Here is a 56,713-nt window from a genome sequence, read left to right on the forward strand (position 1 = left end):
AAATCGAGTAGGGTGAGGGGTCACCCCCTCAGCCCTCTCACACCACCGTACGTGCGGTTCCGCATACGGCGGTTCACAAGCGAGACTGCAGGCGCTGCTGGGTATCAAGCAGCGAGACCAGCCCCATGGCGTCGAAGTAGCGCTTATGGAACGCGGTGTTCATATGACTAGCCCCCGCATTCCACCATGGCCCATGACCATTGCGGGCCGAATGCCACGCGCGATCCTTCGTTAATCCCTGCCGACGCAGCATCACAGTGCGGGTAGCACGTCTCTTGGCCTGCCTCCATAGCAAGCAGCGCAGCCGTCGTCGCACCCACCCGTCCAGCGTCTCCAACACCCCTTTCGCTTCCGTGTATTGGAAGTACCCGATCCACCCGCGCAGCACCGGATTCAGCACTGCAATCGTATGGGCCAGGCTCCCCCCTCGCCCCGGACGCACCAACTCCCGTACCCGGGCCGTTAGCCTGCTTAGGCTTTCCGCCGCGATACGAAGCCGCGGCTGACGCTGCCCTGTCAGGCTGTAACCCAGGAACTTGCGCGCCCAAGGTCGTGCACACGCGCTCTTGCCCTCATTGACCCGCAGCTTCAGCCGCTCCTCCAGGAATGCTGTCATGCCGGCCAACAACTGCTGCCCTGCCGTCTCGCTGCGCACATAGACATTGCAGTCGTCCGCGTAACGACAGAACGCGAGGCCCCGCTTCTCCAGCTCACGGTCCCAATCCGTCAGCAGGATATTCGACAGCAACGGCGACAGCGGCCCGCCTTGCGGCGTGCCTTGCCTCCTTGCCTCGACCATCCCACCACGCATCAGCCCCGCTTCCAGATACCGCCGGATCAGCTTGAGCACCCGGACCTCCTTCACTTGCCGCGCCACCCGCGACATCAGGATGTCGTGGTTGACCCGGTCGAAGAACTTCTCCAGGTCGATGTCCACCACCCAGCGCCGGCCTTCCCGCACATACCGCTGTGCCTGCAAGACCGCCTGCTGAGCGCTGCGCCCCGGCCTGAAGCCGTAGCTCGACTCGGAGAATCCCGGCTCAAAGATCGGTTGGAGAACTTGCAGCAGCGCCTGCTGGATCAGCCGGTCCACCACCGTCGGGATGCCCAGTGTCCTCACCCCGCCCGCAGGCTTGGGGATCTCCACCGCGCGCACCGCCTGCGGGATGTATTGGCCGGTCAACAGCGCCACCTTGACGCTCGGCCAGTGCACCTTCAGCCAGTCGCGCAACGCCGTCACCGCCAGGGCATCCACCCCGGCCGCGCCGCCGTTGCTGACCACCTTCCGGTACGCCAGCCACATGTTGCCCTTCTCGACCACCGCCTCCATCAGCGATGGCGCCCGCGCTTTCGTTTGCCCGACAGCCGCCGTGCCAGCCTCCGCACCCCCATCGGCCCCAGGCAGGTTCCGCCTGCCGTCCTCCGCTGTGGGCTGCACTCGTTCGTGCATTTGGGCTTCGTCGGTAAGCATCGAGGTCTGTCGTCCTAATCGCGCTCGTTCATGTTCGGCCCTTCAGCGCCAACCGCTCGCCTACTATGGCCTCTGCTGACTTCTGCACCGCCATCCCGACGCCTCTCGACGTCGGTAGCACCATGGCAGCGGTGCAGATCTCCCCGGGTATGACGCACTCACCTTCATGCTTATGCCTGTCGGATTTACGCCGCATCGTTCCGTGCAAGTATTGGGCTTCAGCAATTACGGCTACCTCACCCCAATACGGCGCCTCGTATCCGCTTCCTGTTCGTCAGGCCAGCGCTTTGCCTCGGGCTTCCTTCAGACCCCCAGTCGCCCGGGGAACCCTTGCCTCTGGCTAACACTTCCCCTTGCCGGGTGTGTAAGGGACTTGCACCCTCAAGTGAGTGCGCCCTGCCGGGCGCACCGCAAAAAGGGCGGCCCATCGCGGGCCGCCCTTCCCTTGGCGTTCAACCGGACCAGATGGCCCTAGGCGTACGCCACCACCGTCTGCCCCTGCTCGCCCAGGCCCTCGATGCCCAGGCGCATGGTGTCGCCCGCCTTGAGGAAGCGCGGCGGCTTGAAGCCCATGCCCACGCCCGGCGGCGTGCCGGTGCAGATCAGGTCGCCGGGGTGCAGCGTCATGAAGCGGCTGACGTAGCTCACCAGCGTGGCCACGTCGAACACCATGGTGGCGGTGCTGCCCTTCTGCACGCGTTCGCCGTTGACGTCCAGCCACAGTCCCAGCGCCTGCGGGTCGGCCACTTCGTCGCGCGTGACCAGCCACGGCCCGACCGGGCAGAAGGTGTCGCAGCCCTTGCCCTTGTCCCAGGTGCCGCCGCGCTCGATCTGGAATTCGCGCTCGGATACGTCGTTGACCACGCAGTAGCCGGCGACGTGGGAGAGCGCCTGGTCGCGCGGCACATCGCGGGCGACCTTGCCGATCACCACGCCGAGCTCCACCTCCCAGTCGGTCTTCCCGGAGCCGCGCGGCAGCATCACGTCGTCGTTGGGGCCGTTGAGCGAGCTGTTGGCCTTGAGGAAGACGATGGGCTCGGCCGGCAGCGGCATGCCGGCTTCGGCGGCATGGTCGGCATAGTTCAGGCCGATCGCCACGATCTTGCCGATGCCGCTCCAGGGTACGCCGAAGCGCTCGGCCTGCACCACCGGCAGCGTGGCCGGGTCCACCTGGGCCAGCCGCGCCAGCGCCTCGGCGGACAGCTGCTGCGGCCCCAGGCCATCCAGCACGCCGGACAGGTCGCGCACGCGGCCCTCGGCATCGATCAGACCCGGGCGTTCGGCGCCAGGCTTACCCACACGTACTAGTTTCATCGTTTCCCCTTGGCTTCGGTGGCGGTGCGGCCGGCGGGCTCGGAGAGGGTCCGCGCGACCACGGTAAGGACTTCTTTTGCGGTGTTCTCGGAGTGCTGGCGCAGCACCTGCGCCAGCCGCGGGCGGCCCGGCTCGCGCAGCGCGGCCATGATGGCCTCGTGCTCCTCGAACGACTCCTGCCAGCGCAGCATATCCGCATTGGCGGCGCCGCGCGCGCGGTGGACCTTGCTCATCAGCGTGGCGTAGATGCCGGCCAGCACCGGATTGGCGGCGCCGTCGATGATGAGCTGGTGGATCTCCTGGTTGGTGCGGAAGTACTCGGTGCGCCGCCCCGCGGCGTGGGCATCGAGCATGGCCTGGTGCTTGCGCTCCAGCCGCGCCATGGCCACCTCGGACAGGCGCGCCGCGGCCAGTTCGCCGGCGGTGGCCTCGAGCCCGTGCAGCGTCTCGAAGGTGGCGCGCAGCTCGTCGAGATCCAGCGCCGCCACGCGGTAGCCGATGTATTGCCGATGCAGCACCAGCCCCTCGGACACCAGCACCTTGAGCGCCTCGCGCAGCGGCGTCTTGGAGACATCGAACATCTCGCAGAAGGCGCGTTCGTCGATGCGCGCGCCGGGCGGCAGCTCGCCCTCTTCGATCATGGTGCGCAGCCGGGCGGCGATTTCGGCCGACATGCCGAGGGTGCGCAGGCGCGCGGATTTGGGAAGCGTTTGAGTCACAGACATCACCGGGATGGGGAACATGCACCACAAGAAGGCTAACACATCCCAAAATTGTGCGTACGCAACATATAAAAATCAACAACTTACATGAGTTGTAATTACAGATTACGTATCCTATACTCCGGTCCAGTTGCGCGACACACACTATTCAAACCGCCCTACCATTCCCCCAAAGGAGACAAGCGTCATGCAAACGACAAGCCGGGCCGCAGCGCTAACGGAGACGAAGAGCTCCGTGCGCTGGAAGATTTTCCTGATGATGTTGTTCCTCATCGCCATCAACTACATCGACCGGGCCTCGCTCTCGGTGGCGATGCCGCTGATCGCCAAGGAATTCGACCTGAGCCCCACCATGCAGGGGCTGATCCTCAGCGGCTTCTTCTGGACCTACGCGGTCATGCAGATCCCCGGCGGCATGCTGGCGGACAAGTACAAGCCGCGTATCGTGATCGCCACCGCCACCATCTTCTGGGGTGCCTTCCAGGCCCTGGCGGCGGTCTGCACCAGCGCCGGCGCACTGCTGCTGACCCGCTTCGGCCTGGGTGCGGCCGAAGCGCCGATCTACCCGGCCGGCGGCAAGCTCAACGCCATCTGGATGACGCAGAACGAACGCGGCCGCGGCGCTACCCTGCTCGACGGCGGCGCGCCGCTGGGCGCGGCGCTCGGCGCCATCATCATCACCTGGCTGATCACCGCGCTGGGCTCGTGGCGCCTGGCCTTCGTGGTGGCCGGCGTGGGCACGGTGCTGGCCGGCATGTGGGCCTGGCACTACGTGCGCAATTCCCCGCGCGAGCACCGTGGCGTCAATGAACTGGAAGCCGCCTATATCGAAGCCTCGCAAGCCAGCGAACACCGCGCCGAACCGGTCAACCAGTCCGGCCGTTCGCTCGATTTCTTCAAGTACCGCTCGGTGTGGTGCATGGCGATCGGCTGGATGTGCTTCAACAGCGTCTTCTACGGCCTGCTGACCTGGATGCCCAACTACCTGAACAAGGTGCATGGCTTCGACATCAAGCAGATGGGCGGCGCCAGCTTCATCATCTTCTTCGCCGGCTTTATCGGCGAGCTGATCGGCGGCTGGATCGCCGACAAGTGGAAGGCCGCCGGCGGCGCGCCCAACCTGGTGATGCGCACCCTGTTCGGCATCGCCGCCGTGGTCGCCACCGTGTCGATCTTCTCGGTGGCCTATGTGAAGGATCCGGTGGTGGTGGTGGCCCTGCTCTCCTCCACGCTGTTCTTCCTGCGCTGGTGCGGCCTGTACTGGTGCATCCCGTCCATCCTCGGCACCCGCAACAAGGTGGGCTTCCTGGGCGGCGTGATGAACCTGGGCGGCAATGTGGGCGGCATCACCGTGCCCATCATCGTCGGCCTGATCGTGCAGTACACCGGCTCCTACTTCCTGGCGCTGATGTTCTTCGCCGCCGCCGGCGTGGGCCTGCTGATCGCCTCCACCGCGATCGACTACGAGAAGAAGCTGCCGGTCTGAGCCGGGCCGGGCACCGCCCTCGCCTTCAACGGCGCGCCCGAACAGTAAAACCGCAAAGAACGGACAACAAAAAGCGAGGCACCGGCTCGCCGCAACCATGCGCGCCGGCCTCGCCAACTCCCGAGAGCACGACTCCCATGACCAAACGCACCCTTCTCGGCATGCTCACGCCGTCATCCAATACCGCGCTGGAACCCATCACCAGCGCCATGGTGAGCGGCCTGCCGAACGTCAGCGCGCACTTCTCGCGCTTCACCGTCACCGAGATCTCGCTGCGCGACCAGGCGCTGGGCCAGTTCGATCTGGACAAGATCATCGGCGCCGCCAGGCTGCTGGCCGATGCGCGCGTGGACGTGATCGCCTGGAACGGCACCTCCTCCGGCTGGCTCGGCTTCGAGAAAGACCAGGCGCTGTGCCGCCAGATCACCGAAGCCACCGGCATCCCCGCCACCACCTCGGTGCTGGCGCTCAACGAGATCCTCGACAAGACCGGCGCGCGCGACTTCGGCCTGGTCACGCCTTACCTGGACGACGTGCAGCAGCGCATCGTGCAGAACTACGAGCGCAACGGCTACCGCTGCGCCGCCGAGCGCCATCTCGACCTGCACGTGAACTACAGCTTCGCCGAGGTGGAGGAAGACACCATCCGCCGCATGGTGCGCGAAGTGGCGCAGCACAGGCCGGCGGCCATCACCACGTTCTGCACCAACCTGCGCGCGGCGCACCTGGCGCAGGCGCTGGAAGCCGAGACCGGCATTCCCGTCTACGACACCATCTCCACCGTGGTATGGAAATCGCTGCGGCTGGCCGGCGTGGACACGCGCGCGCTGCGCGGCTGGGGCCGCTTGTTTGCCGAAGTGGAATGAAGGAGCAGGGCGCATGAACACCGAACTCGATCTCGTCATCCGCAACGCCGAAGTGGTCACCGCCGCCGATCGCTTCACCTGCGATATCGGCGTGCGCGATGGCCGCATCGCCGTGCTGGGCCATGACCTGCCGCGCGGCACGCGCGAGATGGATGCAACGGGCCTGCTGGCGCTGCCCGGCGGCGTGGATGGCCATTGCCACCTCGACCAGCCCATGCCCGACGGCATGCGCATGGCCGACGATTTCTTCACCGGCACGCGCGCCGCCGTGTGCGGCGGCACCACCACGGTGATCCCGTTCGCGGCGCAGGAAAAGGGCGGCTCGCTCAAGGCCGCGGTGGCCGACTACCATCGCCGTGCCGAAGGCCGCGCGGTGGCGGACTACGGCTTCCACCTGATCGTGGCCGATCCCACGCCCGAAGTGCTGCGCAACGAGTTGCCCGAACTGATCCGCCAGGGCTATACCTCGTTCAAGGTCTATATGACCTACGACGATCTCAAGCTCTCCGACCGGGAAATGCTGGACGTGCTCGAGGTGGCCAAGCGCAACGGCGCGCTGGTGATGGTGCATGCCGAGAACGCCGATTGCATCTCGTGGCTGACCGAGAAGCTGGTTGGGGAAGGGCGCATTTCGCCGCGCTTCCATGGCATGGCGCGTCCTGCCCTGGTGGAACGCGAAGCCACGCATCGTGCGATCACCTTCGCCGAACTGGTCGATGTGCCCATCCTGATCGTCCATGTATCCGGCAAGGAAGCGATCGAGCAGATCCGCTGGGCGCAGGGCAGGGGGCTGCCGATCCTGGCGGAGACCTGTCCGCAGTATCTGTATCTCACGGCCGAGGACATGGGCTGGACTGGCGACGACGGCTATGAAGGCGCGAAGTGCGTCTGCAGCCCGCCGCCGCGCGATCCGGAGAACCAGGCCGCGGTCTGGCGCGCACTGGCCAACGGGGTGTTCAGCGTGTTCTCATCGGATCATGCGCCATTTAACTATGACGATCCGCAGGGGAAGAAACCGGGCGGCGCGGCGCAGCGTTTCGATCATATTCCCAATGGCGTTCCCGGCATCGAGACGCGCTTGCCGTTGCTGTTCGACGGCGTTGCGAAGGGCAGGCTCTCCTTGCATCAGTTCGTCGAGTTGACGTCCTATCGGCCGGCCCGGCTTTATGGCCTGTATCCGAGAAAGGGGACGATCGCCGTGGGCGCGGACGCGGATATCGCTTTGTGGAATCCGCAGAAGAAGGTGCGGATTGCCAATGCCGCGCTTCACCATGCGGTGGATTACACGCCGTACGAGGGGATCGAAGTCACCGGTTGGCCGGTGCACTGCTTCTCGCGTGGGGAATTGCTGGTGGAGGATGGGAAGTACCTGGAACCTTCGCCGGGGCGGGGGCGGTTTTTGCCGGCTGGGGCGCCGGTGTTGGGTTGATGGTTTTGGGTGGATGGATGCCTCGACTTCAACGTCAACTTCTTCGCTTCAACTTCGCTTCAACTGCTTGACGTCAACGACGAGGCGCCCCATACGGCCTGGCAGACCTTCACGGCTCGCTTCGCATCGCTTGAAGGGTGGCCCCTGGGGGCCTGATCCCTGATGTATTTTCCGGACTTGATCATGCGCATTCTTGTTGTTAATCCCAATATTTCCGAGAGCGTTACCGAACTGATCCACGCGGAGGCTTTGCGCTCGGTTTCGCCCGGCACTTCGTTGACCATGGCTACGGCGCAGTTTGGCGTGGCCTATATCGAGACGCGCTTCGAGGCGCTGGTGGGCGGCTATGCCACGGCTTGCGTGGCGGCGGAGCACCAGGGGCGGTTCGATGGCCTGGTGGTGGCGGCGTTCGGCGATCCGGGGCTGGCGGGGCTGAAGGAGTTGTTCAATGTGCCGGTGGTGGGCATGACGGAGGCCGCCCTGGCGAGCGCCTGCCTGCTGGGGCAGCGCTTTTCCATCATCGCGATTTCGCATCGGATCGAGGCGTGGTATCGCGAGTGCGTGGCGGCCAGCGGACTGACCGCGCGGCTGGCCAGCGTGCGGTCGTTGCAGCAGCCGCTGCGCGATATCGGCAGCGTGCAGGAGGACCACGCCGCGCGGCTGGAGGAAATGAGCCTGCAGGCGGTGCGCGAGGACGGCGCGGACGTGATCATCGTGGCGGGGGCACCGCTGGCGGGCCTGGCGCGTACGCTCAGGGACCGGATTCCGGTGCCGGTGGTGGACGGCGTGTCGAGCGCCATCCGCCACTGCGAGAGCCTGGTCGCGCTGGCGCCCACCGGCGCCGCGGAAGGCAGTTTCGCGCGGCCGCCGCGCAAGCCCAATCGCGGCTTGCCGCCGACGCTGGCGGCCATGCTGGACCAGGACGAGGCTGTGGCGTGCGGCCGGACATGGAGCGGCCGTCTCCTATAATGCTCCGGCCAAGCATGCCGATGCGACCGCCGGAGAGCAATACCTTGCGACAAGCCCTGTTGATCGTCGATGTCCAGCCCACCTTCTCGCCGCCGCAATGGCTGATCGACGGCCTGCTGTCACTGATAGGCCGGATGCCTTCGGCGGCGACCGTGGAACACCATGACGAAGCGCGCACGCCGTTCATGCGCCAGCTTGGCTGGGCACCCGGCACAGGCGACCAGTCCCTGATTCCGGCGGATCGCGTGTTCGTGAAGCATGGCTATCTGCCGTCCGCAGAGACCATCGCGTATCTGCGCGAACTGGCGCCCGAGCGCGTGCTGGTCGCGGGCATCCAGACCGAGACGTGCGTGCTGGCGGCGGGATTCGCGCTGTTTGACGCCGGGCTGCAGCCCACGCTGGTCTCCGACCTCACCGTGGGCTCCTCACTCGATCCTTCCGGTGCGCTGGGCGTGCAGCTGTGGCGGCATCATTTCGGCAGCGTGATCGCGCGGGCCGATGCGATGACGTAGCCGCCGCCGCGCCTACGCTGCCACACGCAAACCCAGTTCGCCAAGACTCGCACGCAGCGCCTGCCTGAGCGGCGTGCGCGGCAACGCGCCTGCCAGCGCTTCCAGCGCGCTGCCGTCGAGCGCGTGCGGCACCTTCCACAGGTACGCCATCTCGGCCAGCTCGCGCCACATCGGCACCACCGCGCCCCCCGCGCGGATCAGCCACCACGGCATGCCGCCCACGCGCGGCGCTTGCCGCATGCCGCTGGCTTCGGCCAGCGCGCTCACCAGTTCGTCGCCCGTCAGGGTATCGCCGGCGAAATGCAGTACGGCATGGCCGCGCAGGCCGGCATGGCGCGCGGCGACCGCAACGAATGCCTGCGCCAGATCGGGCAGGTAGGCCCAGGCATGCGCGCGGTCGCGCGGGCCGGGGTAGACCACCTTGCCTTGATCGAGCGATTTGGCGATCGCCAGGTCCATCCACGCGCCCCGCCCCGGGCCGCCGAAGAAATCCCCGGCACGGATGACCACGCTGCGCAGCGCGGGTGCGCGTGCGCGCATGGCGGCTTCGATGGCGCAGCGGATTTCGCCTTTGCGCGTGCTCGGCCGCGCCACGGTGTCGGGCCGCAGCAGGGCCGGCATCGATTCGCCGAAGTTGTAGACATTGCCCGGGAAGAGCAACAGCGCGTCCAGCGCCTGCGCCACGTCCATCGCGTTGCGCGCCAGCGTTTCGGCGTGCCGCTCCCATTCCGTGTAGACCGGGTTGAGGGCGTTCACCACCACGCTGGCGCCGCGCGCCGCCGTCACCAGCTGGGCAGTGTCCGCCACACCGGTGGCGAGGCTGCGCACGCCGTGCGGCACCGCGCCGGCAAGCGGTCGCCGCGCCTGTGCCAGCACGCGCCAGCCGGCGGCGGCAAAGGCCTCCACCAGGGTGCGGCCCAGCCGGCCGTTGGCGCCCAGGATCAATACGGTTTCGCTCACGACGTTCTCCATGTGATGCCGCCCCTGCCGCCCGTGCCCCGTGGCCGGCGGGATTCGTTCGAGACCATTGTGGGCGATCCCGCGCTGCCCCACAATTGCATGAACTTGCAAGTCCGGGATGCATTTTTGAATATCGCGCCGCGCCTTCGCGGCGCAGGGAGAGATCAGGATGGCCGAGGAATTCGACTGGACGCTGATGCGCTCCTTCCTGGCCGTGATGGAGTGCGGCAGCCTGCTGGGCGCGGCGCGGCGGCTGTCCAGCAGCCAGCCCACGCTGGGGCGCCATGTGGCGCAACTGGAAGCGCAGCTCGGCGTGCCGCTGTTCGAGCGCACCGGCCACGGCCTGCAGCCCACCGACGCGGCCCGCGCCATCGCCGGACATGCGCGCGCGATGCAGCAAGGCGCCGATGCGGTGGCGCGCACGCTGGCACGCAGCGAGACCGGCGTCAAAGGCACCGTGCGCATCTCGGCCAGCCGCGCGGTGGCGAGTTTCCTGCTGCCGCCGCTGCTCGCCGATCTGCGCCTGCGCGAGCCGCAGCTCGCCATCGAGGTGGTGTCGTCCAACGAGGTCAGCAACCTGCTGCGGCGCGAGGCAGATATCGCCATTCGCATGGTGCGGCCGGAGCAGGCCTCGCTGATCGCGCGCAAGGTGGCGGCGGTGCCGCTATGCGCCTGCGCCCATGAGGACTACCTGCGCCGCAAGGGTGTGCCGCGCACGCCGCAGGACCTGCTGCGCCACGAGTTGATCGGCTATGACCGCGACGACACCATCGTGCGCGGCATGCGCGGCATGGGCCTGGAAATCAGCCGCGAGGCCTTCGGCGTGCGCAGCGACGACGACATCGTCCTGTGGCAGTCGATCCGTGCCGGGCTGGGCGTGGGCTTCGCCGCGCGCTATATCGCCGCCGGCGACCCGCGCGTGCGCACCGTGCTGGCGGAGCTGCCGATTCCGCCGCTGCCGGTCTGGCTCACCGTGCATCGCGAGATCCGCGCCAGCGTACGCATCCGCGCCGTCTACGACTTCCTCGCCAGTGCCATTCCCGCCGCGCTGGCAGCGCCATGAGCCGCGGACCGCGCAGCCTGGATAGACGGACTACCCGTCCAGCCAGACATGCTCCGCAAGATGGCTGACCACGGTGGCGATGCGCCGCAGGTGCCGCGACTCGGGATGGGTCAGCAGCCACAGGTCGGTCTGGCATTCCTCCAGCGGGCCGGTCAGTTCGACCAGCCTGCCGCTGCGCCGTCCCATCATCAGCGAGACGACGCCCGCGCCCAGGCCGGCCTCCACCGCCTCCACCACGCCGGCGATGCTGTTGACGCCGTACTGCGGCGCCACGCGCGGCAGGTGCTTGCGCCGCCAGCGCACCGACGGGTGATCGGGCAAGGCCTCGTCGGGGGCGATCCACGGCAGGGCCGATAGCGCCGATAGCGCGGCAGCGTCGAAGGACCCGCCCGGCGCCGGCACCGGCACGCCCGCCGCCTCGACCAGTTCGCGCGCGGCGAACACCGCCACGCGCAAGGGACCCAGGCGCCTGCCGATCAGGTGGTCCGGCGGCTGCCGCGTGGCGCGCACGGCGATGTCGGCATCGCGCCGGGTCAGGCTGACCAGTTCGTTGGTGGCGATCATCTCGAAGCGCAGCCCGGGATGGCGGCGCCCGAGCGGCGCCAGCGCCGGCAGCACCATGCCATGCAGCACGGTATCGGTGGTGGTGATGCGCACCAGCCCGGTCACGGTCTGTGCCGACAGCGCCGCATGGCTGCGCGCGGCTTCCAGTTCGGACTCGATGCGCTCGGCATGCTGGGCGAACTGCTGGGCCAGTTCGGTGGGCAGGTAGCCCGCGCGGCTGCGCTCGAACAGGCGCCGGCCCAGGCCCTTCTCGATGCGCTGCAAGGCGCGGAATACCGTGGAGGCATCGAGCCCGAGCCTGCGGCCGGCTTCGGCCAGGGTGGCGCCGCGGACCAGGGCGAGCACGATGTCGAGGTCGGGGGAGGATAGCTGGTATGGCATGGCGTATTGCACCGACGCAATCATTACTTGCATCGGCGCGCATTGTGATTGCGTAACCGCAATCCTAGACTGACGCCACGGTCACGACAAGCCGTGACGGCAACCCCCGGCGGCACGCCCTCTTGCCGCCTCCCCGAAAAGAAATGAAAAGAAAAGGAATCCGATGAAACTCTATTACTCCCCCGGTGCCTGCTCCCTGGCCGTCCATATCGCGCTGCGCGAAGCCGGGCTGCCTTTCACCCTGGCCAAGGTCGAACTCCCCGCGCACAAGCTGACGGTGGCGGAGAACGGCAGCGACGACTTCTATGCGATCAGCCCGCGCGGCTACGTGCCGCTGCTGCAGCTGGACGACGGCTCGCGCCACACCGAAGCCGCCTCGCTGCTGCAATACGTGGGCGACCTGGCGCCCGGCCATGCGCTGCTGCCGGCGGCCGGCACCAGGGAACGCCTCGAAACGGTAGGCTGGCTGACCCTGGTCTCCACCGAACTGCACAAGGTCTTCAGCCCCTGGCTGTGGCACAAGGAAACCGCCGACAGCACGCGCGAGCAATGCCTGGACAAGGTGGCCCGGCGCTTCGCCGAACTCGACCAGCACCTGGCCACGCGCGAGTACCTCGGCGGCAAACAGTTCACGGTGGCCGACGCCTACTGCTTCGCCGTCGTCAACTGGGCCAACTTCCTGCACATCCCGCTGAGCGCTTACCCCGCGCTGCAGGCCTACCTGTCGCGCGTGGCGGCACGGCCCAAGGTGCACGAGGCGCTCAAGGCGGAAGGATTGACGCGCGACTGAGCGCGCGGCTCAGGCTGGCGCGCTGTTACAGGGCGGCAGCCTGTAGTCGTCCTGGCTCAGCAGGTCGAGCCCGCACGCCAGCGCCGCGACCCAGTCGATGAATTGCGCCACCATGGCCTTGCCGCGAAAGGACGGCCCGTGCTGCGGCACGATCCATTCGATATCCAGCTCGCGCACCATATTGGCCCACAGCCGGCAGGCGCGGTTGCCGCTCATGTAACGCTGGTGGAACGGCAGCATGGCGCGGGTGTGGGCGGCAAAATCGCTGACCACCGCGCCGGCTTCCCGTGCGCTGGTCATGGCCGCGCCGAGGTCGCCGGAGAACAGGATCTTGCTGACCGGATCGTAAAACTGGAAATTGCCCTCCGAGTGCAGGAAATGCGCCGGTACCGCCAGCAGGGTGCAGTTGCCGAGCGGAATCGGCATGCCGGCGTCGGGGATGGTGACGATGCGGCCTTCGGTCTTGCCCGCCTGGCAGAAATGCGGCAGGAAGCGCGCCCAGACGCGCGAGATCAGCACGCTGCTGGTGGAGGCGGTCAGCCAGCGTCCGATCGAGGCGACGATATCCGGGTCGGCGTGCGAGGCCAGCACATAATCCAGCTGCTTGGGCGGGAAATAGCGGCTGATGGCCAGGAACAGCTCGCCGTAGGTCATATGCCCGCCGGGATCGATCAGCGCGCCGTGGCCATGATCGACGATCAGGAACTGGTTGGTCTGCACCACCTCGCCGTGCTCCTCCTCGACCAGGTCGGAAAACAACAGGCAGGTATGCCCGTCGGCTTCGTATAGCGTGATTGCCATCGGCTGTCTCTCCCCAAAGCGGCGAAAGTAGCGATGGTGGCGCGGCGGCGGCTTGACGCCGGTCAAGTATCGTTCGGATCGCGCCCTGGCCCGGCGCGCTTCAGCGCGCTTCGCCCAGCAACTGCTCGATCTTGCCGACGAACTGCCGGTCGTCCGGCTTGGTCATGCTGTTGTAGCTGCCCACCACCTGGCCGTTGCGGTCGATCAGGTACTTGTAGAAATTCCACTTGGGCGTGGTGCCGGACTCCTTGGCCAGCAGCGCGTACATGGGATTGGCATCGCTGCCGCGCACATGCGACTTGCCCAGCATCGGGAATTTCACGCCGTAGGTGTTGTAGCAAAAGTCGGCGATCTGCTTGGAAGACCCCGGCTCCTGCGAGAAATCGTTGGAGGGAAAGCCCAGCACCACCAGGCCGCGCTCGCGGTACTTGGCATAGAGCGCCTCCAGCCCCTCGTACTGCGGGGTGAAGCCGCAGTAGCTGGCGGTGTTGACCACCACCACCACCTTGCCGGCGTACTGGCAGAGGTTCTGCGGCGCCTCGTCCTGCAGGCGCGGGAACTTGAAATTGAGCGAAGCCGGGCAGGCGAGCGCGGGCTTGGCGGCGGCCGGCGCCGGCTGGACGTCGGCTGCCTGCGCCAGGCGCGGCGTGGCGACGGCGGCAGCAACCGCGGCCAGGGCCAGCGCGCCGGACAGGGCGATGGGTCGCAGGGCGAGCGGAGGCTGGAAGGATGGGCGGCGCATGAACGGAACTCCGGAAGTGGTCTGACCGTAGTTTACGCCGTTGGCCGCGCCATGGATGCGGGGCCCCGGCGATGCCTGTCCCCCGTCCCGCTTACTCCATCGCCAGCGTCGCCGCGTGTTCGGTCACGCTGCTGCGCAGTTCCACGTCCGGCATGCGCCGCACGATCGTCAGGGCCAGCAAGGCAGCTACGGCGCCGAGGGTAAAGATCAGGCGAAAACCCGATTCCACGCCCCCCGTCAGCAACGCCCGTACCGCGGGCGAGAGGTGGGCCAGCGCCTCGCTGCCGTGGCGCAGCGCGCCCAGATCGAGTTGCCGGGCCAGGCCGGACGCATGCAGGGCCTTGCGGAATTCCAGCGTCAGCAAGGTGCCGGCCAACGCGCCGCCGAAGGCGCTGCCGAGCGAGCGCAGCACCAGCAGCGCGCCGGTGCCGGCACCGGTATCGCGGCGCTCCAGCACGTTCTGCACCGTCATCAGGGTACCGACCATGGTCATGCCCAGGCCCACGCCGGCCAGCATCATCGCCAGCAGCACCACGGCCAGCGGCGTCGCGGGCGAGACCGCCGCCAGCGCCATCAGGCCGAGCGCGGCAGCGATGAAGCCGCCGGTCAGGATGCCGCGCATGCGCCCCAGGCGCGGTGCCAGCCCGGCCACGATGAAGTTGCCCGCCACCGTGGAAAGCAGGAAAGGCACGACCAGCAAACCGGACTCCGAGGCATCGGCGCCGCGCACCAGCTGGAAGTGCAGCGGCAGCGCGAAGATGCACAGGAAGATATTCAGCGCCGCCAGGGCGGAAGCCGCCACGCCCAGCACATAGGCGCGGTTGCCGAACAGCCGCGGCGGCAGCATCGGATCGGCCGCGCGGCGCTCCTGCCAGACCAGCCCGGCCAGCGCCGCCACGGCGAGCAGGGCAAGGCCGGCCATTTCGGGGGAGATCCAGTCATAGACATCGCCGCCCCAGCTCATTGCCAGCAGGAAGGCCACGATGGAAACCGTCAGCAGCAGCGCCCCGCCCCAGTCCACCCGCGCCGAGCCGCCGCGCGCCTGCAGCTGGCTCAGGCCGCGATGGCACATGAACATGGCCAGCAGGCCGAGCGGCACGTTGATCCAGAACAGCCAGCGCCAGGACAGGTGGTCCGAAGTCCAGCCGCCCACCAGCGGACCGGCGATGGAAGCCACCGCCCACACGGTGGCCAGGTAACCCTGGTAGCGCCCGCGCTGCCGCGGCGCCACCACATCCGCAATGGCCGCCTGCGCCAGCGACATCAGGCCGCCGCCGCCGATGCCCTGCAGCGCACGGAACAGGATCAGCTGCTCCAGCGAAGCCGCCATCGCGCACGCCACCGAAGCCAGGATAAAGAGCCCGATCGCCAGCATCAAGAGCCGCCGCCGGCCGTAGGTATCGGACAGCTTGCCGTAGAGCGGCGTGGAAACCGTGGAAGTGATCAGGTAGGCCGTCACGATCCACGACAAATGGCCAAAGCCGTTCAGGTCATTGGCGATCGCCGGCACCGCCGGGATCACCACGGTCTGGTCCAGCGCGGCGAGCAGGATGCACAGGATGATCCCGCCGATCACGCGCATGATGGCCTGGTGGCTCAGGGCCGGCGTAGCGACGGAAGATGCGGAAGATGCGGTTGGGGCAGCAGAGGAAGACATCGGGGGGGGCGGCAGGGCACGTGAGCAAAAGCAGCCAGCGTTGCGCCCAACGGCGGACAAACCACCTTGTTTGTCAGCCTACAGCGGTGAACATGGCCACAAAATTGGATTCAGCCGAGTGAGGGCGTACCCGGTGCTGCGCGACTGGCGAAGCCTTTGCGGTGGCCCGGGGGAGGACCTAATTCAGTGAACGCATAATTATATGCGGATACCGAATATCGAGTTGCCGGCTAAGTTGGTTTTCGATGTAGCGCGGACGTTGCTTCCGAGCGAACGTGAGGGCATCTTTTGACTTCTCGCCGTTATCGCGCAGGAAGCGGATGGCAAGAAGATGGTGTGGAGCGCTGTGGTTTTTTTACTGCCGTGGCCCCGGCTCCGGCTGGCCGGGCGTACCCGTTCCAGCGGGGCCGGAGATTAGTTCTTTGACTTCAACGACTTAGCATCAATGCCAAGGACCTGGCCTGGTCCACCGCCGGTTTGCTCCCCGCTCCCGCAAACCCCGAGCGGCTCACCGGCTCACCGATGGCTGGTCCCGGTGATGTAATGCTCCAGTTGTTCGATGATGAACTTCTGCTCCGAGATAATATCCTTCACCAGGTCCCCGATCGACACCATCCCGATCAGCGTGTCCCCCTCGATCACCGGCAAATGCCGCATCCGGTGCTGCGTCATCAACGCCATGCACTCATCGGTACTTTGCTCGGCCCGGACATAAATCACCGCCGAGGTCATGATGTCCCGCACAAAGGTCTCGCGTGAGGTGCGCTGCATCAGGATCACCTTGCGCGCATAGTCCCGTTCGCTGAGGATGCCGACAATGTCGCCATGTTCGATGACGAGCAGGGCGCCTATGCTCTTCTCCGCCATCAACTGCAGCGCGGCATAAACCGTAGCGCCAGGGGAAATGCTGTAGATAGCCTGTGTCGGCTTGGATTCAAGAACCTGCCGTGCAGTCTTCATCACCCACTCCTTGTTCTGTCCCGATGGATTGCAACATGACCCGCCGCGCAAAGCGGGAGCATCCGGCAGGGCTTGTGCGCGCATCGCCGCTACCGGTAGCTTTCAGATTAGCACCAGCCGCCCGCGCCTTACAGGGTGACGCGCACGAATCTTTACAAAAAGGCCGAGCCCCCGGAAAAGCCCCCCCGCAAACCCGCGGCAGGCGCTATAAAGGAAGAGGCGCGCCGGCTCCGGCGCGCGCATTGCGCAGGAGGCCCAGCCATGGCCACCGAGTCCGTTGCCGGCAAGCGCGTCATCGTGCTCTTCGACGACAGCCGCTGCATCCACTCGCGTCACTGCGTGCTGGACCGTCCGGACGTCTTCGTGCCCGGTGTGCAGGGAGAATGGATCCACCCCGACAACGCCACCACCGACGAGATCGCCGAAATCGCGCACAACTGTCCGTCTGGCGCCATCAGCTACCAGACCCTCGACGATTCCCCGGGCGAAGCCGGCCCCCTCGTCAACGTGGTGCGTGTACTCGAAAACGGACCATTGGCGGTGCGCGCCACCATCGCCATCGACGGCCAGCCGGCCGGCTTCCGTCTCACGCTGTGCCGCTGCGGCGCCTCGCGCAACAAGCCGCTGTGCGACAGCAGCCACGCTGGCTCGGGCTTTACCGCCAGCGGCGAGCCGGCCACCGTGGCATCGGAACCGCTGGCACAGCGCGGCGGGCCGCTCGACGTCCATCCCATTCCCAACGGGCCGCTGCACGTCAAGGGCAATCTCGAAGTCATCAGCGGCACCGGCAGGACCGTCGCCCGCATGACCGAGGCCTGGCTCTGCCGTTGCGGCCAGTCAGGCAACAAGCCCTTCTGCGACGGCACGCACAAGAAGGTAGGGTTCAGGAGCGATCAGTAGCGTCAGTAGCATCGGCGGGCGGCGCGGCATCGCCCAGCCACAGCAGGCAAAGCCGTTCCATCTCCGCCACCCATGCCGCCTGCGCGGGCTCGGGCGCCTGCAGCAGCAGGCGGTAGCGGCGCGCGCCCCAGAGCGCCTGCAGCAGGCTCCGCACGGCGCCGGCCTCCGGCGCGCGCGGCAGGTCCGGGCAGGCGGCCAGCGCGCGCAGCCAGGCCCCGCACAACTCGTCGAACACGCGGCGATGGTGCCGGGTCTCGGCGATGCGCGCCTCCAGCATCAGCATGGCGTGACCGAAGCCTTCCGGCGGAGCGTCGTCCGTGCCGCAGGTCAGCCGTACCAGGCGCACGATGCGCGTGCGCCAGTCCAGCCCGGGCGCGTCCACCACCTCGGCCCCGATGCGCGCCAGCAGCAGTTCGATGGTGTGCCGCACATAGCCCGACAGCAGCGCCTCCTTGTTCGGGAAATACTCGTACAGGGTGCCTACCGAGCATCCTGCCTCCAGCGCCACCGCCCGCGTGGTCACGCCGTCCCAGCCGCGTGCCAGCCATATCCGAACAAAGGCCTCGTAAATGGCGTTCACGGTAAAGCGCGCGCGCTGCTGCGACGGGCGTTTCAACGGCCGGGCCGGCCCCGGCGCCGGCCCGGCGGCGGTGCCCGCGTTTCCGAACCCGCCAGCCGGCTTGCGGCGATACATTGGTGCCATCGACCTCGAATCGACCTCGAAGATGGAAAAGGAGACAACATGGACCACGGCAACAACCGGGACAACGCGGAACAATCGCTCCAGGTAACCCGCCTGCTGACCCGCAAGCATGCCCTAAACCAGAGCCGGCTGGAAGCGCGCCAGGAACGCACCGACGCCGCCCCCGGCGAAGTGCTGCTGAAGCTCGACCGCTTCGCCCTCACCACCAACAACGTCACCTACGCCGCCTTTGGCGACGCCATGCACTACTGGCAGTTCTTTCCCACCGGGCAAGAGGAATGGGGCCATATGCCGGTATGGGGCTTTGCCGACGTAGTGGACTCCGGCGTGCCCGGCCTGGTGCCGGGCGAGCGCTTCTATGGCTACTTCCCCATCGCCAGCCATCTGCGCATGCAGCCCGAGCGCGTGACCGCGCGCGGCTTCTACGATGGCAGCGAGCATCGCAAGACACTGACCTCGGCCTACAACCAATACACCCGCGTCAGCAACGACGCCGCCTACGCGAGCGCGCTGGAAAACTACCAGATGCTGTACCGGCCGCTGTTCATCACCTCCTTCATGCTGGCGGATTTCCTCGAAGACAACCGCTTCTTCGGCGCCAGCCGGCTGGTCGTCTCCAGCGCTTCCAGCAAGACCGCCTATGGCACCGCGTTCTGCCTGCGGGACATTCCCGGCGTCTCTCTGGCTGCCATCACCTCGGAACGCAATCGCGCCTTCGTGCAGGGGCTGGGCTGCTACCGCGAGGTGGTCACCTACGACACGCTGGAAACCCTCGCCTCCGGCGAGCCCACCCTCTACGTGGACTTCTCCGGGGACGAGGCACTGCGCGCGCGCGTGCACCATCACTTCGGTTCCGCGCTGGTGTACGACTGCTTCGCCGGCTCGGCGCAGAACACCGGCTTCCTGCGCGACACCGGGCTGCCCGGGCCCAGACCCGAGTTCTATTTCGCGCCGGTGCAGATCCGCAAGCGCAATGCGGACTGGGGGCCGGAAGGCGTGAACCAGCGCTTCAACGCCGCGCAGCGCGCGTTTATCGATTATGTGAAAACGCCGGAAAACGGCTGGCTGACACTGATCGAAGAGCAGGGCTTCGGTGCGGCGCAGGAGCGCATTGCCAGCCTGGTGGCGGGAGCGAGCGAGCCAAAGGCGGGCTATGTGGTGCGCTTGCCCTGATGCGGCCCTGACGCGCAGGTGGCGTGGGGCTGACGCAGGGAAGCGCGGCGGGCGAGGGAGGCACGCGCGCAGTGCCGCCTCGCCCGGCGGCTTCAACGCCCCATCAACGCCCGCTCACTCCGCGCTCAGCAGATACCGCTGCCGCGCCTCTTCCTCCAGGCGCACGTCTTCCACTTCCTGCAGCACGGCTTCCACGTCCACCGGCGTGTCGTCCACCGCCACGCGCCCCGTCAGCTTCACGCCGGGATGCAGCAGGCCGGCCTGGTAAAGCGCCCAGATCTCCTTGCCGTACTGGGTACCGTTGAGCTGCGGCGCGAACTGGCCGAAGTAGAACGCGAGGTTATCCACGTCGCGCTCCAGCATCGCGCTGGCGTCGTTGTTGCCGGCGGCGTCCACCGCCTGCGGCAGGTCGATGATGACCGGCCCTTCGGCGTCCACCAGGATATTGAATTCGGACAGGTCGCCGTGCACCACGCCGGCGCACAGCATCAGGATCACCTGCCCGATCAGCGCCGCGTGGAACTGCAGCGCCAGTTCCTCGCTCAGCGCCACATCGTTCAGGCGCGGCGCGGCGTTGCCGCCGGCATCCACCACCAGCTCCATCAGCAGCACGCCCTCGAAGCACAGATGGGGCCTGGGCACCCGCACGCCGGCGGCGGCAAGACGGTACAAGGCATCCACCTCGGCGTTGTGCCAGGCTTCTTCCGCCACCTTGCGCCCGTAGCGCGTGCCTTTCTCCATGGCGCGCGCCTGCCGGCTGTTCTTGACCTTGCGGCCTTCCTGGTAAGTGGCGGCCTGGCGGAAGCTGCGCTGCGCGGCATCCTTGTAGACCTTCGCGCAGCGAATCTCTTCGCCGCAGCGCACTACGTAGACGGTGGCTTCCTTGCCGCTCATCAACTGGCGCAGCACTTCATCGACCAGGCCGTCTTCGACCAGCGGCAGCAGCCGCTTCGGGGTCTTCACGGGGACACGCGGCGATGGCCTTGCGCCATCCCGCCCCGCACGCCGTCCTCGCGCATCGGGTACCGCAGCGTCGCGGCCACCGTTATTCCGTCAGCATGCGCACTTTCACGCGCTTGCCCTTGACCTTGCCGTCGTTCAGCTTGCGCACCGCTTCGCGCCCGATGGCGCGCTGGACCGCCACGTAGGTGGACATCTCCATCACGTTGATCTTGCCGATCTGGTCCTTGGCGTAGCCCGCGTCGCCGGTGAGCGCGCCGAGGATGTCGCCCGGGCGCATCTTCTCCTTGCGCCCGCCGAGGATCTGCAGCGTCACCATGGGGGGCAGCAGGCGTTCGTTGCTGGCCGGCGCCAGCGCGGACAGGGGCTGCCATTCCATCTCGGCGCTCATGGCCTGCTCGATATTGCCCACGCGGCCCATCTCGTTCATGCTGGCCAGGCTGAGCGCCCAGCCGTCCTGGTCGGCGCGGCCGGTGCGGCCGATGCGGTGGACGTAGACCTCGGGATCCGGCGTGACGTCGACATTGATCACCGCCTCCAGCTGGGCGATGTCGAGCCCGCGCGCGGCCACGTCGGTGGCGACCAGCACCGAGCAGCTGCGGTTGGCGAACTGCACCAGCACCTGGTCGCGCTCGCGCTGCTCCAGCTCGCCGTGCAGCGCCAGGGCTTCGAAGCCTTGCGCGCGCAGCAGTTCCACCAGGTCGCGGCAGCGCGCCTTGGTGTTGCAGAAGGCCAGCGTGCTGACCGGGCGGAAATGGTTGAGCAGCAGGCCCACGGCATTGAGGCGCTCGCTGTCGTCCACCTCGTAGAAGCGCTGGCGGATCTTGCTGTCGTCATGCTGCTCCTCCAGCTTGATCTCGCGCGGCTTGCGCAGGAACTGCTGGCTGAGCCTGGCGATGCCGTCAGGATAGGTGGCCGAGAACAGCAGCGTCTGGCGCTCCTTGGGGCAGTGGCTCGCCACATAGGCGATGTCGTCGAAGAAGCCCATGTCGAGCATGCGGTCCGCTTCGTCCAGCACCAGGGTGTTCAGCGCATCCAGGTGCAGCGTACCGCGCTCCAGGTGATCCATGATGCGGCCGGGCGTGCCCACGGCGATATGTGCGCCATGCGCCAGGCTGTCGGCCTGCGGGCGCATCGGCGAGCCGCCGCACAGGGTCAGGATCTTGATGTTTTCTTCCGCGCGCGCCAGGCGGCGGATTTCCTGCGTGACCTGCTCGGCCAGCTCCCGCGTGGGGCACAGCACCAGCGCCTGCACGTCGAAGCGGCGCGCATCCAGGCGGTTCAGCAGCGCCAGCGCGAAGGCGGCGGTCTTGCCGCTGCCGGTCTTGGCCTGCGCGATCAGGTCCTGGCCGGCCAGCGCGATCGGCAGGCTGGCCGCCTGGATCGGGGTCATGGTCTGGTAGCCGAGCTGCTCCAGGGTCGCCAGCGTAGCGGGCGAAAGGGGCAGTTTGGAGAAAGAGGCGCCGGCAGCGGCGGGCGCTGCGGATTGGGTAGGGCTTGAGGTCATGCCGGATTATAGCGGGATGGCGGTGACGAACGAGCCGGGACGCTGGCGGCGCAGCGGCAGGTACGGCGGGATGGCGCGGCAAACCGCCACGGGGGGCCGTTGCAGGGGAATCCTGCCATCCCCGCCGCCCCCCGGGCGCCGCTCATCCCGCCTTGCGGCCGGCATCCCACGGCGGCGCCTGCCACCCCAGCCGCGCCAGCAACGCCCCCGCCGCCGCCGGCGCGCGCTCCTTGGCGCCGTTGATAAAGAACACAAAAACCTCGCGCTTGCGCTTTGCCGCCGCCTTGCCGTCCACCCGCGGCAGATCCTCGGGCATGCCGCCCGCCGCCCAGGTCCTCACCCGCTCGCCCCACGCATCGAGCGCCTCCGGCGCGTAGCCGGTGGCCAGCGTTTCGCTGCTGCACATCAGCCGCGCGTAGACCAGGTCCGCGGTGAGATCGGCGAAGGAGGGAAACTTGTCCGCATCGGTAAAGACGGTGGCCGCCCCATATTTGCGTGCGAGCGTGAGAAAGTCCGGTGTCATGAAGCTTGCGTGACGCACCTCGAGCACATGGCGCAGCGAGCGGCCCTCGACCGACGCCGGCAACAGCGCCAGGAAGGCCTCGAAATCCTCGGCATCGAACTGCTTGGTGGGCGCGAACTGCCAGACCACCGGGCCAAGCTTGTCGCCCAGCTCGGCAATGCCGCTGCCGAGAAAGCGCTCGATCGATTCGCCGGATTCCGCCAGTACGCGGCGATTGGTGGCAAAACGCGACGCCTTGAGCGAGAACACGAAGCCGTCGGGCGCCTCGTCGCGCCATTTGGCGAAGGACGTGCGCTTCTGGGTGCCGTGATAGGTGCTGTTGATCTCGATCGCGGTGAGCTGCCGGCTGGCGTATTCGAGTTCGCGGCTTTGCGCCAGCTTGGCCGGATAGAAGTTGTCGCGCCACGGGGCAAAGTTCCAGCCGCCTATGCCTACCCGGGCGATGGCGGCCGCGCCGGCGGGCTTTCGGGTCCTGGCCGCTGCGGCCGTGGTGGCCGCGCCGCTCTTCTTTGCACTGGCTTCTGTCATGCGTTCTCGTCCTTATCGGCTGGTCGGGATTCGGGATGATCCGGAATGATTCGGGATGAGTTGGGAATCAGGGAACACGCCTGCACAACTCAGGCAAAGCGCACGCAATAGACCGGCGGCAGATGCGCCGAGACCATGCGCCAACGCTCCCCGCCATTCTCCGATATCCACAGGCCGCCGGTGGTGGAACCCATGGCGAGACGCTCGCCGCTGTCGTCCACTGCCAGTCCATGCCGGTAGATCAGGTCGTAAGCCGGCGCCGCGGGCAGGCCATCGGAGAATGCCTCGAAGCTGTGCCCGCCATCGCGCGTGCGCGTGACAACCAGCTGGCCGCCCACCGGCACGCGGCATTCGTCCTTCACCGCCGGCACGAACCACGCGGTATTGGGCCGGCGCGGATGCGCCGCCACGGCAAAGCCGAAGCTCGACGGCTGCGCCTGCAGGCGTTGCCAGCGCATGCCGCCATCCCCCGAGCGGAAGATACCGTTATGGTGCTGCACCCACATGGCATGCGGATGCGCGGTGCATTGCGCCAGGCGGTGCGGGTCCTGGATATTGGCGTCCTCGCGCCGCTCCGGCGGCATGTAGTCCGCCACCATGCCACTGGTGGTGCAGGTCCAGTTCCCGCCCCCGTCCCGGGTCTGCCAGACGCCGCCGCAGGATACGGCTACCGTGACGTGACGGCTGTCGTGCGGATCCACGCAGATGGAGTGGATGCCGGGCGCATCGTAGCCGCCGCCGAACCACTCGCCGCGCTCGGGCCGGTCCCACAGCGGCCGGTTGAGCGCCCAGCTGGCGCCGCCGTCGCCGGAGCGGAACAGCCCGCCCGGCAGGGTGCCGGCCCACAGCACGCCCGGCTCGTCCGCACCGCCGGCTTCCAGCGACCAGATCTGCTGCAACGACCACGGCACCGGGGGCGGCCGGCCGGATTGGGGTTCCGCCGGCGCCGTAGCCCCGGCGGCATTCCCTTCGGTTTGCGCAGCGGCGGGTACGCCGGATAGCGTGGCACCGCCGCTGGAATCCGCCTCCGGCTGCGGCGGATAGACCGGCACCGCGCAGGCCTCCCACGCCGCATCGTGCGCCCGGCGCCGCCAGAGCTTGACGCCGAAATGCCCGAGGTTGAGTGCCGCATACACGGCCCCGTCGCGCGCATCGGCCAGCGCCATGCTGACCGGCTCGCCCAGGAAATGCACCGACTCGGTCTGCCATGCTCCGGCGCTGTCGCGCCGCAACATGAACAGGCCCTTCCTGGTGCCAACGAGAAGCTGGTCGCTCATGCTGAACTCCTGTGCTCATCCACATCCGCTTCAGGCATGTCCCATGCAGCCCGCCGGTCGCCGTCAACCGCCGGATAGCGCCTGCACCACATAGATCTGGCTGCAGGCGCCCACGCGGTCACTCATGTGCCGGCGGTCGAGAATGGCGGAGCCATCGACGAACACCGCCAGATGCCGGCGCAACTGGCCCTGGTCGTCCAGGATATAGCCGCGCAGTTCCGGCTGCGCGATAAAAGCCTGTTCCAGCGCGGCGCCCACCGTGGCCGCGGATACTTCGCGCTCGGGGCTCGGGATATGGCGCTGGATGGCGGAGGCAAAGACGAGACGGGTCATGGCGGGTGGCCTGGCTGCGGACGGAAAATGCGAACGTCTTGCAGTTTAGGAAATCCTGCGGGGAATGCGTGTCCGGTTGCACTTTTTCGGCCTCGGCGGATTTCCGGGCGCGCGCGCAGCGCCGCATTGCGGTGCAGCAGGCTGCCGGCAATCAGGAAGCCCGCCCGGCCAAGCGGCCCGCGCGGGCACGCTGCGCCGCGCAGCCGCTAGCGCTTGCCCAACGACAGGATCTCGTTGGCATTGATGATGGCCGCCGCGATCTCCTCCGTGGTGACGCGCTTGCTCATGGCCTGGTCGCGGATCAGGTCATAGGCGGCGCCGTCGCTGATCTGGCGCGTGCGCATCAGGATGCCCTTGGCTTCGGCGATGCGCCGCACGCCCAGCAGCTTGCCCTCCAGCTTGCGCACCTTGCGTACATGCGACTTGATCTCGCCATGTACCTGCCGCGCGACGACCAGGGCGGACAGCAGGCCGAACGAGCGCACCGGCGACGGCAGCACCGCCTGCGAGCCGATATGCAGCACCGTCTCCACGATCGTCGGATTCTCGTAGGTGACGACCGCGATGATGGTCGGCACCTCCTCCGCCTTGAGCCACTCGAAGCCCACGTCGATGCTGTCGGGGCGGACCGCCAGGAAGATCACGTCGACCCCTTCGGGCAGGGTGGGAAGCGGCGGCCAGAACGCCTGCACCTGGCACCCGATCCGCTGCAACTGCTGGGTCAGCTGCTTGCCATCGGCATCGTCCGGATGAAACACCAGCACCCGCAGCGTGCGCAGGTCCTTCAAGAGTGCGGGCGTTGCCCGGATAGTCCGCCTTTGGCTGCCACCTTCCACGTCAAAGCTCCAGCGTACTCAGGGTGGTGGTCCAGTCGCCCAGCGAATGCGTGACGAGATAGGGATCGGGATGGACCGGACGCGTGGCTTCGCGCACGATGGTGAACTGGCCCTTCGAGTTGGCCACCCCGATGCGGGGATAAAGACAGGTGTGGTGATTGGACGGCTCGATGCGCACACGGCCCTGCGGCGCTTCGAACTCGCTGCCGAGTATGTGCGGCATGATGTTCACGATTTCATCGTCGCCCGCCTGGGAAAATGCGTTGGCAAAGATATGCACCTGGAAATAGGCCGCCTCCCAGCACAGGTTCGGCACCGAATCCTCCCCGAACCTGCGGCGCAGACGTTCGAGGCAACGCAGATTGGCATCGGACTGGATCGACTGGAAGTACGGAGCGGCCGTGAAATGCCCCGTGGCCACATCGGCGCCCATCTGCCTGATCTCCGCCTCGGAAGTGGTCAGGCTGGCGATCGGCATGGTCTTCGGATCCAGCCCCGCATCGGCGTAGGCGCGATAGAGGCTGGCGGTCGAGTCGCCCACCACCGTGGAAAAGATGAAGTCCGGCCGCTTGTCGAGGATATCCGCGATGATCGGCCTGAAATCCTTCTCCGTGGCATCGAGCGGCACATAGCGCTCGCCGACCTTGTCGCTGTCCTGCCGCTGCAGCACAAGCTCGCCCATGATGCGGTTCGACTCATAGGGATAGATATAGTCGGAACCGATCAGGTACACCCGCGCGCCGAAATTGGCGGTCATGAACTCGGCAAGCTGAACGCTGTTCTGGTTCGGCGCGGCGCCCGTGTAGATGATGTTGTTCGAGAACTCGAAGCCCTCGTACAAGGTCGGGTAGAACAGGATCCTGTTCCACTTCTCGACGACCGGAAGCACGGCCTTGCGGCTGCTGGACATATAGCAGCCGAAGATGACGTTGACCTTGTCATGGACGATGAGCCGTTCCGCCATCTGCGCATAGACCGCCGGCGACGAGCATGCGTCGTAGACGACCGGCACGATCTCGCGCCCGTCGATCCCGCCCGCGTCGTTCACCTCCTGGATGGCAAGCAGCGTGCCTTGCAGCTGCGACCGCCCGATGGTGGAAGTCACCCCGGTTTCGGAAAACAGCACGCCAATGCGGATCGGGTCCTTATTCGCCACGGCGCACACTCCTTCGCAGACTTGGCCCGCGCCGGGCGCAACGCAGGCCGGTTTCGATCCCGACTGAAGGTACTGGCAAAGACATGCTCGAAAACATCCCTGTAGGTAGCGATGCCGCCGGTGCAACATCGCGATGATCACCGTGGCCTCGATCGCGCCAGCGGCTCCCTGCCGGATCCGGCCGGCAACAGCAGGGAGGGCGGGCGGCAACCCGTGGTTTCAGCGCCCGATTCTACTCCAAAGGCGTTCGGACGCAGGCGCGTGGACACGGCGAAAAAACAGGTTTCCAAGGCAGTTCTCCCGATCTGGCGCGGCTATGCCGCGGCAAGCCTCGCATATAGCGCGGCCAGTTGCGCGGGCAATGCCGCAGGTTCGCTGGCGATGCGGAAATTGCCATGGCCCAGGATCGTGCGCATGTAGGCGGCCGCGCCGGGGTCGACGGCAATGCCGTAGCTGGCCACGCCTGCCCGCCAGCCGTCGTGGACGGCGGCCTGCGCGTCCCGGATCAGGTAGTCATGGTCGAACACATCCACATCGGAGGGCGCGCCGTCGGTGATGACGATGATGGCGCGGTGGTCGCCCGGCTCGCCGCGCAGGCAATTGCCCGCATGGCGCAGGGCGGCTCCCATGCGCGTCGAGTACTGCCCCGTCAGCGACCAGATCGCACGCTCGCCCGCATCGTCGAAGGCCGCCCCGAAATCGAGCAGGCGATAATAGTTCACGGACGCGCGCGTATCCGACGAAAAGCCGTGCACCGCGATGCGGTGACCGCTGGCGCTCGCCGCGCGCGCCAGCACGATGGCGGCCTCCTTCTCCATATCGAGAACCGAGCGCTGCGCCCCCGGCACCACGTCGTTGGTCGACGCGGAGACATCCAGCAGCAGCAGGATGCTCGATACGCGCGCCTTGCTCGCGGGACGGATGAACAGCCTGGGCTCCGGGGCGAGATCGAGCCTGCGCTCGACCGCCAGTTCGATGGCCGCATCGAGATCCAGCGTCTCCCCCTCGAGCTGGCGGCGCAGGCGCGCATCGCGGCTGAGATGCCGGCGGCGCGCAAGCGTCAGGACCGCCAGCGCCCGGGCCTGCGGCGGCGCAGCACCGGCGGCACGCGCGGGCGCGGCGAAGGACCGCTCGATGACCGTGCACCAGTCGCTGCGCGACCGCGCCAGGCGGTAGTCCCACTCCGGATACAACGCCCGCCGCAACTCGACCGCGGTCACCGCTACCGGCTCCTGCGCGTCCCGCTTGTCGTCATGGCACGCCTCCTGCGGCGCCGCCTGGAAGGCGGCATGAGACTGCACCTCCAGCTCCTGGGCCTGCGGCGGCGTCTCCGGGTTGCCGTAGTCCCAGAGATAGGCATTGTCGTCGCGGTAGGCTGCCGGCACGGCATATTGCTGCGGATGAAAGCGAACCCGCATCTGCCCCAGGTCGTTGGCCAGGACCGAGGCCACCCGCCGGCATGCCGCATAGTCGCCCTGCTCGTCGCCGAGGGCTTCAAACAGCGTGCGCGCCTTGTTCACCCAGTAGTTGTCGTCCTGGTAGGCCGGCTCCATCAGGGCCAGGCTCATCCGCGATATCAAGGCCGCAAAACCCAGCCCATGGGCCTGCAGGTTTTGCTCCAGCAAAGGGACAAACCAGGCCCGCGTGCCGGGGCAGTCGCGCACCAGCAGGCGCTCCACGCGCGCGTCCTCCACCGCGGCGACCACCGCCAGGCTCATGGGCTTGAGCGCCTCGACGGGCAAAGCCGCTGGCGAGTAGCGCAGATGGGCGACGGCATGCGCGACCGCGGCGCGGTAAAGCTGGTAGCGGTCCGGCGCGTCCAGCGATGTGTAGTCGTCGGGCAGCAGCAGGTAGCCGTTCGCCAGGACCGGCCTGAGCGGTGCGGCATGCAGCGCGAACTGGCTCCGTGGCTGGATATGCATACGCCGCCCTGACAGGCCTTCCAGCAACAGCGTCAGCGACGGCATTGCCGACGACAGGTCGCCGGCGCCCGCCTCGGCATGGAATGCCGCGATCGCCCGGGCATCTTCCAGCCGGAAATACTGCTCGCGCCTGGCCGGCTCGTTGGGATACAGCCGCATGCCGGTCAGCACCCAGCGTCCGAAGGCGTCGCCGGAGAGCCGGGCCAGCAGCGTCTCCAGGCGCGCACCGGCCGCACGCGCGCAGGCGGGATCTTCATCGTCCAGCGCCGCCAGCCAGCGCCCGGCCACGTCTCTTTGCCCGCTTTCGCCCGCGATGGCATCCGCGGCAGGCATCGGAACGGATCGGTCGAGCACGCCGCCGGCATGGCCGGCCTCCGGAGGAAAGCCCGAACGCATGGCGGCCGCCCTCACGTGAAGTACGCCTCGACGAAGCCGCGCAGCGCCAGGGCGATGTCCGGGTCGTCGGTCAGTGCCTGCGTCATCGTCATCTCGCAGCTCTGCCGTGGCGCGACGCCCGCGCCGATCAGCACGGCCGCGTAGATCAGCATCCGGGTCGAGACGCCCTCGTCCAGTCCGCGGTGCTTCAGCGCGCGGGACCGGTGCGCGATATCGACCAGCCGCGCCGCCAGCGCCATCGGCACCCGGGCCTCCCCGGCGACGATGGCGGCTTCGGCCTCCTGCTCCGGATAGTCGAACTGCATGGCCACGAAGCGCTGCCGGGTCGACGGCTTCATGTCCTTGGAGCGGCTCTGGTAGCCGGGATTGTAGGACACCACCAACTGGAAATCCGGATGCGCGTGCACGATCTCGCCCTTCTTGTCGAGCGGCAGGATACGGCGTGCATCGGTCAGGGGATGGATGACCACCGTCGTATCCTGCCTCGCCTCGACGACTTCATCGAGGTAGCAGATCGCGCCATGGCGCACGGCCGTGGTCAGCGGGCCATCGTGCCAGGTGGTGCCCTGCGCATCCAGCAGGTAGCGCCCGATCAGGTCGGAAGCCGTCATGTCTTCATTGCAGGCCACGGTGATCAGCGGCTTGCGCAGCTTCCAGGCCATATGCTCGATGAACCGCGTCTTCCCGCAGCCGGTGGGCCCCTTCAGGACCATCGGCAGCCGGTGGGCATACGCGTGCCCGAACCAGGCGATCTCGTCGCCGGACGATTGGTAGAAGGGTTCGTCTTCTATCCGGTACGCGTCGATAGGAGACGAGCCATGCGAGGCGTGATGCAAGGAGGTGTGGGAGGACACGTCGTGGGAATCCTTTATCGTGGCGGCGGCCGGCGCGCCCGGCGCCGGCCGCCTTGCCGGGCGTGCAGCCGTTAGCGGTGGGCCGCCGCTTCATGCGGAATGCCCTCGATCGGGCACTCCGGCGTGCCCAGCGTGGAACGGGTCAGCGACTCGACCATCTTGCGCGTGCCGTCGGGATCGTTGATCCACTTGCCATAGAATTCAAACGGGCAAGCGGCCACGCCCTGGACGCCTTCCCCGGAGTTGAGCTTGCCGGTGTAGCCGCGATGCAGCAACTTGAACAGATGATTGTTCGATTGCATGTTCTTGCGTGCATCGCGGATCAGGCTGACGGAGAATTCCCCGTACTGGATGCCCATCTCCTCGGTGCCGCACTCGCCCAGCGCGCGCCCGTCGAACCCGATCAGCGACGAGCCGCCGAAGTAGGAATACACCCCGTCGAAGCCCGTCGCATTGGCGACCGCCACATAGGCATTGTTCATCCAGGCCATGGTCTTGGCCACCATCGCCTGCTGCTCCTTGGCCGGATACATATAGCCCTGGCAGCGCACGATCAGCTCGGCGCCGCGCATGGCGCAGTCGCGCCAGATCTCGGGGTAGTTGCCGTCGTCGCAGATGATCAGGCTGATCTTCATGCCCTTCGGCCCTTCCGAGACATAGGTGCAGTCGCCCGGATACCAGCCCTCGATGGGCGCCCACGGCATGATCTTGCGGTACTTCTGCACGATCTCGCCCTGGTTGTTCATCAGGATGAGCGTGTTGTACGGCGCCTTATCGGGGTGCTCCTCGTGGCGCTCGCCGGTGAGCGAGAACACGCCCCAGACGTTGGCCTTGCGGCATGCCGCGGCGAAGATCTCGGTTTCGGCGCCCGGGATCTCCGATGCCGTCTCGTACATCTCGCGGGCGTCGTACATGATGCCGTGCGTCGAGTATTCCGGGAACACCACCAGGTCCATGCCCGGCAGGCCCTGCTTCATGCCGACCAGCATGTCCGCGATCTTGCGCGCGTTGTCGATCACCTCGGCCTTGGTATGCAGCCGCGGCATCTTGTAGTTGACCACCGCTACGCCGACGCAATCGCTGGTGCTGCCGATATCTCCGTGTCTCATTGCAATACTCCTGTCCAGTGTGTGGGGAGGGGGAAAAATTCATACCGTCAGGAATGACCTGACCTTGTCCTGGTCGAGAGTGGCGCGCGCCTCTTCGTGCACGATCCTGCCGCCGTCGATGACGAGGAAACGATCGGCCAGATCGAGCGCGAAGCTGAGGACCTGCTCGGATACGACGATGGCGAACTGCCGCTCCTTGCGCAGGAGGTTGAGCGTGCGGGCGATGTCCTTGATGATCGACGGCTGGATGCCCTCGGTCGGCTCGTCCAGGATCAGCACCTTGGGATCGGACACCAGCGCGCGCGCGATCGCCAGCATCTGCTGCTGCCCGCCGGACAGGTTGCCGCCCTTGCGGGATTTCATCTCGTCCAGCACCGGGAAGCAGCGATAGATATAGTCGGGCACGGCGCGATACCCGGAATACTCGGTGCCGGTCAGGATGTTCTGCTCCACGGTCAATTGCGGAAAGATCATCCGGCCCTGCGGCACGAACGCGAGGCCCTGCCGCACCCGCTCGTATCCCCGCGCATCGGCAAGCTCCCTGCCGTTCAGCCGGATACTCCCGGACCTGGCAGGCAGCATGCCGATCAGCGCCTTGAGCAAGGTGGTCTTGCCCATGCCGTTGCGCCCCATGACGGCGACGGACTCCTGCTCCCGCACCGAGAACGAGATGTCCTTGATGACGTGCGATTCACGGTAGGCAACGTTCAAACGGCTGACTTCAAGCATGGCGTGCTCCTGTACTCAATGACCCAGATAGACATCGATCACGCGCTGGTCGTCCTGGACTTCCGTCACCGTGCCCTCGCTGAGCAGGCGTCCCTGGTGCAGCACGGTCACCTTCCTGGCGATCCGCTTGACGAAATCCATGTCATGCTCGATCACGATGACCGCCTTGCCTTGCGCGATGCGGTTGAGCAGCTCGGCCGTCAGTTCGCGCTCGCGCGGGCTCATGCCGGCAACGGGCTCGTCCAGCAGCAGCAGCCTCGGGGCCTGCATCAGCAACATGCCGATCTCAAGCCACTGCTTCTGGCCGTGGCTGAGCCTGCCGGCCTTCTGCTCAAGGTGATCGCACAGGAACACCGTATCGGCGACGGCCTCGATCTCGTCGATCACGGCCCGGCTGCGGCGAAAGAAGATCGACTGCAGCACGCCCTGCCCCCTGGGCATCGAGATCTCGAAATTCTCGAAGACGGTCAGGTCCTCGTAGACCGACGGCGTCTGGAACTTCCGGCCCACCCCCGCGCGCACGATCTCGTGCTCCGAGAGCTGGGTCAGGTCCTGCCCCTCGAACCACACCTTGCCGGAAGACGGCCGGGTCTTGCCGCAGATCATGTCGAGCAGCGTGGTCTTGCCGGCCCCGTTGGGGCCGATGATCACCCGCAGCTCGCAAGGCGCGATGTGCAGGCTCAACTGATCGACGGCGCGAAAGCCGTCGAACGACACGGTGAGTGCATCCACCCGCAGCAGGGCGGACAAAGCGGTGGAGACCTCCCCCACCTCGCCCGGCATAGGCGCTAGACGGTCCATATCGAGCTCCGCGTTCATTTGGCCCCTCCCGCATTCGGCTGCGCCCTGCTCATGCCGGCCATCAGCCCGGCCAGCCCGTTCGGCATCGCAACGACCACCAGGATGAAGATGGCCCCCAGGAAATAGAGCCAGATCTCGGGGAAGGTCTCCGAGAGATAGGACTTGAGAAAGCCGACCAGCAAGGCGCCCACGACGGCCCCCGGCACCGAGAGCCGCCCCCCCACCGCAGCGAAGATCACCATCTCGATCGAGGCCACCACGCCCGCCACGTTCGGCGAGATCAGTCCGACCTGCAGCGTGTAGAAGGCGCCGCCGATGGAGGAAAGCACCGCCGCCAGCATGAAGACAAAGGCCTTGATATGCGCCGTGTTGTAGCCGCTGAAGCGAACCCGGGCCTCGCTGTCGCGGATGGCGATCAGGATCTTGCCGAAGCGGCTGCGCAGCAGCAGCGACGCCAGCAGCATCAGCACCGAGACCGCCGCCGCCTGCACGAAGTACAGCTTGCGCCTGGCGGCGTCGCCGACGATGTCCATGCCCAGGAAGGTGCGGAAATCCGTGATGCCGTTGGCTCCGCCCGTATCGCCTTGCTGGCCGACGATCAGCACGGTCAGGGTCATGGCCAGGCAAAGCGTCACGATGGCGAAGTACACGCCGCTGACGCGCCGCTTGAAGATGGCGTAGGACAGGCCATAGGCAAGGAGCGCCGGCACCGCGAGAATCATCAGCAGCGTAAAGCCGATGCCATGGAAGGGCTCCCACCAGAACGGCAGCTTGTCGACGCTGCTCCAGACCATGAAGTCCGGCAACGCCGGCGCCGAGGCTTCGAGCTTGAGGAACATCGCCATCATGTAGCCGCCCAACCCGAAGAAGATGCCCTGCCCGAGGCTGAGAATGCCGCCGTAGCCCCAGGTCAGCACGATCCCGATCGCCACGAAGGAGAAACACAGGTATTTGCTCAGCAGGCTCAGCCGGAAATCATCCAGGCCGAGCGGCAGCACGACGATCAGCAGCAGTACCACGCATGCCAGCGGCAAGGTGCCGGATTTTCGTAGGGGAAAGGTCATGGCATCACCCGCGGGTTTTTCTTGCGAACAGGCCGTTCGGCCGGAAGTACAGCGCCGTGATCACCAGCAGCAGGATCGCCACCTTGGCCATCGAACCGCTCATGAGGTATTCGAGCGTGGTCTGGGACTGCGCGATGGCGAATCCGGACAGCGCGGTTCCGATCAGGCTCTGCACGCCGCCAAAGACGACCACGATGAAGGAATCGACGATATAGAGCTGCCCCGTGCCGGGATTGGTCGAGCCGATCATGGTGAAGACGCATCCCGCGATGCCGGCCAGCCCTGACCCCAGGGCGAACGTGGCCGCGTCCACCCTGTTGGTGTTGATCCCTACCGCATTGCTCATGGCCCGGTTCTGCGTCACCGCCCGCACGCGCAAGCCCCAGCGCGTGCGGTAGAGCAGCAGGTACACACCCAGCGACACCAGCGCCGTCAGGCCGATCACGAAGATCCGCGTCAGCGGCAGCTGTATGCCCGGGACCGGCTCCCACGCGCCGCTCAGCCAGGTGGCCAGCGGCACGCTGACTTCCTGCGGCCCGAACACCGAGCGATAGGTCTGCTGCAGGATCAGGCTCAGGCCCCAGGTGGCGAGCAGGGTATCCAGCGGCCGGTCATAGAAGAACCGGATGAAACCGCGCTCGAGCGCATAACCCAGCGCGAAGGTGGTCAGGAAGGCCACGGGAATGGCCGCGAACAGATAGCCGTCCATCCACTGCGGCGCATGCGTCTCGAAGCATCGCGCGGTCAGGTAGGTCATGTAGGCGCCAAGCGCCATCAGCTCGCCGTGCGCCATATTGATGACGCCCATCAGCCCGAACACGATGGCCAGGCCAATCGCCATCAGGAACAGGATCGTGAACAGGCTGATGCCGTTGAAGACCTGCATCGCTACGATGTCTATGTCCATGCTCGTTCTCTGGAAAAAAATGGGGGCATCGCCACCGGGTAGCCGGTGTGCCGCCAGGCATGGCGCGGCACGGCCGGCGCGGCGGGTTCAAAGCTTCGGAAACGGATTGGGCTCGATCGGGTTGGGCGATTCCCAGACGATGTCGAACTGGCCATCCGGCCGCGCCTTGCCCACGCGGACCTTCTTCCAGACGTGCTGGTTGGTGGCATGGATGCGCACCGTGCCTTCCGGCGCGTCGAAGGCGATGCCCGCGGCGGCGGCGCGCACCTTGTCGGGATCGAACGACCCGGCCTTCTCCACGGCGAGCTTCCACAGGTAGACGCTGTTGTAGGCCACCTCCATCGGATCGCCGATCACGCGGTCCTGGCCGTAGCGGGCCTTGAAGGCCTTGACGAAGCGCTCGTTGGCCGGGTTCTTGAGGCTCTGGAAATAGCCCATGCACGCGTAGTAGCCAACCGCGTTGTCCTTGCCGATGCCTTCGATCTCGTTCTCGGACACCACGGTCGAGAGCAAGGTGATCTTGCTGCCGTCCAGGCCGGCCGCGCGCAGCTGCTTGTAGAACGCGACGTTCGAGCCGCCCACCACCGTGCTGTAGATGCAATCGGGACGGGCCGCCTTGATCTTGTTGATGATCGAGGAGAATTCGGTGTGGCCCAGCGGAGCGTATTCCTCGCCCGCGAGCTTGCCGTTCAGGCGTGCGATGGTCGCCTTTGCGATCTTGTTGCAGGTGCGGGGATAGATGTAGTCCGAACCCACCAGGAATATCGTCTTGCCCTTCTCGCGCGCCATCCAGTCCACGGCCGCCACCACCGACTGCGTGGCCTCCTGCGAGGGGTAGATCACGTGCCTGTCCTGCTCCTGTCCTTCGTAGTAGGTCGGGTAGAAGAGCAGCCCGTTGGCGCGGGCCAGCGCCGGCAGCACGGCCTTGCGGGACGCGGACGTATAGCATCCGATAATGGCCGCGACCTTGTCGCGCTCCAGCAGCTTGCGCGCCTTCTCGGCAAAGATCGGGTTCTCGCTCGCGCCGTCCTCGACCACGATCTCGATCTTGCGGCCGAGCACGCCGCCCGAGGCGTTGATCTCGTCGACCGCCATTTTCTCGGCGTCCACGAGCGAGGCCTCGGCGATGGCGATGGTGCCCGACAGCGAGTGCAGCAGCCCAAGCTTGACGGTGCCGTCGGCCCGGGCGATGCGAGGCGCGAGCAGCGCGCTGGACGCGGCACCGAAGGCGATCATGGATCCGGCGGCTTGCACGAATCTGCGGCGATTGAACTGGCTCATCAGATGCTCCTTGGTCCGTATAAATGGCGATTGATGTACTATTCAGAGCAGACCTCCGCGCGCTTTTTTGCAAGCCCGCCATGCCACTCCAAAGCGGATGCGCGAGACGTTTTCTGCAGGCAAAGCTCCGCCACTGGCCGTCTCGACGTCCATCCAAAAATTTCCGATTGAAACGACAAAACGCAAAAAGCCCGAACCGGTAGAACCGGGTCGGGCTTTTTTGCCTTTGCACTTCGCTGGCGATATTGGCAGCGAGTGCGGAATGTCGAATGACGAAATTTCGTCTAGGGAGATTTATAGCATAAGGTTTTGCTTTTAGCGTAGGTACTTTCACTGATTACGCTGCATTTCCCCGCTAACGTGCCGCAGCGCCGCGGCACCGCTTTACCGTTGTGCATGAAACACCTTTGGAGTGCGGCCCGGCCGCGTGCCGCACGATCGCAGTGCAATGCATCCGGCCGCGCGGCGCCGGGCCGATGGCAATCGCCACTCACGCCACTCACGCCGCCCCCCCGCTCCTGCCCCTGGCGCAGCCGCATACTGGCCAGCGCGGCGAGCACCAGCATGCCGGCGATGATGATCAGGCCGTTCCTGGTACTGCCCGTGGCCTGCTCGATCACGCCCATGACCGACGGGCCGATAAAGCCGCCCACCAGACCGCAGGTATTGACCAGCGCCAGGCCGCCCGCCAGCGCCACGCCGGCAAGGCGCGAGGACGGAAAGAGGAAGATCACCGACTGGACCACGAAGAACATGGATGCCGTCAGGCTGAAACCCACCATGGCGACCACCGGCCCCGCATAGGCCGCGAGCAGCAGGCCGGCGGACATCGCGGCAAGCCCGGCCACCAGCATGCGGCGGCAGCGCCGCGGGTTGCTGGCCAGGCGCGGCAGCGTGGCTGCCCCGAGCGCCGCGGCGATCCACGGCAAGGAGTTGAGCATGCCGACCTGCAGGGGCGACAGCTTGCCATAGGTGCCGATGATGCCCGGCAGGAAGAAGATCACGGTGTAGATGCTGATCTGGTGGCAGAAGTACACGAAGATCGCGAGCCAGATCTGGCGATCGGCGAGGCACCCCCGGAACGAATGCCCGACATGTCCGGCGCTTGCTTCCTCGGCCTGCTCCGCCGCCAGGCGGCGCTCGACCTCCCGTGCTTCTTCGGGGGACAGCCAGGTTGCGCTGGCGGGGCCGTCCGGCAGCTTCTTCCACACCACGAAGGCAAAGGCCACCGCCGGCAGGCCCTCCAGCACGAACATCCATTGCCAGCCTCGCCAGCCCAGCACGCCGTCCATCTGCAGCAGCGCGCCGCCGAGCGGTCCGCTGAGGATGTTGGCAATGCACACGCCCAGCAGGAAATACCCCGTTGCGCGCGCCCGTTCCTTGCGGCCGAACCAGTAGGTGAGGTAAAGCATCACGCCGGGGAACAACCCGGCCTCGGCCGCGCCCAGCAGCAGGCGCATGACATAGAACGAGGTCTCGCCGCTGACGAAGGCCATGCCCGCGGACAACAAGCCCCAGGTGACCATGATGCGCGTGATCCAGAAACGCGCGCCCACCCGATGCATGATCAGGTTGCTCGGGACCTCCAGCAGCGCGTAGCTGAGGAAGAACAAACCCGCGCCCAGCCCATAGGCCGCCGCGGAGATGCCCAGGTCAACCGCGATATGGCTCTTCGCCAGCGCGATATTGGTGCGGTCGAGAAAGCTGATCACATAGGCCAGCACCAGCAGCGGCATCAGCTTCCTGAACAACAGCGCGTTCAGCGAGCGATGATCGGCGAGCGGCGCTTCCCGTGCGGGTTGCACATAAGTGGTTGACATGACCTGTGTCTCCTGTCGGCGGTACTTGTTCGGTTTTCGGGAGGCGTCGAAGGCCTCCTGCGTCCGCGTGTGGTGCTGCTTTTGCGAGGCGGCGCGCCTGCCGTCAGAAGGCCACGTTTGCCGCGCCCTTCAGATCCAGCATCTCGCGCGCCTCGTCCGGGGTCGCGACATCGATATTCAACGCGTCGAGCACGCTGCGGATGCGCAGCACCTGCTCGGCGCTGGAAGCCGCCAGCCGGCCGGGGCCGATCCACAGCGAGTCCTCCAGGCCGACGCGCACGTCGGCGCCCATCGCCGCGCCGATGGTTGCCAGCGGGATCTGGTTGCGGCCGGCGCCGAGGATCGACCAGCGGTACTGGTCGCCGAACAGCCGGTTCGCGGTCCGGTGCATATGCATCAGGTCTTCCGGATCGCCACCGATGCCGCCCAGGATGCCGAAGACCGACTGTACGAACACGGGCGCCTTGACCAGGCCGCGGTCAAGGAAGTGCTTCAGGTTGTTCAGGTGGCTGATGTCGTAGCACTCGAACTCGAAGCGCGTGCCGTTGGCGTTGCCGATCTTCAGGATGTTCCCGATGTCGCTGAAGGTGTTCTTGAAGATCAGGTCGCGGCTGTTCTCCAGATGCTGGCGCTCCCATTCGTGCCTGAATTCCTTGAAGCGCTCCAGCATCGGGAACAGGCCGAAGTTCATCGAGCCCATGTTCAGCGAGGCCAGCTCCGGCTTGAACGTGGTGGCGGGGCGCATGCGCTCCTCCACGCTCATGTGGGGGCTGCCGCCGGTGGTGATGTTGATCACGGCATTGGTGGCGGCCTTGATCTTCGACAGGAAGGGCCGGAACAGTTCGGGGTCCTGCGAGGGGCGTCCATCCTTGGGATCGCGCGCGTGCAGGTGCAGGATGGCGGCGCCGGCCCGGGCCGCATCGATGGCCGCCGTGGCGATGTCGTCGGCGCTCACCGGCAGGTACGGCGACATGCTGGGGGTGTGGATCGCGCCGGTTGGGGCGCAGGTGATGATGGCTTTGGATCGGGCTGCCATGGCGGGCTCCGTATGAAATCGGTTAGTCGGTGCAGGATCGGTGCGGGTGCGGCGGGCGGCGGGCGGCGTCAGCTCAACGCTTGCGTGAGGCCATCGACCACCAGTTCCTGGCCGGTGACATTGGCGGCCAGGCCGCTGCAGGCAAACAGCACCATGTTGGCGATGTCGCGCGCCGTCACCATGCGGCCCAGCGCGGCTTGCGCGGTGTAGGCGCGCGTGACGTCTTCCAGCGGCTGGCCCAGCGCCTCGGCCTTTGCCGCGATCACCGCGCGGATGCGCGGCCCGTCGACCGCGCCCGGCAGTACCGCATTGACGCGGATGCCGTCGGCGCCCAATTCCAGCGCCAGTGATTTGGTGAAGCCCACCACCGCCCATTTGGAGGCCGAGTAGACCGAGCGCCCGGGCATGCCCAGATGGCCGGCGGCGGAGGACAGGTTGACGATGGCGGGCTGCCTGCCACGGCGAAGCCGGGGCACGGCGAGACGGGCGCACAGGAACTGGCCGGTGATATTGACCGCCAGCGTGCGCTCCCAGTCGGCCAGGGCCAGGGTCTCGACCCCGCCGGTGGGGCCCGCCACGCCGGCATTGTTCACCAGCACGTCGAGGCCGCCGAGCGTGCGGTCGGCGGCCTCGAACAGCGCCGCCACGTCGGCCTCGCTCGATACATCGGCGCGGCAGCCGTGCACCGCGGGCAGCGTAGCCGCCAGACGCGCCAGGCCGGCCTCCTGCACATCGCACACCAGCACGCGCGCGCCGGCTTCCACGAAGGCGCGCGTGATTTCCAGCCCGATACCGTCGGCGCCCGCGGTCACCAGGACCCGCTTGCCCGCCAGGGATTCGTCATTCCACATAGTCGTCAGCTCCTTGGATGCGCCGATCGGCATCCACGGCAGCCATACTATATCTGTGATCACAGATCGCAAATCGGGAATACCCTATGTGCTATGATCGATTCATGTCCCTGCCCGAACTTGTCACCCCGTTAAAGCGCCAGACCCTGAGCGGCGATGTCTATGTGCAACTGAGAGAACTGCTGATGAGCGGGCACATGATGCCCGGCGAGCAGATCTCGCTGCGCAGCACCGCCGCTGCCCTGGGCGTGAGCGTGATGCCGGTGCGCGAAGCGGTCCACCGCCTGGTGGCCGAACAGGCGCTGGAGCTGACGCCGAACCGCGCCCTGCGCGTGCCGATCATGAGCGTGAGCCAGTTCCGGGAGATCACCAGCATCCGGATCAACCTGGAGGGGCTGGCGACGGAGCAGGCGGCCGGGCACCTGGGCGACGCCGCGATACAGCAGATCGGCGCCCTGCACGAGCGCTTCGCGGAAGAGATGGCCAGGCCGAAGCCGGACTGCTCACGGCTGATCGCCGTCAACAAGGAATTGCATTTCGCCGTCTACAAGGGCGCCGGCATGCCGATCCTGCTGCAGATGATCGAAGCGCTGTGGCTGCGCATCGGCCCGATCCTGAACCACGACCTGCGCTCCGGCTCGCGCCGCGTGGGCGAGCAAGTGGCCGTCAACCATCACGCCCGTCTGGTCGCGGCGCTGAAGCGCAAGGATGGTGGCGCGGCGAGGGCCGCGCTGCGGGGCGATATCGAAAGCGCGGCGGAATACATCGTGTCCGCGGGCGTGCTGCTGGCGGCCGATGCGCTGGATGAGCCGGTGCCCGGCGCGGGCAAGCCGGCCTCGAAGACCGCCCGCCGCGCAGGCGGCGGGCGCAAGACGGCCTGAGCAGGCCGGCAACCCTCCCCTTCAGGTAATCGCCCCCAGCTGCCAGGGCACGAATTCGCTCTGCCCATAGCCATGCAGCTCGCTGCGGGAACGCTTGCCGGACGCCGTGTCCAGCATCAGCTGGAACAACTCGGCACCCAGTTGCGCGATGGTGGCGCTGCCATCCAGCACCGTGCCGCAGTTGAGGTCCATGTCGTCCGACTGACGCTGCCACAGCGCGGTGTTGGTGGCGAGCTTGACCGAGGGCGAGGGCGCGCAGCCATACGCCGAGCCGCGCCCCGTGGTGAAGCAGATCAGGTTGGCGCCGCCCGCCACCTGGCCGGTGGCGGAGATCGGGTCGTAGCCCGGCGTATCCATGAAGACCAGGCCGCGCGCACGCACCGGCTGCGCGTATTCGTACACTTCGGCAAGATTGGTGGAGCCGCCTTTGGCGATGCCTCCCAGCGATTTCTCCAGCACGGTCGTCAGGCCGCCCGCCTTGTTGCCGGCGGAGGGATTGTTGTCCATGCTGGCGCCGTGGCGCTCGCAATAGGCCTCCCACCAGCGGATGCGCGCCACCAGCTTGCGCCCGATCTCCGGCGTTTGCGCGCGGCGCGTCAGCAGGTGCTCGGCGCCATAGATCTCCGGCGTTTCCGACAGGATGGCGGTGCCGCCGTGGCGCACCAGCAGGTCCACCGCCGCGCCCAGCACCGGGTTGGCCGAAATGCCGGAATAGCCATCCGAGCCCCCGCATTGCAGGCCCACCACCAGGTGCCGCGCCGGCACCGGCTGGCGCGGCACCGCATTGGCCTGCGGCAGCATGGCCTTGATCAGTTCGATGCCGTGGGCAATCGTCCTGGTGGTCCCCCCCGTGTCCTGGATGGTGAAGGTCTGCAGCCGCTCGCTGTGGGTGAGCCCCTGCGTGGCCAGCAGCGCGGAAATCTGGTTGGTCTCGCAGCCCAGCCCGATCACCAGCACGCTGGCGAAGTTGGGATGGCAGGCATAGCCGCCCAGGGTCCGCTGCAGCACGGCCAGCCCTTCGCCCTGCGGATCGACCGCGCAGCCCACGCCGTGCGTGAGCGCCACCACGCCGTCCACATTGGGATAGGCCGCCAGCGCTTGCGGGTGGATGTCGCGGCGAAAATGGTCGGCAATGGCGCGCGCCACCGTCGCCGAGCAGTTCACGGAAGTCAGGATGCCGATGTAGTTGCGGGTGGCCACGCTGCCATCGGCGCGCACGATGCCGTCGAAGGTGGCCGGCTCGGCCTCCGCCTGCACCGCGCGGGTCTCGGCGCTGTAGGCATAGTCGCGCGTGAAATCGCCCATCGCCAGGTTGTGCGTATGCACATGCTGCCCGGCGCGGATGTCCTGGCTGGCAAAGCCGATGATCTGGCCGTAGCGCCGTACCGCCTCGCCCTGCGCAATCGCGCGGGTGGCAATCTTGTGGCCGGGCGGAATCAGGCCGATCACGGTCACCCCCTCCTCGGCGACGGGCGTGCCGGCCACCATCTGGTCGCGGGCGATGACCACATCGTCATCGGCGTGCAGCCGGATGGTGCGCGACGTACGCGGGGCGTGCGCTGGGGCGGCGGCTAGGGTGTCTGTGCTCATGGGATGGATACTCGCGGTGTGAATGGCGGCGCGGCGATCTGCGCCGTGGTTACTTGATCATCTCGTCAGGCAGGGCCATGCCGAAATACTGCTTGTAGATGCCGTTGATCCTGCCGTTCTTCAGGTTGGTGCTGACCCAGCCGTCGAGCCAGTTCTTCAGCGCCGTATCGCCCTTGCGCAGGCCGATGGCGTACGGATAAGCCTTCATCACGAACTTGATTTCCAGGTCGCGCGACGGATTGCTCTTCTTCACCACCGGAATCACGCTGACGGCGGCGGCGAGATAATCCTGCTGGCCGGTGGAGACCGCGGTGTTGGTGGTGGCGTCGTCCTCGTAGCGCACGATGTTCACGCCTGGCACTTCCTTGGCGCCGCGGCTGAGTTCCTGGTCCGCGGTGGTGCCGCGCGTGACGGCGATGGTCTTGCCGGACAGGTCGGGAAAGGCCTTCAGCTTCGCTTGCGCCGGTCCGCCCACCACCACCGGCACCACGCCGTAGGGCTCGGAGAAATCGATCACCTTCTTGCGCTCGTCCGTCACGGAGAAGGAAGCCAGCACCACGTCGGCCTTCCTGGTCAACAGGTAGGGCACGCGGTTGGGCCCGGTCACCGGCACGATCTCCAGTGCCACGCCCAGGTCCTTGGCCAGCAGCCGCGCGGTGTCCACATCGGAACCGCTCTGCCTGGCCTGGCCATCGAGCATGCCGTAGGGCGGGGCGCCGATATCCACGGCAACCAGGATCTTCTTGCGCTGCTTGATGGTGTCGAGCGTGTCGGACCAGGCGCTGGCCGAGAGGCCCACGAGCAGCAGGGCGGCGAGCGAGCCGAGGACGCGGCGGTTGAGGTTCATGTCGATGTCTCCTTGTTGGTATGTTGCGAGGCGAAGGCTTCCGGGGGTCAAAGGCCGTTGCCGACAAACTGCTTCAGCTCGGGCGTGGCCGGCGCATCCAGCAGCTTGCCGCTGCCGCCTTCCCAGACGATGCCCTGGTGCATGAACATGATCTGGTCCGCCACCGAACGCGCGAAGGCCATCTCGTGGGTGACCAGCACCATGGTCATGCCGTCATCGGCCAGGCGCTCGATCACCCTGAGCACCTCGCCGGTCAGCTCCGGGTCCAGCGCCGAAGTCACCTCGTCGAACAGCATCAGGCGCGGCTGCATGGCCAGCGAGCGGGCAATCGCCACGCGTTGCTGCTGGCCGCCGGACAACTGCTCCGGGTAATAGGTGGCCCGTTCTTCCATGCCCACCTGCCTGAGCACATGCATGGCCAGCTCGCGTGCCTCCTGCCTGCCGGCGCGCTTGACCTTGCGCGGCGCCAGCATGACGTTCTCTTCCACGGTCAGGTGCGGGAACAGGTTGTAGCTCTGGAAGACGATGCCCACTTCCTTGCGCAGCTCGCCCAGCGCCACGTTGCCGTCGTGCATGGCGCGCCCGCATACGTGCAGCGCGCCGCCGCTGACGCGCTCCAGCCCATTGATGCAGCGCAGGGCCGTGCTCTTGCCCGAGCCGCTGCGGCCGATCAGCGCCACCACCTCGCCGGCGCGCACCGAGAAGCTCACGCCCTTGAGGATCTCCACCTGCCCGAAGGATTTGCTGACCTTGTCGAAGCGGACGATGTCTTCCATGCTTGTCTCCATGTTTCTTTTGGCTCTCGCGAGTTCAAACCCGCTTGAAACGCCGCTCCAGCCGGTACGACAGCGTCGACAGCGGATAGCAGATGGCGAAATAGAGCAAGGCGGCGATCGAGAACACCACGAAGGGCTCGAAGGTGGAGTTGTTCACCACCCGCGCCGAATAGGTCAGGTCGAAGAAGCCGATCACCACCGCGTACGAGGAGTTCTTCACGATCTGCACCAGGAAGCTCACCGTCGGCGCCACCGCGATGCGCGCGGCTTGCGGCAGGATCACGTGCACCACGCGCTGCAGCGGGGTCAGGGCCAGGCATTCGGCCGCCTCCCACTGCGTGCGGGGCACGGCCTGGATGCAGCCTTTCCAGATCTCGGCCAGGTAGGCGCTGGCATACGCCGTCATGGCGATGCCGGCGGCCACCAGCGCGGGCAGGTCGAAGCCGCCCACGCTGATGCCGAAGTACACCACGAACATGATCACCGGCAGCGGCACGCCCTGCACCAGCTGCACGAACACGCCGGTCGCCGTGCGCAGCACGCGGGCGCCGCGGCTGCGCGCCAGGGCCAGCGGCAATCCCACCAGCGCGCCGCCGAGAAAGCCCATGGCCGACAGCAGCAGCGTCCAGCCCGCGCCGCGCAGGATGAACAGGACTTGATCCAAGGAAAGGCTGGACATGATGCTTGGCTCCGCGTCGAAAACAGCACGTTGGAAGAATCAGAGAGGGGTCTTCAAGCGCCGGCGGCGCGTGAAGGCCAGGGCGCCCACGCCCGCCATCGACAACCGCAGCAGCCAGGACAGCACCAGGTAGACCAGCGCGATGACGATGTAGATCTCGAAGCCGCGAAAGGTCTCGGACTGGATGCGGTAACCCACCGCCGTGAGTTCTTCCGCCGAGATCTGCGACATGATGGAAGTGGCCAGCATCATCAGCACGAACTGGCTGATCAGCGCCGGATACATGCGCTCCACCGCCTGCGGCAATACCACCAGGCGCAGCATCTGCCAGCGCGACAGCCCCAGGCAGGATGCCGCCTCCAGCTGTCCGCGCGGCACCGACTCGATCCCCGCGCGCACGATCTCCGTGGTGTAGGCGGACACATTGACCACCAGCGCCACCACCGCCGCCGCCATGGCCGGCACCCGCACATGCACCGCCGCCAGCCCGAAGAACAGCCAGAAGGCCTGGATCACCAGCGGCGTGTTGCGAATCACATCCACATAAGCCGTGACGCAGCGCCGGGCCCAGGCCGGCCCCTGCGTGCGCACCACGGCGAGCGCCGTCCCCAGCACAAAGCCCAGCACGATGGTGGCCGCCGACATGCGCACGGTCAGCCAGGCCCCATCGAGCAGGTCGCGCCAGTTGGCGGACAGGAAGCTGAAATCGAACTGGTAGTCCATCGGGGATGCGCTCTTTTGTTTATGACGCCACGCTGGCCGGCGCCCTGTCTCTCGTATTCGCAAGTCCGGGCGCGCGCTGGCGATCCGGCATGGACCGAAATATATGACTATTGCCGACAATGGTCAACATAAGGAGATACCCGTGTATCATCCGCCCCATGCATCACCCGATACCGCGTGCCAGGGCAGATCGCCGATACTTATGGATAGACGAGCGGCGCCGGCCTGATGGCCGCGCCGATCCCACCCCACCAGCCAACCGTTCCGGAGACAACGTGCCGAGTTCACCGACGGCCGCGCGACAAGACAAGCGCGCCGCCCCCTTCCCAGCCGCGCAGGAAGCCGACGAAGCGCATCGGCATGCGCCGATCTACGCCGTCATGATCGAACTGCTGCGCAAGGCCATCGTGGAAGGCTCGCTTGCGCAGGGCACGGTACTGCTCGAAGGGCATCTGGCCGAGATCCTGCGCTCCACGCGCTCGCCCGTGCGCCAGGCCCTGCGCGAGCTGGAAGCCGACGGGCTGGTCAGCCGTTTCGAAGGCCGCGGCTTCGTGGCCGGTCCCGCCGGCACCGCGCCCATGCGCATCCCGCTGGCCCCCGCCATGCTCGGCGTGGAAAGCGCGCCCGACGTCGCGCGCAAGACCCTGGGCTGGGAAGTGATCTACGACGAAGTGGAGCGCGACCTGGTGCACCTATCGGTGTTCGGCCGCTACCGCGTCAATGAAGTCGAACTCGCCCGGCACTTCAATGTGGGGCGAACCGTGGTGCGCGACGTGCTGCTGCGCCTGGAAAGCCTGGGCATCCTGGAGAAGGACGAACGCCTGCGCTGGGTCATCACCCCGCTGGACGCGCAGCGCATCCACGATCTCTACGAACTGCGCTCGCTGGTGGAGCCGGCAGCGCTGCGCGCGGCCATCGGCCATGCCGGCAGGGCGGAGATCGAAGCCATGATCGCCGACCTGCACAAGGCGCAGCGCGTCTACCCCAAGGTCAGCCGCACCGCCATGGACCAGCTGGAACACGACCTGCACGTGCGCCTGCTCTCGCAATGCCCCAACAAGGAATTGCTGGGCAGCCTGCAGCGCACGCGCTGCATCCTCACGCTGAGCAAGCATGTGCTGGGCGTGTCGACGCCGATGCCGGAGGCCGACCCGTTCATATCCGAGCATATCGGCGTACTGCAGGCCGCCGCCGACGGCGCACCGCGCAAGGCTGCCGACCTGCTGCGCGACCACCTGGAACTGTCGTGCGAGAAAGTGACCCGGCGCGCGGCGCTGGTGCGCGAGACGTTCGCGCTGCCCGAGGTTTCGTATATCGCGTGAGCTGGCGCGGCGGGGTTCCGCCTGCCGCGCGGCGGTCTGCGCGATGCTGATGGCGCTGCTCACCGTCGTCGCCGCCCGCATGGCTTCGGAAGGCGCGCGCAGGTCGTTGGCCATCTGACGATGACGGACGGTCCGGTTGGCTTGCGGCGCCCAAGGGAAAACCCTCGACCAAAGAACACCGCTTGACACCTCCCCACGCCAGCCGCTAGCCTTTGTCTGTGGTCGCCTAGCCATGACGGCAGGCACGATGACCACGGCAGCAGGACTGCTGCTCAAACTGGATGGCTATGAAAGCCCCCGACTTACGCGACAAGCGTGGTCGGGGGCTTTTTGTTTTTTGGAGACGTAATGGAGATATCGCAAGCCCTGCACCACGCCGGTGCTTTCCCTGACACCATTGTCGCAAGCATCCAGATGGAGCCGCGCGTGGGCGACAGCGCCGGCAACCTCTCCCGCTCGCTGCAAATGATCGAAGAAGCGGCGGCGGCCGGCGCGGCCCTGGTGGTCTTGCCCGAACTGGCGAATAGCGGCTACGTCTTCCACAGCCGCGACGAAGCCTTTGCGCTGGCCGAGCCACTGCCCGGCGGCGCCTGCGCGAGCGGCTGGATCGAAGCCGCCCGGCGGCTGGGCATCCATATCGTGGCCGGCATCGCCGAGCGCGATGGCAACCGGCTCTACAACTCGGCGCTGGTGGCCGGGCCCGACGGCTACCTGGGCAGCTACCGCAAGCTGCACCTGTGGGGCGACGAGCACCTGTTCTTCGAGTCGGGCAACCTCGGCCTGCCGATTTTCGATACGCGCATCGGCCGCCTGGCTGTGGCGATCTGCTACGACGGCTGGTTTCCCGAGGTGTACCGGCTGCTGGCAATGCAAGGTGCCGACATCGTCTGCATGCCGACCAACTGGGTGCCGATGCCGGGCCAGGCGCAGCAGCAGACCGCCATGGCCAATGTACTGGCCATGGCGGGCGCGCACAGCAACGGCGTGAACATCGTCTGCGCCGACCGCGTCGGCACGGAGCGCGGCCAGGCCTTCATCGGACGCAGCCTGATCGTCAGCGCCGAGGGCTGGCCGCTGGCAGGCCCGGCAAGCGCCAGCGAGGAGGAAATCCTCTATGCCCGCATCAATCTGCGCCAGTCGCGCCATGCGCGCCACCTGAACGCCTTCAACCATGTGTTGCGCGACCGGCGCGACGACCTCTACGACCCCATGCTCGGGACCGGCTGGCCGCTGCCGCGCCACTAGCGCCTTGCCCGCACCCCGCAACTTGCCGCGACCCGATTGCCCTGACATCGCCATAGCCACCGTCATTACCACCAGCCCCCAGGAGAACAACATGCATCCACGCTCCCTCCGCCTGATCGCAGGCGCTATCGCCGCCTGCGGCGCGCTGTGCGCCACCGCCGTATCCGCCGCCGGCCCGATCAAGATCGGCGTGCCGGTGGGCCTGTCCGGCGCCAACAGCGTCATCGCGCCGGCGGTAGTGCAGTCGTCGCAACTCGCGGTCGACGAGATCAATGCCGCCGGCGGCATTCTCGGCCGGCAGCTGCAGCTCGAGATCGCCGACGATGCCTCGGGCGCGGTGGGTGCGCAGAAGGCCTACGATTCGCTGGTATTCCAGAAGAAGGTCGACGCCATCCTGGCCATGGAGACCAGCGCCGCCCGCAATGCCGGCCTGCCGATCGTGGCGCGCGGCCGCGTGCCCTACATCTACACCTCGTTCTACGAAGGACGCTCGTGCAGCCCGTGGATGCACGTGAACGGCTGGGTGCCGGAGCAGCAGGTGGCGCCGGTGGTGGACTACTTCACCCGGCAAAAGGGCACCAAGAACTTCTTCCTGGTAGGCAACGACTACGCCTTCGGGCGCGGCATGCTGGAATTCACCCGCAAGTACATCCAGCAGCAAGGCGGCAAGGTAGTGGGGGAGGAGTACCTGCCGATCGACGGCGCCGACTGGACGCCGATCCTGTCCAAGATCCGCGGCGCCGGCGCCGACGCGCTGATCAGCGCCACCGCCGGCGGCGCCCCCAATGTGTCGCTGGCCAAGCAGCTGAAGGGCGCCGGCATGACGTTGCCCTATGCCAACCTGGCCATCGACGAAGGCACCGCCAGGACCATGGCCGACGTGGCCACCGGCATCTATCTGTCGGCCTCCTACCTGACCGGTATCGACACGCCCGAGAACAGGAAATTCATGGACGCGCTGAGCAAGAAGTTCGGCAACCAGATGAAGACCCCCAACGAGCTGTCGGAGCCGCAATACGAAGCCTTCTACCTCTACAAGGCCGCCGTTGAAAAAGCGGGCTCCACCGATCCCGGCAAGGTGGTGGCCGCGCTGAGCCAGGTCTCGTTCAACGGGCCGCGCGGCACGGTGCAAATGAACAAGAGCCGGCACACCCCGCTGTCGATGCGGCTTGGCCAGGTGCAGGCAGACGGTTCCATCAAGATCCTGGAAACCTTCCCCAGTGTCGATCCAGGCCCGCAATGTCCTAACCTGAAGTAAGCAAGCATCCGGCGTGGCCGCCCGCCCGCGGCGAGCCGGCCACGCGTGCAGCCACTGGAGTGGAGAGAACCTATGGTGTTGCTGTTGGACATACTGACCACCGCGGCGGTGCTGTTCATCGTCACCGCCGGGCTGATGATGATCTTCGGGGTGATGAAGATCGTGAACTTCGCCCACGGCGCGCTGCTGACGCTGGGTGCCTACGCCAGCTTCGTCGTCACGCAGCTCAAGCTGCCGCCCCTGCTGGGCCTCCCGCTGGCCATGCTGGCTGGCGTCGTGGTGGGCATGCTGGTGGAAAGCGCGATCGTGCGTCCGCTCTACAAGCGCCCGCTCGATGCCATCCTGGCCACCTGGGGCCTGGGCATCGTGATCGGGCAACTCATCGTGATGGCGTTCGGCCGCGAGGTCCAGTTCGTGGAGCCCCCGGTGCAAGGCGCGCTCGCTATCGCCGGCACCAGCTATTCGGCCTACCGCTTGCTGCTGATACCGGTGGCGCTGGCGCTGTGCGCGGCCATGAGCGGCCTGCTCAGCGGTACCCGTTTCGGCGTGAAGACGCGCGCGGTGATCATGAACGAGGATCTCGCGCGCGGGCTCGGCATCCATTCGGGCAGGGTGCGCTTCATCACCTTCAGCCTGGGGGCCGGGCTGGGCGCGCTGGCCGGCGCGCTGATCACGCCGCTGTCCAGCGTCGATCCCGCCATGGGTCTGCCGTGGCTGGTCAGCGCCTTCATGCTGGTGATGGTGTCCGGCCACTCCATGCTCAGCCTGCTGTTGACCTGCGTGGTATTCGGCGCCTGCCAGGTGCTGGTCAGCACCTATCTCAACCCGGTACTGGGCGGCCTGACCATTGCCGTCCTGGCCGCGCTCACACTGCGCATTCGCCCCCGGGGATTCGCCCATGGCTGATACACATGCTCCTCCCGCCGGCCTCGACACGGCCATGGCGCCTCGCCGGCGCCGCACCAGCGCACGCGGCGCAGCCGCACTCGGGCTGGCCGGCGCGGTCCTGCTGGTGGCTGGCCCCTGGGTGTTCGACGCTTATCTGCTCAACATCCTGATCAAGGCCTTCTTCTTTGCCATGGTGGCGGTCACAGTCGACGTGCTGTGGGGCTACACCGGCTATCTCACGTTCGGGCAATCGGCATTCTTCGGCATCGGCGCCTATGCCGCCGGCCTGGTGTTTACCCACGCCGGTTTCTCCGCCGCCAACGCGCTGCTGGCGCTGGCGCTGGCGGTTGCCGCGGCGGCCGCCGTGGCGGCCCTGGCAGGCTGGTTGTCGTTCTACCACGGCGCCTCGCCGTTTTTCGCCACGGTGATCTCGCTCGTGCTCCCGATCGTGCTGACCCAGTCGCTGCTGTCGGCCGGCACCTGGACCGGCTCCAGTTCCGGCCTGACCGGCTACGAAACCTTCGACCTCTCGCTGGAGGCGTGGTACTGGATCGCCGGCGCGGCGCTGGCAGCGGTGACGCTGCTGGCCTGGGTGGCGGTACGCAGTGACGGCGGCCGCGTGCTCACCGCCATTCGCGACAACGAAGCGCGCTGCAACTACCTGGGCATTCGCACCGCCTGGGTCAAGATCGCGCTGCTGGTGGCCACCGCCGCCGTTGCCGGCGCAGCGGGTTTCGGCTATGGCGCCTTCAGCGGCGTGGTGGCGCCGGAGCTGGGCGGCTTCGTGCTCGGCACCGAGCTCATCATCTGGGTGGCGCTTGGCGGGCGCGGCACGCTGTGGGGGCCGGTGATCGGCGCAGTGCTGATCAATGTGGCCACCGCCTACCTGAGCAGCAGCATGCCGTTCGCCTGGCAGCTGATCCTCGGCGCTGCCTTCGTGCTGGTGATCGTACTGCTGCCGCGCGGACTGGTGCCGCTTCTGCTGGCGCCGTTCGGACTGGGGCGGCGCACCGCTGTGCCGCCGGCTTTGGCGGAGCGCGCCGTGCCTGCGCCGGCCACCGCCGCCGACACCGGCGAGCCGGCCCTGCGCATGCGCGGCGTAGCCAAGCACTTCGGCAGCCTCAAGGTGCTGCAGGGCATCGAGCTGCAAGCCCGTGCCGGGGAACTGGTCGGGCTGATCGGCCCCAACGGCGCCGGCAAGACCACGCTCATGCGCTGCCTGAGCGACGGAACCGAACGCTCCGCCGGCCAGGTGCGGCTGTGCGGGCACGACATCCGCCAGCTGCCGCCCGAGCACTGCGTGCGCTTCGGCCTCGGGCGCAAGTTCCAGAACGCCAATGTGTTCGAAACCCTGACCGTGGCCGAGTGCCTGCGCATTGCCGGCACCATCGCGCAGCGTCCCTCCTGGCTGCGCGCCTCGCCGGTGCTGACGCTGCCGCCCTATGCACTCGACGTGGTGCGCACCACCGGGCTCGACGCCAAGCTCGACACGGTCGCGCACGATCTCTCGCACGGCGAACAACAGGCGCTGGAACTGGCCATGGTGCTGGCACTGGAGCCGCGCATCGTGCTGCTCGACGAACCCACCGCGGGTCTCACCAAGACCGAACGCAGCCGCATCGGCCTGGCGCTGGCAGCGCTGGCCCATCGCTACCGGCTATGCTGCCTGCTGGTGGAGCACGACCTGGACTTCGTGCAGGAGATCGCCACGCGCATCGTGGTGCTGCATCAGGGCAGCATCGTGATGCAGGGCAGCTTCGACGAAGTGGTCAACTCCGCGCTGGTCAAGACCATCTACGCCGGCAGCGCGCACGCCGCCGATCACGCAGGCCGCGGCGAGGGGGAGGCAGCATGATCCAACCCGCTCTCGAACTGCAGGCCGTCACCAGCGGCTACCGGAACGCCGTGGTGCTGCGCGAGCTCTCGCTCTCGATCGCGCCAGGAGAGGCCGTGGCCCTGCTTGGCAAGAACGGCATGGGCAAAACCACGCTGCTCAAGACCATCATGGGCTACCTGCCGCAGCTGGATGGCAGCGTGCACGTGCAAGGCCACCCGGTCACCAACCTGCCCCCTTACCGCATCGCGCGCTGCGGCATTGCCTACGCGGCACAGGAGCATGCGCTGTTCCAGGACCTCAGCGTGCGCGACAACCTGCGCCTGGGGCTGGCGCGGGAAGCGCTGTTCGCGGCGCGCTTCGCCGAGATCGAGCCCGTTTTCCCGGTGTTCGCCAACCGCTTGCGCCAGCCCGCCGGCACGCTCTCGGGCGGCGAGCAGAAGATGCTGCTGGTGGCGCGGGCCCTGATGATGCGGCCCGCCATCATCCTGCTCGACGAAATCACGGAGGGCCTCCAGCCCTCGGTCATCGAGCGCCTGGCCCAGGCCTTGCTATGGGAAAGGCAGCGCCATGGCACCACCATGCTGATCGTCGAGCAGAACGTGCCGTTCGCCTTGCAGGTGGCCGACCGCTACCTGGTACTCAAGCAAGGCGAGATCATCGACCGGGGCAATGCAAAATCCGCGGGCGCCGCCGGCGTCATCTTCGATCACCTGAGAGTATGAGCATGACGATTCCCTCGAACCCCTCGATTCCCAGCGGCAATCCCGGCGACATTCCCGCCAGCATCCCCGATGGGATACGCCTTGGCCTGCAGGCGGACCACGCATGACCGCGCTCTACCAGCCCATCTCCGCGCTCACCCTGCTGCGCCAGCTGGAAGGCAACGAGCAGGCGCGCCGCCACTACCTGCGCGAATGCCTGGCGCGCATGCACGCGCTCGACCCGCAATTGAACGCGCTCACCGCCGTAACGGACGAGGCCAGCCTGCTGGCCGCTTCCGACGCCGCGCATGGTCCCCTGGGCGGCTTGCCGGTACTGCTCAAGGACATCATCGATACACGCGATCTGCCCACCGCCTATGGCTCGGCCATCTACCAGGGCCACCGCCCGGCGGCGGACGCCGCGGTGGCTACGCTGCTGCGGCGCCAGGGCGCCGCGCTGGCCGGCAAGACCGTGACCTGCGAGTTTGCCTATATGGCCGCCGTGCCCACACGCAACCCCAGTGCGCCGGCGCGCACCGCGGGCGGGTCGTCCTCGGGCTCGGCCGCGGCGGTGGCGGCCGGCTTCGCGCCGTTCGCGCTGGGCACGCAGACCGGCGGCTCCACCATCCGGCCCGCCGCGTTCTGCGGCATCGCCGGCTACAAACCGAGCTTCGGCATGCTGCCTACCGCCGGCATCAAATGCTTCTCCTGGTCGTTCGACACCGTGGGCCTGTTCGCGGCCGGCGTGCGCGACGCTGCCTACCTGGCGCAGGCCTTGTCAGGGCAGCGGCTGGCGGTGCCGTCGCCGTTGCCGGGCGCGCCGGTCTTCGGCGTGCCCGACAGTTATCCCTGGGGCGCGCCATCTGCCAACGCCGCGCGGGCACTGGCCAGCGCAATACGCGCCATCGAGCGCGCCGGCGGCATCGTGCGCCCGCTGCGCTTCGCGCCGTGGATGGCGGCGCTTGCCGACGCCCACGCCACCATCCAGGGATATGAGTCCAGCCGCACCCTGGGCTACGAATACGATCGCCATCGCGATCAGCTAACATCGAAGCTGCGCGACTTCCTGGCGCGCGCCGGCGCAATCGATACCGGCACCTACCTGGCCGCCTGCGCGCAGGCCGAAGCCGCCCGCGGCCAGTGCAACGACTGGTTTGGCGGTATCGATGCGCTGCTCACGCCCAGCGCGCCGGATGAGGCACCCGAGGGACTGGCCACCACCGGCGATCCGGCCTTCAACCGCAACTGGACCTTGCTGGGCACGCCGTGCGTAAGCGTGCCGGGCCTGCACGGCGACCACGGCGCGCCGCTCGGCATCCAGGTGATCGGCCGCCGCGGCGACGATGCGCGCACCCTGGCGAGCGCTGCCTTCGTCGAGAACGCATTGCTGCGTCACGCATGATCTGCCCGCGCCAACGTTGCTGCGATCCACCATCTTCAGCGAGCCGACACCATGAGCGACAACCACGCCACACCCGCCAGAGACAGCACCGCCCAAGGCTGGCGCATCGGCGTACTGTATTCCCGCAGCGGATTCACCGCGGTCACCGAGACCGAGCACTTCTTCGGCACCGCGCTGGCCATCGAGGAGATCAACGCACTCGGCGGCGTGCTGGGCCGCCCGCTCGATCCGCTGGTCTACGACCCCAAGGGCGATCCGGAGGAGTACCGCCGCCTGGCCGCCCGCATGTTGCTGGAAGACGATCTCAACGTGATCTTCGCCTGCTCCACCTCGTCGTCGCGCAAAGCGGTGCTGCCGGTGGTGGAACGCACCAACGCGCTGCTTTGGTACTGCTCGATCTATGAAGGCTTCGAATACTCGCCCAACGTCATCTACACCGCGGCCGTGCCCAACCAGAACAGCATGCAACTGGCGGCCTACCTGCTGCAGCACGATTGCTCCGCGTTTTACCTGGTAGGCGCCGACTACGTCTACCCGCGCGAAACCAACCGCATCATGCGCGAGATGGTGGAGCAGCACGGCGGCGAGATTCTCGACGAGGTCTACCTGCCCAGCGATGCCGGCGAGGCGCAACTGGACGCGGTGGTACGCGATATCGCGCGGATCGAGCCCGACGTGGTCTTCTCCACGCTGATCGGCGATGCCGCGCGCCGCTTCTACCGGCTCTACCGCGAGCACGGCCTGGACCCGCAGCGAATGCCCATCGCCAGCCTCACCATGGCCGAGGAGGAGATCCGGCTGATCGGCCCCGAACTGTGCCATGGGCATATCACCTCGGCCACTTACTTCGACACCCTCGACAACGACAGCAACCGGCACTTCATCGCGCGCTGGCGCCAGCGCTTCGGCGACCGTCCCACCAGCATGTGGAGCGAGGCCGCCTACAACCAGGTACATCTCTTCGCCCGCGCCCTGGAGCGCTGCGGCAGCCTCGATACCCGCAAGCTGGTGCAGGCCGCGCATAATGTCCGTTTTGAATCTCCCGAGGGATCGCTCAGCGTGGATCGAGAGAACAATCACTGCGTGCTGACGCCGCGCATCGGCATCTGCCGCGCCGACGGCCGCTTCGACGTGGTGTGGCAGGGCAAGGAACCGGTCAAGCCGGACCCTTACCTGTCGACCTACGGCTTTGCCGACTTCTGGCTGGAGTGAGGCCGTGGACTCAAGTATCCGCCGCCTCTACGAAGACCTGCGCAGCATCAGCGTGGTGGTGATCTATCCGCCTGGCGAAGACCGCGACATCCTGGCCGAGCAGCTCAGGCGCATCGGCTGCCGGCTACGCCTGCTGTGGCCGCTGCCCGCCACCCCGCCCGGCGATGCCGATGTGGTGTTCTTCCAGGTCACCCAGGCGCTGCAGTCCGGCGGCGCCTGGTGCTCCAGCGAAAGCAACGCCACCATGATCGCCCTGTCCGACTACGAGAGCCCCGCCATGCTCAAGCTGCTGCTGGGCACGCATGCGCATGGCGTGATCACCCGGCCATTTCGTTCGTCCGGCATTCTCAGCACCCTGGTGCTGGCCCGCTCCGCGCGCGACTTCCAGGCGCGCCAGCACAACAAGATCCACAAGCTGGAAGACACCATCAAGTCGCGCCGGCAGATCGAAAAGGCGATCCGCCTGCTGATGCAGCAGGAATGCGGCAGCGAGACCGAAGCCTACGAGCACATGCGGGCACGCGCCACCAAACTGCGCGTGACCGTTGCCGAAGTGGCGCAGATGGTGGTCGAAGCCAAGGAGGCGATGGCGCGGCTGGGGCTCGGCCAGAGCGGAAAATAGAACAAACGGCGAGATTCGCGGCGCGCCCGAAGGCGTCGCCGCAAAGCAACCCTCACACCGCCGCGGGCGCCTCCAGCCCAGTCTCCGCATCCAGCGGATACACCGGCCGCGCCAAGCGCTGAAACGGGAACTGCGCGTAGCGCGAACTCGTCACCCCGCCGCCGTCGCACTCGACCACCGCCTTCGCGATCGGCACGAACACCGGCCGGCAGTACATGCGCGACTTCAGCAGCAGGAAGCGCTGCGCCAGCGGATCCACGCCGATATGGGTAAAGATGCCCAGGTCCCAGTGCTCCTGCGGCGTCTCGGTGATCACGACCTGCGCCGCACCGATATCGAGCAGCACGGTGCGGCCCATGCGGATGCGCTGGCCCGTGTAGGTGGGACCGCTGATCACGTACTCGCCGTCGCTGATGGCGGCGACCCGGCCGCTCAGCGTCGGCGGCACCGGAAAGATGCCGAGCTGGGTCAGCGGCACCTTGTTGCCCACCGGCAGCGAGACGCTGGCGCCCACGCCGGCGGCGACCAGCGCCGCCACCGCCCGCGGGTCGCATACCGGCCCGGCGGCAATGCCGGACAACCCCTGGCGCAGCGCTTCCTGCAGGACCGCCATATCGTCGCAGGTGCCGCCGGACATGCAGTTGTCGCCGTGGTCGAGCAACAGCACCGGCCCCTCGCCATCGCCGGCCGCCAGCTGCGCGGCGCGTGCGATCGACTCCGCCAGCGGCTCGCTGTCATAGACAAAGCCCGCGCGCTCGTCCCAGATCTGCGCCGCGAGTTGGTCGGCTGCCGCCTGCGCCGCCGCAGCGTCGCCATCGGCCACCACCAGCACGCTGATGCAAGGCGCCGCGATATCCGCCAGCCCGAAGCCGGCCAGCACCGACACCGCCAGCATGCCAGCGGCCTCCGCCTGCCGCGCTGCCGCCACCGCGCGCTGCATGGCGCCCTCGCCGGTGTTGCTGCGCAGCGTGTGCGTCACCAGCGGCAAGCGCCGCCACGCGAGCGCCGGCCGCATGCCCTGCTGCAGCATGCGCATCAGCAGGCGGCCGGCATGCTCGCCGGTCTCGTACATGTCGACGTGCGGATACGTCTTGAAGCTCACGGCAATATCCGCGTGCGCCATCATCGCCGGCGTGACGTTGCCGTGCAGGTCCAGTGCGATGGCAATCGGGGCCTCGGGCAGCACCGTGCGCACACGCGCGAGCAGGTCGCCCTCGCCGTCGTCGCTGTTCTCTGCCACCATGGCGCCGTGCAGGTCCAGCATCACCGCATCGCAGCCGGGGGCGGCGTTGACGATGGCGTCGCAGAGCGCCGTATAGGCAGCGGCCGCGACGCGCCCGCTCGGGTTGGCGCTGGCGGCGACCGGCACCACGAGTT

General features: G+C 67.2%; 52 protein-coding genes and 1 pseudogene (1 of these 53 cut by a window edge). 19 read left to right on the forward strand and 34 right to left on the reverse strand.

Translation table 11 applies throughout. The features are described 5' to 3' along the window. Nucleotides 1-73: 73 nt before the first annotated feature. The 3 genes from ltrA to AC3FOF_RS28925 form a co-directional block, all read right to left on the reverse strand. Nucleotides 74-1,471 carry a group II intron reverse transcriptase/maturase gene (gene ltrA / locus AC3FOF_RS28915; protein WP_276268756.1) on the reverse strand — a complete coding sequence of 466 codons (1,398 nt, stop codon included), beginning with the start codon at nt 1,469-1,471 and terminating at the stop codon, nt 74-76. Nucleotides 1,472-1,942: 471 nt separating this feature from the next. Continuing rightward, complete coding sequence (locus AC3FOF_RS28920; RefSeq protein WP_488728530.1) at nt 1,943-2,785, reverse strand: fumarylacetoacetate hydrolase family protein; 843 nt, start codon at nt 2,783-2,785, stop codon at nt 1,943-1,945. Further along, complete coding sequence (locus tag AC3FOF_RS28925) at nt 2,782-3,510, reverse strand: GntR family transcriptional regulator (RefSeq protein WP_276268754.1); 729 nt, start codon at nt 3,508-3,510, stop codon at nt 2,782-2,784. The genes AC3FOF_RS28920 and AC3FOF_RS28925 overlap by 4 nt, the downstream gene beginning before the upstream one ends. 184 nt (nt 3,511-3,694) lie before the next feature. Here AC3FOF_RS28925 and AC3FOF_RS28930 point away from each other — a divergent pair, with 184 nt between their 5' ends. From AC3FOF_RS28930 to AC3FOF_RS28950, 5 genes are all read left to right on the forward strand, one after another. Further along, nucleotides 3,695-4,993 (forward strand): MFS transporter, encoded by a 1,299-nt coding sequence (locus AC3FOF_RS28930; RefSeq protein ID WP_276268753.1) that lies wholly within the window; start codon nt 3,695-3,697, stop codon nt 4,991-4,993. Between the two features lie 137 nt (nt 4,994-5,130). Further along, entirely contained in the window at nt 5,131-5,859 is a 729-nt protein-coding gene (locus AC3FOF_RS28935) for a maleate cis-trans isomerase family protein (RefSeq protein WP_276268752.1), read from the forward strand. 13 nt (nt 5,860-5,872) lie between these two features. Beyond that, nucleotides 5,873-7,288, forward strand: a complete 1,416-nt coding sequence (hydA, locus tag AC3FOF_RS28940) for a dihydropyrimidinase (RefSeq protein ID WP_276268751.1) — start codon at nt 5,873-5,875, stop codon at nt 7,286-7,288. 183 nt (nt 7,289-7,471) lie between these two features. Beyond that, nucleotides 7,472-8,257 carry an aspartate/glutamate racemase family protein gene (locus AC3FOF_RS28945; protein ID WP_488728531.1) on the forward strand — a complete coding sequence of 262 codons (786 nt, stop codon included), beginning with the start codon at nt 7,472-7,474 and terminating at the stop codon, nt 8,255-8,257. 44 nt (nt 8,258-8,301) lie between these two features. Then, nucleotides 8,302-8,769 carry an isochorismatase family protein gene (locus tag AC3FOF_RS28950; RefSeq protein WP_035805069.1) on the forward strand — a complete coding sequence of 156 codons (468 nt, stop codon included), beginning with the start codon at nt 8,302-8,304 and terminating at the stop codon, nt 8,767-8,769. Nucleotides 8,770-8,781: 12 nt separating this feature from the next. On the opposite strand, the gene AC3FOF_RS28955 is transcribed toward AC3FOF_RS28950, so the two are convergent. Next, the gene (locus tag AC3FOF_RS28955; protein ID WP_488728532.1) at nt 8,782-9,729 is read right to left on the reverse strand and encodes an NAD-dependent epimerase/dehydratase family protein; all 948 of its coding nucleotides are present in this window, start codon (nt 9,727-9,729) and stop codon (nt 8,782-8,784) included. Between the two features lie 169 nt (nt 9,730-9,898). Here AC3FOF_RS28955 and AC3FOF_RS28960 point away from each other — a divergent pair, with 169 nt between their 5' ends. Next, nucleotides 9,899-10,792: a LysR family transcriptional regulator gene (locus AC3FOF_RS28960; protein ID WP_276268748.1), complete on the forward strand. Its 894-nt coding sequence runs from the start codon at nt 9,899-9,901 to the stop codon at nt 10,790-10,792. A 30-nt stretch (nt 10,793-10,822) separates the two neighbouring features. On the opposite strand, the gene AC3FOF_RS28965 is transcribed toward AC3FOF_RS28960, so the two are convergent. Continuing rightward, nucleotides 10,823-11,770 (reverse strand): LysR family transcriptional regulator, encoded by a 948-nt coding sequence (locus AC3FOF_RS28965; protein ID WP_488728533.1) that lies wholly within the window; start codon nt 11,768-11,770, stop codon nt 10,823-10,825. Between the two features lie 130 nt (nt 11,771-11,900). Here AC3FOF_RS28965 and gstA point away from each other — a divergent pair, with 130 nt between their 5' ends. Then, entirely contained in the window at nt 11,901-12,527 is a 627-nt protein-coding gene (gene gstA / locus AC3FOF_RS28970) for a glutathione transferase GstA (RefSeq protein ID WP_488728534.1), read from the forward strand. 9 nt (nt 12,528-12,536) lie between these two features. On the opposite strand, the gene AC3FOF_RS28975 is transcribed toward gstA, so the two are convergent. The 4 genes from AC3FOF_RS28975 to AC3FOF_RS28990 all read right to left on the reverse strand — a co-directional run bounded on the left by AC3FOF_RS28975 (nt 12,537) and on the right by AC3FOF_RS28990 (nt 16,687). Continuing rightward, a complete protein-coding gene (locus tag AC3FOF_RS28975) occupies nt 12,537-13,328 on the reverse strand; it encodes an oxygen-binding di-iron domain-containing protein (protein ID WP_017226297.1) in 792 nt (263 codons plus the stop codon). A 100-nt stretch (nt 13,329-13,428) separates the two neighbouring features. Beyond that, nucleotides 13,429-14,070 (reverse strand): glutathione peroxidase, encoded by a 642-nt coding sequence (locus AC3FOF_RS28980; RefSeq protein ID WP_276268746.1) that lies wholly within the window; start codon nt 14,068-14,070, stop codon nt 13,429-13,431. Nucleotides 14,071-14,161: 91 nt separating this feature from the next. Beyond that, nucleotides 14,162-15,652 (reverse strand): MDR family MFS transporter, encoded by a 1,491-nt coding sequence (locus tag AC3FOF_RS28985; RefSeq protein ID WP_276268745.1) that lies wholly within the window; start codon nt 15,650-15,652, stop codon nt 14,162-14,164. A 591-nt stretch (nt 15,653-16,243) separates the two neighbouring features. Continuing rightward, a complete protein-coding gene (locus AC3FOF_RS28990; RefSeq protein ID WP_017229738.1) occupies nt 16,244-16,687 on the reverse strand; it encodes a CBS domain-containing protein in 444 nt (147 codons plus the stop codon). Between the two features lie 261 nt (nt 16,688-16,948). Here AC3FOF_RS28990 and AC3FOF_RS28995 point away from each other — a divergent pair, with 261 nt between their 5' ends. Next, on the forward strand, nt 16,949-17,587 hold the full coding sequence (locus AC3FOF_RS28995) for a CDGSH iron-sulfur domain-containing protein (protein WP_488728535.1): 639 nt from the start codon (nt 16,949-16,951) through the stop codon (nt 17,585-17,587). Here the strand turns inward: AC3FOF_RS28995 and AC3FOF_RS29000 are convergent. Next, complete coding sequence (locus tag AC3FOF_RS29000) at nt 17,571-18,290, reverse strand: TetR/AcrR family transcriptional regulator (protein ID WP_488728536.1); 720 nt, start codon at nt 18,288-18,290, stop codon at nt 17,571-17,573. The two genes, AC3FOF_RS28995 and AC3FOF_RS29000, sit on opposite strands and share 17 nt — an antisense overlap. Nucleotides 18,291-18,329: 39 nt before the next feature. On the opposite strand from AC3FOF_RS29000, the gene AC3FOF_RS29005 reads away from it, so the two are divergent. Next, entirely contained in the window at nt 18,330-19,463 is a 1,134-nt protein-coding gene (locus tag AC3FOF_RS29005) for a DUF2855 family protein (protein ID WP_488728537.1), read from the forward strand. Nucleotides 19,464-19,577: 114 nt separating this feature from the next. On the opposite strand, the gene AC3FOF_RS29010 is transcribed toward AC3FOF_RS29005, so the two are convergent. The 18 genes and pseudogenes from AC3FOF_RS29010 to AC3FOF_RS29095 all read right to left on the reverse strand — a co-directional run bounded on the left by AC3FOF_RS29010 (nt 19,578) and on the right by AC3FOF_RS29095 (nt 39,353). Further along, a complete protein-coding gene (locus AC3FOF_RS29010; RefSeq protein ID WP_017224659.1) occupies nt 19,578-20,426 on the reverse strand; it encodes a PA4780 family RIO1-like protein kinase in 849 nt (282 codons plus the stop codon). An 82-nt stretch (nt 20,427-20,508) separates the two neighbouring features. Continuing rightward, nucleotides 20,509-21,930 (reverse strand): ATP-dependent RNA helicase DbpA, encoded by a 1,422-nt coding sequence (dbpA, locus tag AC3FOF_RS29015; RefSeq protein ID WP_488728538.1) that lies wholly within the window; start codon nt 21,928-21,930, stop codon nt 20,509-20,511. 142 nt (nt 21,931-22,072) lie between these two features. Beyond that, a complete protein-coding gene (locus tag AC3FOF_RS29020) occupies nt 22,073-22,981 on the reverse strand; it encodes a DUF72 domain-containing protein (RefSeq protein WP_488728539.1) in 909 nt (302 codons plus the stop codon). Between the two features lie 89 nt (nt 22,982-23,070). Continuing rightward, nucleotides 23,071-24,258 (reverse strand): WD40/YVTN/BNR-like repeat-containing protein, encoded by a 1,188-nt coding sequence (locus tag AC3FOF_RS29025; RefSeq protein ID WP_276268740.1) that lies wholly within the window; start codon nt 24,256-24,258, stop codon nt 23,071-23,073. Nucleotides 24,259-24,321: 63 nt separating this feature from the next. Beyond that, complete coding sequence (locus AC3FOF_RS29030; protein WP_017225841.1) at nt 24,322-24,591, reverse strand: ubiquitin family protein; 270 nt, start codon at nt 24,589-24,591, stop codon at nt 24,322-24,324. Nucleotides 24,592-24,797: 206 nt separating this feature from the next. Continuing rightward, nucleotides 24,798-25,427: an ANTAR domain-containing response regulator gene (locus tag AC3FOF_RS29035; protein WP_276268739.1), complete on the reverse strand. Its 630-nt coding sequence runs from the start codon at nt 25,425-25,427 to the stop codon at nt 24,798-24,800. Between the two features lies 1 nt (nt 25,428). Next, nucleotides 25,429-26,583, reverse strand: coding sequence for a transporter substrate-binding domain-containing protein (locus tag AC3FOF_RS29040; protein WP_017225843.1), 1,155 nt, complete (start codon nt 26,581-26,583; stop codon nt 25,429-25,431). 314 nt (nt 26,584-26,897) lie between these two features. Then, nucleotides 26,898-28,901, reverse strand: coding sequence for a nitric oxide reductase activation protein NorD (locus AC3FOF_RS29045; RefSeq protein WP_488728540.1), 2,004 nt, complete (start codon nt 28,899-28,901; stop codon nt 26,898-26,900). Nucleotides 28,902-28,912: 11 nt separating this feature from the next. After that, nucleotides 28,913-29,755 carry a CbbQ/NirQ/NorQ/GpvN family protein gene (locus AC3FOF_RS29050; RefSeq protein WP_488728541.1) on the reverse strand — a complete coding sequence of 281 codons (843 nt, stop codon included), beginning with the start codon at nt 29,753-29,755 and terminating at the stop codon, nt 28,913-28,915. Between the two features lie 71 nt (nt 29,756-29,826). Then, nucleotides 29,827-30,864 carry an aliphatic amidase gene (locus AC3FOF_RS29055; protein WP_276268440.1) on the reverse strand — a complete coding sequence of 346 codons (1,038 nt, stop codon included), beginning with the start codon at nt 30,862-30,864 and terminating at the stop codon, nt 29,827-29,829. Nucleotides 30,865-30,903: 39 nt separating this feature from the next. Beyond that, nucleotides 30,904-31,593 (reverse strand): urea ABC transporter ATP-binding subunit UrtE, encoded by a 690-nt coding sequence (gene urtE / locus AC3FOF_RS29060; protein WP_017226455.1) that lies wholly within the window; start codon nt 31,591-31,593, stop codon nt 30,904-30,906. 15 nt (nt 31,594-31,608) lie between these two features. Next, a complete protein-coding gene (urtD, locus tag AC3FOF_RS29065) occupies nt 31,609-32,394 on the reverse strand; it encodes an urea ABC transporter ATP-binding protein UrtD (protein WP_488728542.1) in 786 nt (261 codons plus the stop codon). A 14-nt stretch (nt 32,395-32,408) separates the two neighbouring features. Further along, nucleotides 32,409-33,458: an urea ABC transporter permease subunit UrtC gene (gene urtC, locus AC3FOF_RS29070; RefSeq protein ID WP_276268441.1), complete on the reverse strand. Its 1,050-nt coding sequence runs from the start codon at nt 33,456-33,458 to the stop codon at nt 32,409-32,411. Between the two features lie 4 nt (nt 33,459-33,462). After that, nucleotides 33,463-34,365 carry an urea ABC transporter permease subunit UrtB gene (urtB, locus tag AC3FOF_RS29075; RefSeq protein WP_017226452.1) on the reverse strand — a complete coding sequence of 301 codons (903 nt, stop codon included), beginning with the start codon at nt 34,363-34,365 and terminating at the stop codon, nt 33,463-33,465. An 87-nt stretch (nt 34,366-34,452) separates the two neighbouring features. Beyond that, nucleotides 34,453-35,646, reverse strand: a complete 1,194-nt coding sequence (gene urtA, locus AC3FOF_RS29080; protein WP_488728543.1) for an urea ABC transporter substrate-binding protein — start codon at nt 35,644-35,646, stop codon at nt 34,453-34,455. Nucleotides 35,647-36,161: 515 nt separating this feature from the next. Beyond that, a pseudogene (locus AC3FOF_RS29085) lies at nt 36,162-37,466 on the reverse strand (MFS transporter); the annotation flags it as partial. Nucleotides 37,467-37,569: 103 nt separating this feature from the next. Further along, complete coding sequence (gene kce / locus AC3FOF_RS29090; RefSeq protein ID WP_488728544.1) at nt 37,570-38,502, reverse strand: 3,5-dioxohexanoate:acetyl-CoA acetone transferase; 933 nt, start codon at nt 38,500-38,502, stop codon at nt 37,570-37,572. Between the two features lie 68 nt (nt 38,503-38,570). Then, a complete protein-coding gene (locus AC3FOF_RS29095) occupies nt 38,571-39,353 on the reverse strand; it encodes an SDR family oxidoreductase (protein ID WP_276268443.1) in 783 nt (260 codons plus the stop codon). 104 nt (nt 39,354-39,457) lie between these two features. Between AC3FOF_RS29095 and AC3FOF_RS29100 the strand changes: the two genes are divergently transcribed. Next, nucleotides 39,458-40,234: a GntR family transcriptional regulator gene (locus tag AC3FOF_RS29100; protein WP_035810965.1), complete on the forward strand. Its 777-nt coding sequence runs from the start codon at nt 39,458-39,460 to the stop codon at nt 40,232-40,234. A 21-nt stretch (nt 40,235-40,255) separates the two neighbouring features. Here the strand turns inward: AC3FOF_RS29100 and AC3FOF_RS29105 are convergent, their stop codons facing one another. From AC3FOF_RS29105 to AC3FOF_RS29125, 5 genes are read right to left on the reverse strand one after another with little or no spacing between them, the layout of a single operon-like run. Next, on the reverse strand, nt 40,256-41,824 hold the full coding sequence (locus AC3FOF_RS29105; RefSeq protein WP_488728545.1) for a UxaA family hydrolase: 1,569 nt from the start codon (nt 41,822-41,824) through the stop codon (nt 40,256-40,258). 49 nt (nt 41,825-41,873) lie between these two features. Then, entirely contained in the window at nt 41,874-42,671 is a 798-nt protein-coding gene (locus AC3FOF_RS29110) for a transporter substrate-binding domain-containing protein (protein ID WP_017226446.1), read from the reverse strand. Between the two features lie 47 nt (nt 42,672-42,718). Next, on the reverse strand, nt 42,719-43,447 hold the full coding sequence (locus AC3FOF_RS29115; protein ID WP_488728546.1) for an amino acid ABC transporter ATP-binding protein: 729 nt from the start codon (nt 43,445-43,447) through the stop codon (nt 42,719-42,721). Nucleotides 43,448-43,481: 34 nt separating this feature from the next. Then, on the reverse strand, nt 43,482-44,126 hold the full coding sequence (locus tag AC3FOF_RS29120; RefSeq protein ID WP_017226444.1) for an amino acid ABC transporter permease: 645 nt from the start codon (nt 44,124-44,126) through the stop codon (nt 43,482-43,484). A 39-nt stretch (nt 44,127-44,165) separates the two neighbouring features. Next, on the reverse strand, nt 44,166-44,849 hold the full coding sequence (locus AC3FOF_RS29125) for an amino acid ABC transporter permease (RefSeq protein WP_017226443.1): 684 nt from the start codon (nt 44,847-44,849) through the stop codon (nt 44,166-44,168). A gap of 275 nt (nt 44,850-45,124) precedes the next feature. Here AC3FOF_RS29125 and AC3FOF_RS29130 point away from each other — a divergent pair, with 275 nt between their 5' ends. From AC3FOF_RS29130 to AC3FOF_RS29170, 9 genes are all read left to right on the forward strand, one after another. Then, the gene (locus AC3FOF_RS29130; protein WP_276268444.1) at nt 45,125-46,171 is read left to right on the forward strand and encodes a GntR family transcriptional regulator; all 1,047 of its coding nucleotides are present in this window, start codon (nt 45,125-45,127) and stop codon (nt 46,169-46,171) included. Nucleotides 46,172-46,519: 348 nt separating this feature from the next. After that, the gene (locus AC3FOF_RS29135) at nt 46,520-47,416 is read left to right on the forward strand and encodes a nitrilase family protein (RefSeq protein WP_276268445.1); all 897 of its coding nucleotides are present in this window, start codon (nt 46,520-46,522) and stop codon (nt 47,414-47,416) included. Nucleotides 47,417-47,507: 91 nt separating this feature from the next. Further along, the gene (locus AC3FOF_RS29140; protein ID WP_488728547.1) at nt 47,508-48,674 is read left to right on the forward strand and encodes a substrate-binding protein; all 1,167 of its coding nucleotides are present in this window, start codon (nt 47,508-47,510) and stop codon (nt 48,672-48,674) included. A gap of 72 nt (nt 48,675-48,746) precedes the next feature. Continuing rightward, nucleotides 48,747-49,580 carry a branched-chain amino acid ABC transporter permease gene (locus tag AC3FOF_RS29145; protein ID WP_488728548.1) on the forward strand — a complete coding sequence of 278 codons (834 nt, stop codon included), beginning with the start codon at nt 48,747-48,749 and terminating at the stop codon, nt 49,578-49,580. Between the two features lie 34 nt (nt 49,581-49,614). Further along, nucleotides 49,615-51,417: an ABC transporter permease subunit gene (locus AC3FOF_RS29150; protein WP_488728593.1), complete on the forward strand. Its 1,803-nt coding sequence runs from the start codon at nt 49,615-49,617 to the stop codon at nt 51,415-51,417. Continuing rightward, nucleotides 51,414-52,121, forward strand: coding sequence for a branched-chain amino acid ABC transporter ATP-binding protein (locus tag AC3FOF_RS29155; protein ID WP_488728549.1), 708 nt, complete (start codon nt 51,414-51,416; stop codon nt 52,119-52,121). The genes AC3FOF_RS29150 and AC3FOF_RS29155 overlap by 4 nt, the downstream gene beginning before the upstream one ends. 103 nt (nt 52,122-52,224) lie before the next feature. Further along, entirely contained in the window at nt 52,225-53,502 is a 1,278-nt protein-coding gene (locus tag AC3FOF_RS29160) for an amidase (RefSeq protein WP_488728550.1), read from the forward strand. A gap of 51 nt (nt 53,503-53,553) precedes the next feature. Next, nucleotides 53,554-54,714, forward strand: coding sequence for a transporter substrate-binding domain-containing protein (locus AC3FOF_RS29165; RefSeq protein ID WP_276268449.1), 1,161 nt, complete (start codon nt 53,554-53,556; stop codon nt 54,712-54,714). A 4-nt stretch (nt 54,715-54,718) separates the two neighbouring features. Continuing rightward, nucleotides 54,719-55,336, forward strand: coding sequence for an ANTAR domain-containing response regulator (locus AC3FOF_RS29170; protein WP_017225761.1), 618 nt, complete (start codon nt 54,719-54,721; stop codon nt 55,334-55,336). 52 nt (nt 55,337-55,388) lie between these two features. Here AC3FOF_RS29170 and AC3FOF_RS29175 read toward each other — a convergent pair whose 3' ends face one another. Then, nucleotides 55,389-56,713, reverse strand: the 3' portion of a protein-coding gene (locus AC3FOF_RS29175) for a M81 family metallopeptidase (RefSeq protein ID WP_488728551.1). It continues 169 nt past the right edge of the window; only the last 1,325 of its 1,494 coding nucleotides appear in the window; its start codon lies beyond the right edge, outside the window; the stop codon is at nt 55,389-55,391.

The organism is Cupriavidus sp. 96C5-1, assembly GCF_057798855.1.

Coding starts and splice junctions, on each gene's coding strand:
- ltrA (WP_276268756.1), bottom strand. CDS start 1,471: ATGCTTACCGACGAAGCCCAAATGCACGAACGAGTGCAGCCCACAGCG.
- AC3FOF_RS28920 (WP_488728530.1), bottom strand. CDS start 2,785: ATGAAACTAGTACGTGTGGGTAAGCCTGGCGCCGAACGCCCGGGTCTG.
- AC3FOF_RS28925 (WP_276268754.1), bottom strand. CDS start 3,510: ATGTCTGTGACTCAAACGCTTCCCAAATCCGCGCGCCTGCGCACCCTC.
- AC3FOF_RS28930 (WP_276268753.1), top strand. CDS start 3,695: ATGCAAACGACAAGCCGGGCCGCAGCGCTAACGGAGACGAAGAGCTCC.
- AC3FOF_RS28935 (WP_276268752.1), top strand. CDS start 5,131: ATGACCAAACGCACCCTTCTCGGCATGCTCACGCCGTCATCCAATACC.
- hydA (WP_276268751.1), top strand. CDS start 5,873: ATGAACACCGAACTCGATCTCGTCATCCGCAACGCCGAAGTGGTCACC.
- AC3FOF_RS28945 (WP_488728531.1), top strand. CDS start 7,472: ATGCGCATTCTTGTTGTTAATCCCAATATTTCCGAGAGCGTTACCGAA.
- AC3FOF_RS28960 (WP_276268748.1), top strand. CDS start 9,899: ATGGCCGAGGAATTCGACTGGACGCTGATGCGCTCCTTCCTGGCCGTG.
- AC3FOF_RS28965 (WP_488728533.1), bottom strand. CDS start 11,770: ATGCAAGTAATGATTGCGTCGGTGCAATACGCCATGCCATACCAGCTA.
- gstA (WP_488728534.1), top strand. CDS start 11,901: ATGAAACTCTATTACTCCCCCGGTGCCTGCTCCCTGGCCGTCCATATC.
- AC3FOF_RS28975 (WP_017226297.1), bottom strand. CDS start 13,328: ATGGCAATCACGCTATACGAAGCCGACGGGCATACCTGCCTGTTGTTT.
- AC3FOF_RS28980 (WP_276268746.1), bottom strand. CDS start 14,070: ATGCGCCGCCCATCCTTCCAGCCTCCGCTCGCCCTGCGACCCATCGCC.
- AC3FOF_RS28985 (WP_276268745.1), bottom strand. CDS start 15,652: ATGCGCGTGATCGGCGGGATCATCCTGTGCATCCTGCTCGCCGCGCTG.
- AC3FOF_RS28990 (WP_017229738.1), bottom strand. CDS start 16,687: ATGAAGACTGCACGGCAGGTTCTTGAATCCAAGCCGACACAGGCTATC.
- AC3FOF_RS28995 (WP_488728535.1), top strand. CDS start 16,949: ATGGCCACCGAGTCCGTTGCCGGCAAGCGCGTCATCGTGCTCTTCGAC.
- AC3FOF_RS29000 (WP_488728536.1), bottom strand. CDS start 18,290: ATGGCACCAATGTATCGCCGCAAGCCGGCTGGCGGGTTCGGAAACGCG.
- AC3FOF_RS29005 (WP_488728537.1), top strand. CDS start 18,330: ATGGACCACGGCAACAACCGGGACAACGCGGAACAATCGCTCCAGGTA.
- dbpA (WP_488728538.1), bottom strand. CDS start 21,930: ATGACCTCAAGCCCTACCCAATCCGCAGCGCCCGCCGCTGCCGGCGCC.
- AC3FOF_RS29020 (WP_488728539.1), bottom strand. CDS start 22,981: ATGACAGAAGCCAGTGCAAAGAAGAGCGGCGCGGCCACCACGGCCGCA.
- AC3FOF_RS29025 (WP_276268740.1), bottom strand. CDS start 24,258: ATGAGCGACCAGCTTCTCGTTGGCACCAGGAAGGGCCTGTTCATGTTG.
- AC3FOF_RS29030 (WP_017225841.1), bottom strand. CDS start 24,591: ATGACCCGTCTCGTCTTTGCCTCCGCCATCCAGCGCCATATCCCGAGC.
- AC3FOF_RS29045 (WP_488728540.1), bottom strand. CDS start 28,901: ATGCGTTCGGGCTTTCCTCCGGAGGCCGGCCATGCCGGCGGCGTGCTC.
- AC3FOF_RS29055 (WP_276268440.1), bottom strand. CDS start 30,864: ATGAGACACGGAGATATCGGCAGCACCAGCGATTGCGTCGGCGTAGCG.
- urtE (WP_017226455.1), bottom strand. CDS start 31,593: ATGCTTGAAGTCAGCCGTTTGAACGTTGCCTACCGTGAATCGCACGTC.
- urtD (WP_488728542.1), bottom strand. CDS start 32,394: ATGGACCGTCTAGCGCCTATGCCGGGCGAGGTGGGGGAGGTCTCCACC.
- urtC (WP_276268441.1), bottom strand. CDS start 33,458: ATGACCTTTCCCCTACGAAAATCCGGCACCTTGCCGCTGGCATGCGTG.
- urtB (WP_017226452.1), bottom strand. CDS start 34,365: ATGGACATAGACATCGTAGCGATGCAGGTCTTCAACGGCATCAGCCTG.
- urtA (WP_488728543.1), bottom strand. CDS start 35,646: ATGAGCCAGTTCAATCGCCGCAGATTCGTGCAAGCCGCCGGATCCATG.
- kce (WP_488728544.1), bottom strand. CDS start 38,502: ATGGCAGCCCGATCCAAAGCCATCATCACCTGCGCCCCAACCGGCGCG.
- AC3FOF_RS29095 (WP_276268443.1), bottom strand. CDS start 39,353: ATGTGGAATGACGAATCCCTGGCGGGCAAGCGGGTCCTGGTGACCGCG.
- AC3FOF_RS29100 (WP_035810965.1), top strand. CDS start 39,458: ATGTCCCTGCCCGAACTTGTCACCCCGTTAAAGCGCCAGACCCTGAGC.
- AC3FOF_RS29105 (WP_488728545.1), bottom strand. CDS start 41,824: ATGAGCACAGACACCCTAGCCGCCGCCCCAGCGCACGCCCCGCGTACG.
- AC3FOF_RS29110 (WP_017226446.1), bottom strand. CDS start 42,671: ATGAACCTCAACCGCCGCGTCCTCGGCTCGCTCGCCGCCCTGCTGCTC.
- AC3FOF_RS29115 (WP_488728546.1), bottom strand. CDS start 43,447: ATGGAAGACATCGTCCGCTTCGACAAGGTCAGCAAATCCTTCGGGCAG.
- AC3FOF_RS29120 (WP_017226444.1), bottom strand. CDS start 44,126: ATGTCCAGCCTTTCCTTGGATCAAGTCCTGTTCATCCTGCGCGGCGCG.
- AC3FOF_RS29125 (WP_017226443.1), bottom strand. CDS start 44,849: ATGGACTACCAGTTCGATTTCAGCTTCCTGTCCGCCAACTGGCGCGAC.
- AC3FOF_RS29135 (WP_276268445.1), top strand. CDS start 46,520: ATGGAGATATCGCAAGCCCTGCACCACGCCGGTGCTTTCCCTGACACC.
- AC3FOF_RS29140 (WP_488728547.1), top strand. CDS start 47,508: ATGCATCCACGCTCCCTCCGCCTGATCGCAGGCGCTATCGCCGCCTGC.
- AC3FOF_RS29145 (WP_488728548.1), top strand. CDS start 48,747: ATGGTGTTGCTGTTGGACATACTGACCACCGCGGCGGTGCTGTTCATC.
- AC3FOF_RS29150 (WP_488728593.1), top strand. CDS start 49,615: ATGGCGCCTCGCCGGCGCCGCACCAGCGCACGCGGCGCAGCCGCACTC.
- AC3FOF_RS29155 (WP_488728549.1), top strand. CDS start 51,414: ATGATCCAACCCGCTCTCGAACTGCAGGCCGTCACCAGCGGCTACCGG.
- AC3FOF_RS29160 (WP_488728550.1), top strand. CDS start 52,225: ATGACCGCGCTCTACCAGCCCATCTCCGCGCTCACCCTGCTGCGCCAG.
- AC3FOF_RS29165 (WP_276268449.1), top strand. CDS start 53,554: ATGAGCGACAACCACGCCACACCCGCCAGAGACAGCACCGCCCAAGGC.